Annotated in this window: 50 protein-coding genes, 3 tRNA genes and 2 pseudogenes (2 of these 55 only partly in view); 35 read left to right on the top strand and 20 right to left on the bottom strand. The window is 68.1% G+C overall.

Annotated elements, in window-relative coordinates; genetic code table 11:
• A protein-coding gene (gene mgtE / locus ACO2Q2_RS01080; protein WP_423253919.1) for a magnesium transporter crosses the window boundary here: on the top strand, positions 1-65 show its 3' portion. Its footprint begins 1,390 nt before the window's first position; only the last 65 of its 1,455 coding nucleotides appear in the window; the start codon falls outside the window, past its left edge; the stop codon is at positions 63-65.
• A gap of 207 nt (positions 66-272) precedes the next feature.
• Here mgtE and ACO2Q2_RS01075 read toward each other — a convergent pair whose 3' ends face one another.
• From ACO2Q2_RS01075 to ACO2Q2_RS01055, 5 genes are all read right to left on the bottom strand, one after another.
• Positions 273-1,580 carry a hypothetical protein gene (locus ACO2Q2_RS01075; protein ID WP_423253918.1) on the bottom strand — a complete coding sequence of 436 codons (1,308 nt, stop codon included), beginning with the start codon at positions 1,578-1,580 and terminating at the stop codon, positions 273-275.
• Positions 1,581-1,653: 73 nt separating this feature from the next.
• Complete coding sequence (locus tag ACO2Q2_RS01070) at positions 1,654-2,847, bottom strand: M56 family metallopeptidase (protein WP_423253917.1); 1,194 nt, start codon at positions 2,845-2,847, stop codon at positions 1,654-1,656.
• Between the two features lie 35 nt (positions 2,848-2,882).
• Positions 2,883-3,260 (bottom strand): BlaI/MecI/CopY family transcriptional regulator, encoded by a 378-nt coding sequence (locus tag ACO2Q2_RS01065; protein ID WP_423253916.1) that lies wholly within the window; start codon positions 3,258-3,260, stop codon positions 2,883-2,885.
• A gap of 416 nt (positions 3,261-3,676) precedes the next feature.
• Positions 3,677-5,044 (bottom strand): adenylosuccinate lyase, encoded by a 1,368-nt coding sequence (purB, locus tag ACO2Q2_RS01060; RefSeq protein WP_423253915.1) that lies wholly within the window; start codon positions 5,042-5,044, stop codon positions 3,677-3,679.
• 113 nt (positions 5,045-5,157) lie between these two features.
• Positions 5,158-6,048 (bottom strand): PhzF family phenazine biosynthesis protein, encoded by an 891-nt coding sequence (locus tag ACO2Q2_RS01055; protein WP_423253914.1) that lies wholly within the window; start codon positions 6,046-6,048, stop codon positions 5,158-5,160.
• A 172-nt stretch (positions 6,049-6,220) separates the two neighbouring features.
• On the opposite strand from ACO2Q2_RS01055, the gene ACO2Q2_RS01050 reads away from it, so the two are divergent.
• From ACO2Q2_RS01050 to ACO2Q2_RS01025, 6 genes are all read left to right on the top strand, one after another.
• Positions 6,221-6,829 carry a rhomboid family intramembrane serine protease gene (locus ACO2Q2_RS01050; RefSeq protein WP_423253913.1) on the top strand — a complete coding sequence of 203 codons (609 nt, stop codon included), beginning with the start codon at positions 6,221-6,223 and terminating at the stop codon, positions 6,827-6,829.
• A gap of 100 nt (positions 6,830-6,929) precedes the next feature.
• Positions 6,930-7,820: a histone H1-like repetitive region-containing protein gene (locus tag ACO2Q2_RS01045; RefSeq protein ID WP_423253912.1), complete on the top strand. Its 891-nt coding sequence runs from the start codon at positions 6,930-6,932 to the stop codon at positions 7,818-7,820.
• A 93-nt stretch (positions 7,821-7,913) separates the two neighbouring features.
• Entirely contained in the window at positions 7,914-8,408 is a 495-nt protein-coding gene (locus tag ACO2Q2_RS01040) for a hypothetical protein (protein WP_423253911.1), read from the top strand.
• A gap of 114 nt (positions 8,409-8,522) precedes the next feature.
• Positions 8,523-9,542: an aminopeptidase gene (locus ACO2Q2_RS01035; protein ID WP_423253910.1), complete on the top strand. Its 1,020-nt coding sequence runs from the start codon at positions 8,523-8,525 to the stop codon at positions 9,540-9,542.
• A gap of 335 nt (positions 9,543-9,877) precedes the next feature.
• On the top strand, positions 9,878-11,065 hold the full coding sequence (pncB, locus tag ACO2Q2_RS01030) for a nicotinate phosphoribosyltransferase (RefSeq protein ID WP_423253909.1): 1,188 nt from the start codon (positions 9,878-9,880) through the stop codon (positions 11,063-11,065).
• Between the two features lie 235 nt (positions 11,066-11,300).
• A complete protein-coding gene (locus ACO2Q2_RS01025) occupies positions 11,301-11,783 on the top strand; it encodes a glutathione peroxidase (RefSeq protein ID WP_423253908.1) in 483 nt (160 codons plus the stop codon).
• A gap of 9 nt (positions 11,784-11,792) precedes the next feature.
• Here ACO2Q2_RS01025 and dacB read toward each other — a convergent pair whose 3' ends face one another.
• The gene (dacB, locus tag ACO2Q2_RS01020; protein WP_423253907.1) at positions 11,793-13,325 is read right to left on the bottom strand and encodes a D-alanyl-D-alanine carboxypeptidase/D-alanyl-D-alanine endopeptidase; all 1,533 of its coding nucleotides are present in this window, start codon (positions 13,323-13,325) and stop codon (positions 11,793-11,795) included.
• Positions 13,326-13,445: 120 nt separating this feature from the next.
• Here dacB and ACO2Q2_RS01015 point away from each other — a divergent pair, with 120 nt between their 5' ends.
• Complete coding sequence (locus ACO2Q2_RS01015; protein ID WP_423253906.1) at positions 13,446-13,928, top strand: FKBP-type peptidyl-prolyl cis-trans isomerase; 483 nt, start codon at positions 13,446-13,448, stop codon at positions 13,926-13,928.
• 65 nt (positions 13,929-13,993) lie between these two features.
• A pseudogene (locus tag ACO2Q2_RS01010) lies at positions 13,994-14,524 on the top strand (transposase); the annotation flags it as partial.
• Between the two features lie 201 nt (positions 14,525-14,725).
• Here the strand turns inward: ACO2Q2_RS01010 and ACO2Q2_RS01005 are convergent.
• Positions 14,726-15,832: a phospholipase A gene (locus tag ACO2Q2_RS01005; RefSeq protein ID WP_423253905.1), complete on the bottom strand. Its 1,107-nt coding sequence runs from the start codon at positions 15,830-15,832 to the stop codon at positions 14,726-14,728.
• Between the two features lie 82 nt (positions 15,833-15,914).
• Complete coding sequence (locus ACO2Q2_RS01000; protein WP_423253904.1) at positions 15,915-16,052, bottom strand: hypothetical protein; 138 nt, start codon at positions 16,050-16,052, stop codon at positions 15,915-15,917.
• Positions 16,053-16,145: 93 nt separating this feature from the next.
• Between ACO2Q2_RS01000 and ACO2Q2_RS00995 the strand changes: the two genes are divergently transcribed.
• From ACO2Q2_RS00995 to ACO2Q2_RS00970, 6 genes and pseudogenes are all read left to right on the top strand, one after another.
• Positions 16,146-17,411, top strand: coding sequence for a winged helix-turn-helix domain-containing protein (locus ACO2Q2_RS00995; RefSeq protein WP_423253903.1), 1,266 nt, complete (start codon positions 16,146-16,148; stop codon positions 17,409-17,411).
• Positions 17,412-17,681: 270 nt separating this feature from the next.
• Positions 17,682-17,891: a cold-shock protein gene (locus tag ACO2Q2_RS00990; protein ID WP_324894316.1), complete on the top strand. Its 210-nt coding sequence runs from the start codon at positions 17,682-17,684 to the stop codon at positions 17,889-17,891.
• A gap of 252 nt (positions 17,892-18,143) precedes the next feature.
• The gene (locus tag ACO2Q2_RS00985; RefSeq protein ID WP_404635035.1) at positions 18,144-18,353 is read left to right on the top strand and encodes a cold-shock protein; all 210 of its coding nucleotides are present in this window, start codon (positions 18,144-18,146) and stop codon (positions 18,351-18,353) included.
• A gap of 328 nt (positions 18,354-18,681) precedes the next feature.
• Positions 18,682-19,740: an NADH:flavin oxidoreductase/NADH oxidase gene (locus ACO2Q2_RS00980; RefSeq protein WP_423253991.1), complete on the top strand. Its 1,059-nt coding sequence runs from the start codon at positions 18,682-18,684 to the stop codon at positions 19,738-19,740.
• Positions 19,741-19,834: 94 nt separating this feature from the next.
• Positions 19,835-20,005: pseudogene (locus tag ACO2Q2_RS00975) on the top strand (pirin-like C-terminal cupin domain-containing protein); the annotation flags it as partial.
• An 84-nt stretch (positions 20,006-20,089) separates the two neighbouring features.
• The gene (locus ACO2Q2_RS00970) at positions 20,090-20,392 is read left to right on the top strand and encodes an Mpo1-like protein (RefSeq protein ID WP_423253902.1); all 303 of its coding nucleotides are present in this window, start codon (positions 20,090-20,092) and stop codon (positions 20,390-20,392) included.
• Positions 20,393-20,613: 221 nt separating this feature from the next.
• Here the strand turns inward: ACO2Q2_RS00970 and ACO2Q2_RS00965 are convergent, their stop codons facing one another.
• The 4 genes from ACO2Q2_RS00965 to ACO2Q2_RS00950 form a co-directional block, all read right to left on the bottom strand.
• The gene (locus ACO2Q2_RS00965) at positions 20,614-22,278 is read right to left on the bottom strand and encodes a M28 family metallopeptidase (protein ID WP_423253901.1); all 1,665 of its coding nucleotides are present in this window, start codon (positions 22,276-22,278) and stop codon (positions 20,614-20,616) included.
• A gap of 75 nt (positions 22,279-22,353) precedes the next feature.
• Complete coding sequence (locus ACO2Q2_RS00960) at positions 22,354-23,373, bottom strand: response regulator (protein ID WP_423253900.1); 1,020 nt, start codon at positions 23,371-23,373, stop codon at positions 22,354-22,356.
• Positions 23,370-24,713 carry a sensor histidine kinase gene (locus ACO2Q2_RS00955; protein WP_423253899.1) on the bottom strand — a complete coding sequence of 448 codons (1,344 nt, stop codon included), beginning with the start codon at positions 24,711-24,713 and terminating at the stop codon, positions 23,370-23,372. Before ACO2Q2_RS00955 ends, ACO2Q2_RS00960 begins: the two co-directional genes overlap by 4 nt.
• A 26-nt stretch (positions 24,714-24,739) precedes the next feature.
• On the bottom strand, positions 24,740-25,129 hold the full coding sequence (locus tag ACO2Q2_RS00950) for a cytochrome C (RefSeq protein ID WP_423253898.1): 390 nt from the start codon (positions 25,127-25,129) through the stop codon (positions 24,740-24,742).
• A gap of 169 nt (positions 25,130-25,298) precedes the next feature.
• Between ACO2Q2_RS00950 and ACO2Q2_RS00945 the strand changes: the two genes are divergently transcribed.
• Positions 25,299-26,090 carry a tRNA threonylcarbamoyladenosine dehydratase gene (locus tag ACO2Q2_RS00945; protein WP_423253897.1) on the top strand — a complete coding sequence of 264 codons (792 nt, stop codon included), beginning with the start codon at positions 25,299-25,301 and terminating at the stop codon, positions 26,088-26,090.
• 114 nt (positions 26,091-26,204) lie between these two features.
• On the opposite strand, the gene phbB is transcribed toward ACO2Q2_RS00945, so the two are convergent.
• Both phbB and gluQRS read right to left on the bottom strand, forming a co-directional pair.
• The gene (gene phbB / locus ACO2Q2_RS00940; protein ID WP_423253896.1) at positions 26,205-26,945 is read right to left on the bottom strand and encodes an acetoacetyl-CoA reductase; all 741 of its coding nucleotides are present in this window, start codon (positions 26,943-26,945) and stop codon (positions 26,205-26,207) included.
• Between the two features lie 105 nt (positions 26,946-27,050).
• Positions 27,051-27,917, bottom strand: coding sequence for a tRNA glutamyl-Q(34) synthetase GluQRS (gene gluQRS / locus ACO2Q2_RS00935; protein WP_423253895.1), 867 nt, complete (start codon positions 27,915-27,917; stop codon positions 27,051-27,053).
• A gap of 126 nt (positions 27,918-28,043) precedes the next feature.
• On the opposite strand from gluQRS, the gene htpX reads away from it, so the two are divergent.
• Both htpX and htpG read left to right on the top strand, forming a co-directional pair.
• Positions 28,044-28,937, top strand: coding sequence for a protease HtpX (htpX, locus tag ACO2Q2_RS00930; RefSeq protein WP_423253894.1), 894 nt, complete (start codon positions 28,044-28,046; stop codon positions 28,935-28,937).
• A gap of 372 nt (positions 28,938-29,309) precedes the next feature.
• On the top strand, positions 29,310-31,178 hold the full coding sequence (gene htpG / locus ACO2Q2_RS00925; protein WP_423253893.1) for a molecular chaperone HtpG: 1,869 nt from the start codon (positions 29,310-29,312) through the stop codon (positions 31,176-31,178).
• Positions 31,179-31,185: 7 nt separating this feature from the next.
• Here the strand turns inward: htpG and ACO2Q2_RS00920 are convergent, their stop codons facing one another.
• Together ACO2Q2_RS00920 and ppsA are read right to left on the bottom strand one after the other, a co-directional pair.
• Positions 31,186-31,974, bottom strand: a complete 789-nt coding sequence (locus ACO2Q2_RS00920) for a TetR/AcrR family transcriptional regulator (protein ID WP_423253892.1) — start codon at positions 31,972-31,974, stop codon at positions 31,186-31,188.
• Positions 31,975-32,219: 245 nt separating this feature from the next.
• Positions 32,220-34,592 carry a phosphoenolpyruvate synthase gene (gene ppsA / locus ACO2Q2_RS00915; RefSeq protein WP_423253891.1) on the bottom strand — a complete coding sequence of 791 codons (2,373 nt, stop codon included), beginning with the start codon at positions 34,590-34,592 and terminating at the stop codon, positions 32,220-32,222.
• A gap of 240 nt (positions 34,593-34,832) precedes the next feature.
• On the opposite strand from ppsA, the gene ppsR reads away from it, so the two are divergent.
• Positions 34,833-35,648 (top strand): posphoenolpyruvate synthetase regulatory kinase/phosphorylase PpsR, encoded by an 816-nt coding sequence (gene ppsR / locus ACO2Q2_RS00910; RefSeq protein ID WP_423253890.1) that lies wholly within the window; start codon positions 34,833-34,835, stop codon positions 35,646-35,648.
• 21 nt (positions 35,649-35,669) lie between these two features.
• Positions 35,670-36,137, top strand: a complete 468-nt coding sequence (locus tag ACO2Q2_RS00905) for a DUF1249 domain-containing protein (RefSeq protein WP_423253889.1) — start codon at positions 35,670-35,672, stop codon at positions 36,135-36,137.
• Between the two features lie 67 nt (positions 36,138-36,204).
• Here ACO2Q2_RS00905 and ACO2Q2_RS00900 read toward each other — a convergent pair.
• From ACO2Q2_RS00900 to ACO2Q2_RS00890, 3 genes are all read right to left on the bottom strand, one after another.
• Positions 36,205-36,281: transfer RNA gene (locus ACO2Q2_RS00900), tRNA-Asp, on the bottom strand.
• A gap of 72 nt (positions 36,282-36,353) precedes the next feature.
• Positions 36,354-36,429 (bottom strand) — tRNA-Glu (locus ACO2Q2_RS00895).
• Between the two features lie 9 nt (positions 36,430-36,438).
• A tRNA-Ala gene (locus ACO2Q2_RS00890) sits at positions 36,439-36,514 on the bottom strand.
• Positions 36,515-36,667: 153 nt separating this feature from the next.
• On the opposite strand from ACO2Q2_RS00890, the gene ACO2Q2_RS00885 reads away from it, so the two are divergent.
• The 5 genes from ACO2Q2_RS00885 (at position 36,668) to ACO2Q2_RS00865 (ending at position 41,694) form a co-directional block, all read left to right on the top strand.
• A complete protein-coding gene (locus ACO2Q2_RS00885; protein WP_423253888.1) occupies positions 36,668-38,410 on the top strand; it encodes a cation:proton antiporter in 1,743 nt (580 codons plus the stop codon).
• A 165-nt stretch (positions 38,411-38,575) separates the two neighbouring features.
• Positions 38,576-39,346, top strand: coding sequence for an FKBP-type peptidyl-prolyl cis-trans isomerase N-terminal domain-containing protein (locus ACO2Q2_RS00880; protein WP_423253887.1), 771 nt, complete (start codon positions 38,576-38,578; stop codon positions 39,344-39,346).
• A gap of 128 nt (positions 39,347-39,474) precedes the next feature.
• A complete protein-coding gene (locus ACO2Q2_RS00875) occupies positions 39,475-40,815 on the top strand; it encodes a UDP-glucose dehydrogenase family protein (protein WP_423253886.1) in 1,341 nt (446 codons plus the stop codon).
• Between the two features lie 2 nt (positions 40,816-40,817).
• Entirely contained in the window at positions 40,818-41,042 is a 225-nt protein-coding gene (locus ACO2Q2_RS00870) for a SlyX family protein (protein ID WP_423253885.1), read from the top strand.
• A gap of 25 nt (positions 41,043-41,067) precedes the next feature.
• Positions 41,068-41,694 carry a DUF2058 domain-containing protein gene (locus ACO2Q2_RS00865; protein WP_423253884.1) on the top strand — a complete coding sequence of 209 codons (627 nt, stop codon included), beginning with the start codon at positions 41,068-41,070 and terminating at the stop codon, positions 41,692-41,694.
• A gap of 36 nt (positions 41,695-41,730) precedes the next feature.
• Here ACO2Q2_RS00865 and ACO2Q2_RS00860 read toward each other — a convergent pair whose 3' ends face one another.
• Positions 41,731-43,803 (bottom strand): 3-hydroxyacyl-CoA dehydrogenase NAD-binding domain-containing protein, encoded by a 2,073-nt coding sequence (locus ACO2Q2_RS00860; RefSeq protein ID WP_423253883.1) that lies wholly within the window; start codon positions 43,801-43,803, stop codon positions 41,731-41,733.
• A gap of 164 nt (positions 43,804-43,967) precedes the next feature.
• Here ACO2Q2_RS00860 and ACO2Q2_RS00855 point away from each other — a divergent pair, with 164 nt between their 5' ends.
• The 10 genes from ACO2Q2_RS00855 to era all read left to right on the top strand — a co-directional run.
• Positions 43,968-44,462 carry a hypothetical protein gene (locus ACO2Q2_RS00855; protein WP_423253882.1) on the top strand — a complete coding sequence of 165 codons (495 nt, stop codon included), beginning with the start codon at positions 43,968-43,970 and terminating at the stop codon, positions 44,460-44,462.
• Positions 44,462-47,035 carry a putative bifunctional diguanylate cyclase/phosphodiesterase gene (locus ACO2Q2_RS00850; RefSeq protein ID WP_423253881.1) on the top strand — a complete coding sequence of 858 codons (2,574 nt, stop codon included), beginning with the start codon at positions 44,462-44,464 and terminating at the stop codon, positions 47,033-47,035. Before ACO2Q2_RS00855 ends, ACO2Q2_RS00850 begins: the two co-directional genes overlap by 1 nt.
• A gap of 132 nt (positions 47,036-47,167) precedes the next feature.
• Positions 47,168-47,761, top strand: coding sequence for an RNA polymerase sigma factor RpoE (gene rpoE / locus ACO2Q2_RS00845; RefSeq protein WP_423253880.1), 594 nt, complete (start codon positions 47,168-47,170; stop codon positions 47,759-47,761).
• Positions 47,758-48,396: a sigma-E factor negative regulatory protein gene (locus ACO2Q2_RS00840; RefSeq protein WP_423253879.1), complete on the top strand. Its 639-nt coding sequence runs from the start codon at positions 47,758-47,760 to the stop codon at positions 48,394-48,396. The genes rpoE and ACO2Q2_RS00840 overlap by 4 nt, the downstream gene beginning before the upstream one ends.
• Positions 48,397-48,511: 115 nt before the next feature.
• Positions 48,512-49,984 (top strand): DegQ family serine endoprotease, encoded by a 1,473-nt coding sequence (locus ACO2Q2_RS00835; protein ID WP_423253878.1) that lies wholly within the window; start codon positions 48,512-48,514, stop codon positions 49,982-49,984.
• A gap of 148 nt (positions 49,985-50,132) precedes the next feature.
• Positions 50,133-51,923: a translation elongation factor 4 gene (gene lepA, locus ACO2Q2_RS00830; protein WP_423253877.1), complete on the top strand. Its 1,791-nt coding sequence runs from the start codon at positions 50,133-50,135 to the stop codon at positions 51,921-51,923.
• A gap of 86 nt (positions 51,924-52,009) precedes the next feature.
• Positions 52,010-52,960 (top strand): signal peptidase I, encoded by a 951-nt coding sequence (gene lepB, locus ACO2Q2_RS00825; protein WP_423253876.1) that lies wholly within the window; start codon positions 52,010-52,012, stop codon positions 52,958-52,960.
• 138 nt (positions 52,961-53,098) lie between these two features.
• Entirely contained in the window at positions 53,099-53,479 is a 381-nt protein-coding gene (locus tag ACO2Q2_RS00820; RefSeq protein WP_423253875.1) for a DUF4845 domain-containing protein, read from the top strand.
• A gap of 3 nt (positions 53,480-53,482) precedes the next feature.
• Positions 53,483-54,142, top strand: a complete 660-nt coding sequence (gene rnc / locus ACO2Q2_RS00815) for a ribonuclease III (protein ID WP_423253874.1) — start codon at positions 53,483-53,485, stop codon at positions 54,140-54,142.
• 85 nt (positions 54,143-54,227) lie between these two features.
• A protein-coding gene (era, locus tag ACO2Q2_RS00810; RefSeq protein WP_423253873.1) for a GTPase Era crosses the window boundary here: on the top strand, positions 54,228-55,027 show its 5' portion. Its footprint extends 148 nt past the window's final position; 800 of the gene's 948 nt are visible here — the first part of the coding sequence; the start codon lies at positions 54,228-54,230; its stop codon lies off the right edge, out of view.

Genomic DNA, 55,027 nt, shown 5'->3' with positions numbered 1-55,027 from the left:
CCGCGATGACCGACAGCGGCGGCTTCTTCATCTTTCTCGGTCTGGCGACGATCTTCCTGCTCTAGTGTGGCGACACTGAACTATCGAAACATGTAGGAGCGCACCCTGTGCGCGAATGCTCTTGGCGACGTGACGAAGAGCATTCGCGCACAGGGTGCGCTCCTACGGCTCCGGATGTTGCTGAATTTCATTGTCGCAACACTAGAACGGCTGCCTGGACCGGCTGCCGGCCGGGATCGCGACCGGCTCCGGGTGACGCGCCAACCCCTTCGCTACGGCTGTCGAATCACTACCCAGTCGCCCTTGCGCGTTCCGGCGGTAACAGCCCAGCCCGGCTTCAGCACGAGTTTCCAGCCGTGGCCGTGAAGCGCGGACGCGTCCATGCCTGCGGCTGACACCGTGGCGATCTTCGTCTGCTGATCGACCCGTGCATCGGCGTCCACCTCCAGCACGCCCCAATCGTCGTCCAGACGCAGGGTCGGGTAGACGGTGCCGAAGTCACCCAGCGGCACCAGGGTCTGCGGATTGAACTGGAAGCTGCTGCGATCAAGCGGCAGGACCAGCACCGGACCGTCGACCAGTCGCGCCTTCAGCTCGGCGAGGTGGGCGCGGCGCGCTTCGTCGCGCTTCAGTTCGCGGGCGTGCAGTGTTCCATCGTCGTAGATGGCCTCCCGTGCCTCGAGCGTGGCGAACGCGGGTGCCGGCAGGTGCTCGGCGTTACCCAGCAACCGGTCCAGCCGCTGGCCGGCACCGAGCTGGTCGCGCCAACCGGGGGCAAGCTGGTCCAGCAGCAGCCCGTAGGCCGGGCCGGTGGCATACGCGAACGAGCGAACGAAGGTGGGCGCCTGCACGAAGGCCGTCAGGTCATGCAGGGCATAGCGGATACGCGCCTGCGGCGTTGCCAGGCCGAGTCGCACGCCGGTGTACTCGGCGATACCTTCGTTCGACTCCAGCTCGTTCTCGTTGATCGCGGCCGTCGGGAACAAGCGGTAGCGCTCGCGACGGAACAGCAGGGCATCGCCGACCGCGGTCTTGCGCGCAGCCGCGCTCGGAGCGCGCAAGGCCGCGGCCAGCGCGCGCCATTCCAGCTGCATCAGGTAGCGGCCCTGCAAGGTGTCCAGGTGCCGGTTGTCGCCTTCCCGCAGAACCATCTTCAGCGACGGCTGGATGCGGTGGAACATCTCATGCGCGAGCATCACGCGCCGCTGGTCCGCGTCATCGGGCAGCGGCCACAGGATCTCGCTCCAGCGGATGCCGGACCACTCGATCGCGGTGTTCGCCAGTATTACCGTCATCGGCAGCGTACCGGTGAACACGCCCCCCGATGGCTTGAACGCGCCGTCGCCATCGGCCCGGTTGGCGATGGCACTGCGATCGGCCGGGTCGACCAGCAGCATCGGGCCGCACAGGTCGCGGCCCCACAAAGCCCCCGCGTCACGCGCGCAAATCGCCCTGGCTTCCTGGAATACCTTGAGCGCGCCGGCGGGATCGACGTGGCCAAAGGCCGGCGTCACCGCGAAAATCATGAGGCCGAGGGCGAGCGCCCGTCGACGGAACTGCGAAGCGAAACCGGAGGCCATGATCATTCCTTTACGATGGGTATCGTAGTTTCTACGATGAGTGTCGTAGCAAGTCAATCCGGTATCGAAATCGCTACGGACGGGCGTCCCATTCGATGTGGTCCTGCGGCGTCACCGTCAGTGCCAAGATCGGCTGGCGCGCCGCGTCCAGCAAGGTGACGCGGCTTCCCTGCTGACGGATGCGGTCGCGCGAAAGCGGCAACTCTTCCACGGTGGCAGCGAGGACCTGGCCGCGCTTGATGCGCAGCGCGAACCTGCCGGCAGGGTCGTGCGCCCGGACCCATACGGTCGGTCCGAAGGAGCTCGCGTGGTACAGGTCGGCCATCGCGGTGTCGACCCTGCCGAGGCGTCCTGCGGCCAGCGCCAGCAGGCACAAGGTCGACAGCGTCAATGCCGCCAAGCGGGCTCCTGCCGTGGATGTCGTCGGCGCCGCATCGACGCCGAGCAGGCGATGGATGCGCGCCACGAAGTCGCCGCCACCTGCGGCCGCCATCGCCAGCGCGGACGGCGCGCGGTGTTCCGCGAGACGCACCAGCCCGCGCGCAAGCTTCAGCGGCGAAGCGCCGTGGCGGACGGCGAGCGCATCGCAGCGCATCTCGCGCTCGCGCATCAGCCGGCGGTAGAGCATCCAGGCGGCAGGGTGGAACCAGAATCCCGCCAGCACGATGCGCTGCAGGAGGTTCCAGCGGCAATCGTGGCGCTGCACATGGGCCAACTCGTGCAGCAGCAGCGCTTCGTGTTCCGCCCGGGGAAGATGCATCAATCCGGTGGGAACGACGAGGAGGGGGCGCCACGCGCCGGCTACCAGCGGCGAGGCGACGTCCGCCATTCGCACCTGCGGCACCGCCACGCCCATCCGCTCGATCGCCAGGGTACGCACGATCTGCAGCAGGCTGGCCGGCGCCGGATGGCGATGGAGGCGTGTCAGATACAAGGCATCCCACGCCAGTCGCAGCGACATCACCGCGACGCCGAGGATCCACAGCCCGGCCAGCGGCAGTGCGAAGGCGAGCAGGGCCCGATAGCCGGCCATCTGGCGGGGCAGTTCCTCGATCGGAGACGCCTGCGGCGGAGCGACGCCCATGCCGCTCACCGTCCAGTGCAGCACCGCCACGGTGAGCACCGGCGACAACGCGAGCGCAGCAAAGTGCAGGCAGGCCAGACGGTGGCGCACCACTGGTCCGACACATCGGGCAGCGCGCTCCCAGCCGAGCCAGGACGACATCACCAAGGCTCCCTGCATACCCGCGGCCACCAGGCCCCACACCTCCAGCCGGGCGAGATAGGCGGCGGTAAACAGGTTCACGCGTCGCCCTCGAGCTTCTCGATCATCGCCTTGAGCCGGGCCAGTTCCTCCGGTGCCACTGGGCGAGCGTCGAGCGCCTGCATGGCCAGCGCCAGGGAAGATCCGGCAAACGCGCTGTCCATCCATCCGCGCACCAGCCGGTTGAGGGTGGGCCGCTCCGATACGGCCGCCGCGTAGACATGTTGACGCGCATCCTCACTGCGGCTGACCAGGCCCTTGGCCAGCATGTTCTGCATGATCTTCAACGCGCTGGTGTAACCGATAGCGGTATTCGCGTACACCGCTTCGTGGACCTCGCGTACCGTCGATGGCCCCTTGCGCCAGAGCACCTGGAGGATCGCGAGTTCCGCAGTGGTGGGAGTGGCCGTTTTCATCCGTGCAGCATGCGACGGGCGGTGGGGTCAGGCAAGCGAGGCGCGGTCAGTGGATGGCACCGCGGACGTGATTGCACGCGGACGTCTCTTGGCGCAAGGCGGGCAACGACGCGAGCAAGTAGGCGGAACAGCAGTCATCGGACCTTGGTCGTCGCCATCCGGGCGGTCGCTGCAGAGATCCTGGCCTTGCGTGCTGCGCTCGGCGAAGGCGACGCTGGGCCGGAGGAGTGTCAACTGCTTGAGGACTGGCAACGCGCTGCTGGCGACCTGGAGCGATCTTGGGACGCAGCGGCGATGAACGTGCTTGACCCCTGCTCGATCGCCCACCATCGTGCCTGCGCGTGCCATTCCAAATAGCGCAAGCACCCCCGGATCTCGGTCCGGGGCTTTTCGCGTCAATCAGGTGCTGAAAGACGTCAGATGTCCTTGGCCAACTCTTCCGCCAGACCGACATACCCACCCGGAGTCAGGTCCAGCAGCCGCTGCTTGGCCTCTGCCGGCAAATCGAGGCCGGCGATGAAGCTGCGCATCGAGTCCCGGGTGATGCCCTGGCCGCGGGTCAGCGCCTTGAGCTGTTCGTACGGCTCGGGCAGGCCATAGCGGCGCATCACGGTCTGCACGGCTTCGGCGAGCACTTCCCAGCTGGCGTCCAGGTCGGCGGCGAGGCGGTCGGGGTTTACCTGCAGCTTGTCCAGGCCCTTGGCCAGCGATTCCAGCGCCACCAGCGTGTGGCCGAAGGCGGTGCCCAGCGCGCGCAGCACGGTGGAGTCGGTGAGGTCGCGCTGCCAGCGGCTGATCGGCAATTTCTCCGCGAAATGGCCGAGCAGCGCGTTGGCCAGGCCGAAGTTGCCCTCGGCATTCTCGAAGTCGATCGGGTTGACCTTGTGCGGCATGGTCGAGGAGCCCACTTCGCCCGCCTTCAGCGCCTGCTTGAAGTAGCCCAGCGAGATGTAGCCCCAGATGTCGCGGGACAGGTCCACCAGCACGGTGTTGGCGCGACGCACCGCGTCGCAGTACTCGGCGACGCCGTCGTGCGGCTCGATCTGCGTGGTGTAGGCGTTGCAGCCCAGGCCCAGGCTCTCGACGAAGCGCTGCGAGAACGCGCGCCAGTCCAGCTCGGGGTAGGTGATGGCGTGGGCGTTGTAGTTGCCCACGGCGCCGTTGATCTTGCCGCTGATCTCCACCGCGGCCAGCTGCCTGCGCTGGCGCTGCAGGCGGGCGACCACGTTGGCCAGCTCCTTGCCGAGCGTGGTGGGCGAGGCGGTCTGGCCGTGGGTGCGCGAGAGCATGGGCAGCGCGGCGTGGGTGTGCGCCAGCGTGCGCAGGGTGGCGATGATCCGGTCGAACGCCGGCAGCAGCACATCGCTGCGGGCATCACGCAGCATCAGCGCGTAGGACAGGTTGTTGATGTCCTCGCTGGTGCAGGCGAAGTGCACGAATTCCCTGGCCTGGGCCAGCGCCGGATCGGCGCCGATGCGCTCCTTGATGAAGTACTCCACCGCCTTGACGTCGTGGTTGGTGGTGGCCTCGATCGTCTTGATGCGGCGGCCGTCCTCCACGCTGAAGTCGGTGGCGATGGCCATGAGCGTGGCGATCTGCGCCGGGGCAAAGGCGGGCAGCTCGGCGATCGCAGGCTCGGCGCCCAGCGCCAGCAGCCATTCGATCTCCACCCGCACGCGCCGCTGCATCAGGCCGTATTCGCTGAAGATCGGGCGCAGCGATTCGACCTTGCCGGCATAGCGGCCGTCCAGCGGGGACAGGGCGGTGAGGGCGTGGGTGGACATTGGCGCGTTCCGGCAATTTGGAAAACCGCCATTTTACATGGCCGCCCCGGGCGGCGGCTTGCGCGTTGCATCGCGGTGGAGCCAGCGGTCGAGCTGGTTGGCGAACGCCTCGCTCATGCGTCGGGCGCCCAGCGCAGGCGTCCGTCGACGATGGTGTGCGTGCGCCCGCCCACCCACACCGCGCGGTCGGCGTCGATGCGCACGAGCAGGCGCGCGTCGTAGCCGATCTCGCGGCCCTGGCTCACCGCGTAGCCGCGCGCCAGCGGGCCGTGCGGCTCGGCCTGGACGAGCCTGGCGGCGAGCAGGCCGTTGGCCGCGCCGGAGGCCGGGTCTTCGACGATGCCGGCGCCGGATGCCAGCGCGCGCACCGCCAGCTGATAGCCGTCGTTCGACGCGCTGCGGGCGAACGCGCAGATGCCCATGCTGTCGCTGGCGCGGCCCAGTGCGCCGATCGCCGCATGATCCGGCGTCCAGCCGCGCAGGGCGGCCTCATCGGCGCACTCGACCACCCACCAGCGGCGCCCGCCATCGACCAGCGCGGGCGGCAGTCCGCCCGTCGTCACGCCAGCAAGGGCCGGGCGCAGCAGCGGGTGCGCGTCGATGCCGGTGGCGAGCACGGCGGCGGCCGGCGAACGCAGCAGCAACTGGCGATCGTCGTCCGTGCCCTCGACGCGGATCGGCAGCACGCCGGCCCGGCATTCCTGCCACAGCAGGCCGTCGCGCGGCGTGGCGATGCCGCAGGTGAGCACGGCGTGCGCGCTGCCCACGCTGGGATGGCCGGCGAAGGCGATCTCCTTCGTCGGCGTGAACATGCGCACGCGGTAACTGGCGGACGGCCCGGTGGGCGGCAGCAGGAAGGTGGTTTCCACCAAGTGGGTCCAGTGGGCGAAGCGCTGCATCTGCGCGTCGCTCCAGCCGTGGGCGTCGGTGACCACGCCCAGGTGATTGCCGCCGCCGAGGCTGGCGGCGAAGACGTCCAGATGCAGGTAGCGGAAGGTGTCCATCGGGCTCGATCCGGCGCGACCGGCGCCTTGGGCCGGCCATGATAGCCGGGCGATCGCGCCGGCCCGATCAACTCGCCATGCGACCGGAGACGAACGCCGAGGCCGCATTACGGTCGACAGCGTACGTGCCGCCCGCCAAGATGGCCGGCAGTCTCGACTACCGATGGACCTCATGACGATCACCCTCATCATTCTCGCCGTGACCTGCGTGGTCTCGTTCATGGCTCTCAACAACGGCAAGCTGATGGATGACCTGCTGCTGTGGCCGCCGGCCATCCAGCGCAGCCGCGAGTACTATCGGCTGGTCACCTACGGCCTGGTGCACGCCGATTTCGGCCACCTGCTGTTCAACATGCTCACGCTGTTCTTCTTCGGTCGGGCGATGGAGCCGTTCTACGCGGCGCGCCTGGGTACGCTGGGCTTTGCGCTGTTCTACATGGGAGGGCTGGTGGTCTCGATCCTGCCGACCTACCTGAAGAACCGCACGAACGCGCGGTACCGCAGCCTGGGGGCCTCCGGCGCGGTGTCGGCGGTGCTGTTCGCCTTCGTGCTGCTGGCGCCATGGTCGCGCATCTACGTGTTCGTGGTACCGCTGCCGGCGATCATCTACGGCCTGCTCTACACGGCGTATTCGATCTACATGGACAGGCGCGGCCAGGACAACGTCAACCACAGCGCGCACCTGTGGGGCGCGGCCTACGGCGTGGCGTTCACGCTGCTGATCGAACCGCGCACGCTGCCACATTTTCTCTATGCGCTGTCGCATCCGGGCGCAGGCTGACCAGGCAGCGATGCCACCTTGCGGCCCGTGGACGGACCCGCCACGGCATGCGGCAGTCGCCCATGACATGCGCGGGCACGGGCGCAATACTCGTCCGCACGTGAGCGTCGGGCGCCGCCGGCTGCGACCAAGCCACGCCCGCCGCGCACACCGTCCACCGATCACCGCAGGAGATACACGCATGGCAATGACACGCAAGTCGGCCGCGAAGAAGTCCGCGGCAAAGCAATCCACCGTCGGCAAGAAGAAGCCGGCGGGCAAGGCTGCAGCGAAGAAGGCGACGGTCAGGAAGCCGGTCGCGAAGAAGGCCGCCGCGAAAAAGACCGCCGTAAAGAAAGTCGCGGCCAAAAAAGCACCCGCCAGGAAAGCGGCCGTGAAGAAAGCGGCGGCCAGGAAGGTGGCAAAAAAGGTCGCCGTGAAAAAGGCGGCCGCAAGGAAGGTGGTGAAGAAGGCCGCCGCCAAGCGGCCCGCGGTCAAGAAGGCGGCGCCGAAAAAGCCCGCCGCCACGAAGCGCGCCACCAGGAAGACCGCCACCAGGAAGACCGCCACCAGGAAAGTCGCGGCTCCGGCCAGGCCGGCCGGCAAGACCGCGGTCCGCACGATACCGGCAAAGAAGCCCACGGCGCCCAAAGCCGCCGTGCGCAAGCCCGGCGCCACCGCGGCGGCACGCAGCCGTGCCCCGGCCGCTCCGGCGGCGGCACGCAGTGCAGTGAAGGCCAACCCTGCTGCGACGGCTAGCGCTTCGCGCGCGACGCCGACCGAGGCGGCACCGGTCCGGCACATCAGCCCGGAGGAAGCGGTGGCGCACATCCAGGCGCTGCTCGATGCCAAGCACGAGCGCGATCGGCAGGGACCGAGCTGGCCCGGTGCCGATCCATCCGCCCATCCGGCCGCTGGTCCAAGCATGCACGCCCCCGCCCCCGTGACGGCCACGGCGCCTGCCGCGGTGGCGCACCAGCGCGGCGACCAGGGCAGGCGCGGCAAGGGATGAGCCGGTTCCGGAGCGAATCAGGGCGCATTCATCGGCCGGGATTAGCGTGAGCGTCGGTCGCACGTCGCGCCCTTTCGCCTCCGGAGCGGTGTCATGAAGAAATGCGTGCTGGGTGTTGCGGTGGTCATCGCTTCCTCCCTGCTGGGCGGCTGTTATGTCTCTCCGGACTATGGCTACGTACGCGGCGGCGCCTACGGCGGCGACGCCTATTACGGCCGCAGCACCGCGGTCTACGACGACGGTTACTACGCGCCGGGCTACTACTCCCCCGACTATTACGGTTACGGCGGTTATGGGTACCCGGGCGGCGTGAGCATCGGCGTCGGCACCACGTGGTACGGCGGCTCGCGCGATCGATATCGCCATCGCGACCATGACGGCCGCCAGTGGGACCATGGCGACCACCGCGGCGACGGTCGCCATGCAGGCTCGTGGAGCGGTGGCGCGCACGACGATCGCAGCGGATGGAACGGTGGAGGCGCGGGTGCCGAACGTGATACGCGCCGCGACGAATACCGCGCCGGCGGCAGCACCGGTAACGACGGCCACCGCGTCGGCCGCGGTGATCGCCAGCACGACCACCGTTGAGGCAGGATGGCATTCCGGAGCGATCCTCCCGCACGTCTCCCGATGCCTGCATTTCTCCCGTTCAGCCGACCGGTCCGGCGCCTCGGACGCCTCACTGCCGTTGCCATGGTGGCGATGGCGGCCAGTAGCTGCGCCAGCGTGCGCTATTACGGTCACTTGGCGCACGGCCAGCTGCAGATCCTGCGCGAGCGCGAATCGTTGCCGCGGGTCATCGCCGATCCGCGCACCCCGCCGCAGTTGGCCCGACGCCTCACGCTCGCCATGCAGGCGCGGGCGTTCGCCTCCACGCGGCTGGCCCTGCCGGACAACCGCAGCTACACCAGCTACGTGGCGTTGGACCGCCCCTACGTCGCGTGGAACGTGTTCGCCGCGCCGCGCTACGCGGTGGAGGCGGTGCCGCAGTGCTTTCCGTTCGCCGGCTGCGTGGCGTACCGCGGCTACTTCCGCCAGGCGCTGGCCGAACGGCATGCCGCGCAGCTGAGTGAGCAGGGGCTGGATGTCTGGGTGGGACCGGTGCCGGCCTATTCCACGCTCGGCTGGTTCGCCGACCCGATCCTCAGCTCGATGATGCGCTGGGACGACGACGAGCTCGTCGGCACGATCTTCCACGAGCTGGCCCACCAGCGGGTCTACGTGAAGGGCGACACGGCGTTCAACGAATCGTTCGCCACCTTCGTGGAGCGCGAGGGGGTGAGGCAATGGCGGCGGTCGCGCGGGTTGCCGCCCCCGGATGATCGCCAGCGGGCGCTGGAATCAGGCTTCACCGTGCAGGTGCTGGCGCTGCGCGAGCGGCTGCGGAGCGACTATGCGCGCGGCGGCGGCGAAGCGGCGCTCGCCGCCCGCAAGCGCGAGGACATCGCCGCCTTCCGTCGCGACTACGCCGCATGGCGCGACCGCGCGTTTCCCGGAGATCACCGCTACGACGCCTGGGTCGCCGCGCCGATCAACAACGCCCGGCTGCTGCCGTTCGGGCTGTACGACCGCTGGACCGGGGCGTTCGCCACGCTGTTCCGCCAGGCGGACCGCAACTGGGTGTTGTTCTATCGCCGCGTGCAGGCTCTGGCGCGACGCCGGCCGGCTGCACGCGAGCAGGCGTTGCGAGCGCTGGATACGCCGGCTGCTGCGGTCCGGTGACGCCGGCAGCGCGGGCGTTCGTTGGTTTTCCGTCAAACCGCCGTGCGTCGCGCAAGAACGTTTCGCAAGAAAACGATGCCTCGACCCTACGGCAGCTGAATATTTCTGTTGGGGACCTTGAACTTCCCCGGCGCGATCCACACAAAGGAGTCGTATCGCCGTGACGGCGACAGGAAGTGGTCCAGAGCATCGGGCCACTGAGGGGTCGGCTTCTTCCTCCCCCGGATCGCCGACCTGACAAACCCCGGCATGCCCCTCCCCTGGCTGCCGGGGTTTTTTATGCGCGCGGCGCGATTCGCGCCGATAATTGCCGGGCTTCCCGCATGGATCCGCCGATGATCATCCGTTCGCTGCTCGATACCGACCTGTACAAGTTCTCGATGATGCAGGTGGTGCTGCACCAGTACCCGGGGGCGGAGGTGGAGTACCGCTTCAAGTGCCGCAATCCGGGCGTGGACCTGGTGCCGTACATCGACGAGATCCGCGGCGAGCTGGAGCAGCTGTGCACGCTGCGCTTCACCGCCGACGAACTGGAGTACCTGCGCGGCTGGCGCTACATCAAGAGCGATTTCGTCGACTTCCTCGGGCTGTTCCAGCTCAACGCCAAGTACGTGGACATCGCGCCGTCGGACCAGGCCAACGGCGAGATCGAGATCCGCATCCGCGGGCCGTGGCTGCATACGATCCTGTTCGAGGTGCCGCTGCTGGCGATCGTCAACGAGGTGTACTTCCGCAACACCTGGCCGCAGCTCGACCTGTCGGTGGGACGCGAGCGCCTGGCCGCCAAGATCGCCCTGCTGCACGACACGCCTGGCTACGCCGCCTGCCGCATCGCCGACTATGGCACGCGCCGGCGGTTCTCGCGCGCCTGGCACGCGGAAGTGGTCACCACGCTGCGCGACCGGCTGGGTCCCCAGCTCGCGGGCACCAGCAACGTGGCGCTGGCCAAGCAGCTCGGCCTGACGCCGCTGGGCACGCTGGCGCACGAATACCTGCAGGCGCACCAGGCGCTGGGGCCGCGCCTGCGCGATTCGCAGGTGGCCGCGCTGGAAGCGTGGGCGCGCGAATACCGCGGCGACCTCGGCATCGCGCTGTCCGACATGTACGGCCTCAGCGCCTTCCTGCGCGACTTCGACATGTACTTCTGCAAGCTGTTCGATGGCACCCGCCACGACTCGGGCGACCCGTTCGCTTGGGGCGAGCGGGTGCTGGCGCACTACCGCGCCAACCGGGTCGATCCGCGCAGCAAGATCCTGGTGTTCAGCGACGGGCTGGACATCCCGCAGGTGATGAAGCTCTACGCGCACTTCCAGGGGCGCTGCCAGCTGGCCTTCGGCGTGGGCACCAACCTCACCAACGACGTCGGCCCCACGCCGCTGCAGATCGTGATCAAGATGGTCCGCTGCAACGGCCAGCCGGTGGCCAAGCTCAGCGACAGTCCCGGCAAGAACATGTGCGATGACGCCGCCTACGTGGCCTATCTGCGGCAGGTGTTCGGGATTCCCGCCGAGGCCGGTGGCTGAGTCCGCGCTGCGCCGGCGTGCGTATCCTGGCGGTCGGCGCGCTTCAGCGCCGGCCAGGCGAGCAGCAGCAGCGAGACCAGGGCGGCGAGGGCGGAGATGAGCTGGGACATGGATGCAGCACCGGTGGCCAGGCACCCACCCTAGCCGGCGTCGAACGGACGGCCATACGGCCATTTCTCATAACCATATGCCGGCGGCTGCATCCGCGGCCCGCCGGCTACACGAGGGGCAGCACATGACCGACATCTACGACTTCACCGCCCGCGACATCGACGGCAACGAGCGCTCGCTGGGCGAGTTCCGCGGCAAGACGCTGCTGGTGGTCAACGTGGCTTCCAGATGCGGATTCACGCCGCAGTACGCCGGGCTGGAAAAACTGTGGCGCGAGATGAGCGATCGCGGCGTGGTGGTGCTGGGTTTTCCCTGCGACCAGTTCGGCCATCAGGAGCCCGGCGACGAGGCCGAGATACGCAACTTCTGCAGCACCCGCTACGAGGTGAGCTTCCCGATGTTCGCCAAGGTCGAGGTGAACGGCGCCGACGCGCATCCGCTGTACCGGTGGCTGAAGAACGAGGGCAAGGGCATTCTCGGCAGCGAGGCGATCAAGTGGAACTTCACCAAGTTCCTGGTCGATGCCCGGGGCCAGGTGGTGAAGCGCTACGCGCCGACCGACACACCCGAGAAGATCGCCCGCGAGATCGCCGCACAGCTCGGCTGACCGCGCCGCTCAGGGCCGGGCGGTGTCGCTCGCCAGGCGTTCGACGATGGCGTCGAGCTCGCGGCTGGCCGGTGGATCGCCGGCGGCCGGCTCGTAGTTGTTGAGCAGGATCGCGAAGGCCAGGTGCTGGCCCGATGCAGTGGTGACATAGCCGGCCAGTGCGCGCACGTAGGTCATCGAGCCGGTCTTGGCCTGCACGTTGCCGGCGGCCGGGGTGCCGCGCATGCGGCTGACCAGCGAGCCGTCCACGCCGGCCAGCGGCAGCATGTCGCGCAGGCTGGCCGCATAGGGCTGCACCGCGAGGTACTGCAGCAGGCGCACCATCGCCGAGGCGGTCACCAGGTTCTGCCGCGACAGGCCGCTGCCTTCTTCCAGTCGCGCGTCGGCGGGCGCAATGCCGATGCGCTCGAACAGCTCGCGCAGGGCGCGCAGGCCCCAGGCTTCGGTGCTGGTGAAGCCGGTGGGCGGCGCGTCCGACTGCATGGCCAGCGTCTGCGCCTGCACGCCGGCCATCAGCAGCAGGTTCTGCAGATAGAGGTTCTGCGAGCGCTTCAGGCCGCTGCGCAGGATCTCGCCCAGCGGCGGCGAGGCGATCTCGCCGACCAGGGTGGCGCCGGCGGTGACGGCGGTGTCGTCCTGCGGCCAGCGCACTACGCGCACCCGGCCGTCGAGCCTGACGCCGTGGCGGGCGAGCGCTTCGCGCAATTGCCAGGCGGCGACGCGGGCCGGGTCGCCCATCGCCAGCCACAATCGCCTCGGCGCGCTGCCGGCCGGCAGGCTGCCGAAGGCGTACAGCGTGTCGCTGCCCGGTGCCCGGTAGAGATTGAGGTCGCTGGCGCTGCTCGCCGGACCGGTCATCAGGCGGCTGTCGATGACGGGAATCGCCAGCGGCGGATCCATCGCCACGTCGGCGGCGCGACCGGCCTGCGCGGCCGGTGTGAGGGTGAGCCAGCCACTGTTCTCGTCCACACTCAGCGCGGCGGCGGGCGCGGCGAAACCACCGAGCAGATCGCCCACTTCCCAGCCCGAGCCGATCGGCGGGCCGGCGAAATACGTGTCGTCGGCGACCAGGTCGCCATGCACGCGACGGATGCCGTGCGCCGGCAATTGCGCGGCGAGCCGATCGGCCCAGTCGGGGCTGGCCGACGTGCCCAGCGTGGGATCGCCCATGCCGTAGAGCACCAGCGTGCCGTCGAGCCGGCCGCGGCGGATCGCTCCCTTCGCTAGCAGGCGAGTCGCGGTGTGCTGGTCGGCACCGAGGCGATCGAGCGTCAGTGCGGCGGTAAACAGCTTGGCGGTGGAGGCCGGCTGCAGCAGCCGGTCGGCATCGTGGGCGTAGAGCGTCTGCCCGCTGTCCAGCGATACCACCTCGATGCCCCAACTGGCGCCGGCGAAGCGCGGCGAGCGGATCAGCGCATCGATGGACGCTGCGATCGGGGCGCCTGGCGCATCGGCGGCGGGCGGTGCCGATGCGGCGCGCGAAGCCGGTGCGATGGCCAGTGCGATGACCAGCGCCGCGGCCCGGGAAAGGAGTGGGTGCATGGCTTGCAGTATGGCGACAAGGGGCCGCGCCGTGCAGGTCGAAAAGGGTCGATCTGCTAGGCTTGGATCTTCGTGCCGGCTTGCCGCCGGCGGTTTTGCACCTACGACGCGAGACTCTTCATGCAGATTGCCGACCACACCGTTGTTTCCTTCCACTACACGCTGACCGACGACCAGGGCACCGTGATCGACAGCTCCGCAGGGCGCGAGCCGCTCACCTACCTGCATGGCACCGGCCAGATTGTGCCGGGGCTGGAGAAGGTGATGGCCGGCCGTGTCGCGGGCGACCAGTTCAAGGTCGACGTGGCGCCGGCCGAAGGCTACGGCGAGCGACATGCCGAGCTGGAGCAGCAGGTGCCGCGCGAGGCCTTCCAGGGCGTGGACGACATCCAGCCGGGCATGCAGTTCCAGGGTCGCGGCCCGCAGGGCGTGATCAACGTGACCGTCACCAGGATCGAGGACGGCGTGGTGCACATCGACGGCAACCACCCGCTCGCCGGCCAGACGCTGCACTTCGACGTGGAAGTGACCGACGTGCGCCAGGCCACCAGGGAAGAAACCGCCCACGGCCACGTGCACGGTCCAGGCGGCCACCAGCACTGAGAGGGTGTCGACAAAATAAACAAACCTGTAGAATCTGCCGTAGATCTCACGAGCGGACGGTTCTCATGGAGCAAAAGAAGCGCGGTGACGTAAAGCGCGGGCGCAAGCCGGCGTTGAACGAAGATCATGTGAAGGCCTTGCGTGCCATCGTGCGCGAGCATCCGCACTCGCCCCTGGACGAGGTGACTCGCGAACTGGCGCGACGCACCGGAACGCATGTCTGCGCGGCGACCGTGCGAACGACCCTGCGAAAAGCGGGTATCCGCAAGGCCAGGCCGGAGCGCAAACCCGAAGCGTTGCCCGTGGAGCAGCAGGGGACGCCGGTGCGCTACGGCTATACAGAGAAACATCGACGCCCCGACGGGCCCAGCGGCATGAACACGGATCTGACCGAGGCCGAATGGGCGCTGGTAAGCGACCTGTTCGAGCACGCGGGCGGACGGGGGCGGCCCGCCAAGCACGCCCGCAAGCGCATGGTCGACGCATGTTGCTATGCCGTGCGCACGGGTTGTGCCTGGCGTCTGCTGCCCAAGAGTTTCCCGCCGTGGGCGGCAGTGCACAAAGCCTTCAGTCGCTGGGCGAAGGCCGGCGTGTTCGAGGCGATGCATGATCGACTGCGAGGGCAATGGCGCGAGCGCGTGGGCCGCCACCCCGAACCCACGGCAGGGGTCATCGGCTACCAGACTCGCAAGCTGATTATTTTGTCGACACCCTCTGAGGCAGCCGCCGCCGCGCGTCCAGCGCACGCAACGAAGAACGCCGCCGTGAGGCGGCGTTCTTCGTTGCGGCAGCCAGGCTCAGTACCAGTCGAGCAGCGACACGCCCACGCCCAGGTAGGTGGCATTGTGGTTGTAGTCGATCAGGCTCTCGCCGTAGCCCTTGAACAGCTCCATGTAGCCGCGCACGTTGCCGCCCACCGGGAAGCTCCAGGTGAACTGGCCGGCGCCGTGGCTGCGACTGCCGCCGCGCAGGGAGTGGCGCAGCATCAGGCCGAACTCCTGACCGTTCCACTCGTGCACGATCTGCATCTCGCCGCGGCCCATGTAGTTGCTGATGTCGGGGTTGTCGTCGGTGCTGCGGCTTTCCGGAATGCGCCACCACGGACGCAGCATCACCGTCCAGCCATCGCGCTCGAAACCGACGTCGGCGATCACCCGGTTCCAGCTGCGCGAGAGCGGGTTGGAGCGGCCGTTGGACTGGTGGTTCACGCCGATGCCGAGCAGCCGGCCCTGCCAGCCGAGCACGTCGTAGTGCGTGTCGAACACCAGCATCGCCTCGGGCTCGTAGTTGGTTTCGCGGAACGGACGCGACAGCCGTGCGTTATAGACCTGCCAGCGCGAGGACTGGGTGTAGCCGATCCACAGGTCGCCACCGGCATCGCCGAACACGTCCTGCACCGCCTTGGTCTTCAGGCTCAGCTGGAACTTCGCTTCCATGCGCTGCAATTGCTGTGCGGTGGGGACGGTGTTGTCGGGGTTGGGGCTGGTGGGGCGGTCGTTCTGGTTGCTGGTGGCGAACACCGGCAGCACGTATACCGGCTTGTAGCCGCGAATGTTGAAGGTGCCGAGCTTGGCCTCCGGCGACAGCTCCCAGCGCGAGTCGAGCAGGGACAGCGGTGCGGAGACGGTGTCGTTGCCGCCGGATGCCTTGTCGCCGGAGTCCTTGCCGGTATCGTGGGCGAACAGCTCCACGTCCGCCGGATTCGGGCGCTTCTGCGCCGCCGTCAGGTTGACCCGGCCGGTGGCGCGGTCGTAGCAGGCCAGGCGTGGGGCGTCGCTTTCGATCGCGGTGCAGCCGCGGATGTCCATCGGATCGGGATTCTGCGCGTGCGCCGGCAGTGCCTGGAGTGCGGCGGATGCGGCCAGCGCGGACGTGAGGGAGCGGGAGAGACGGGACGTCTTCATGACGGGGCGGCCTGGATCGAGGGGGCGGTGACACGAAGCGGCCGGCCGCAGATGACTGCGACCGGCCTGGATGTGCAGGACGTTACTGCTGTCTGGCCCAGCGCGCGTATTCGGTGGCGCTGATGCGGTGGTCGCGGTTGCTGTCGGCGTAGTCGAGGTCGTTGGCGACCAGCAGGGCGCCGGCTCCCATCAGGGTGATCAAGGATGTGCGAAGTTTCATGATCGTTGCTCCATGCCAGAATCGCAGGGGGGGCCACGCGCGTCCTGTCAGGGCCGCCAAGCGTGCAGCACCACACTAGCAAAGAGAGTGTCAATGCCGGCTCAACCCCCCGTCGCGCGCGCCGCTGATCGTTCCCTCGCGCTCACTCAGGCACGCTGTCTGCAACTCCATGCGCAGGGTCTGCTGCAGCCGCCGCGGCGACGCGCCAGCGCGGTCGACCTGCTGGCCGCCGTGAAACGCATGCGCCTGCTGCAGATCGACTCCATCCACGTGGTGGCGCGCAGCCCGTACCTGGTACTGCACGCGCGACTGGGCGATTACCCGCCCGAATGGCTGGAGCAGGCGCTGGCGCAGGGTGCGCTGGCCGAATGCTGGGCCCACGAGGCCTGCTTCGTGCCCTCCGACGATTACGCCCTGCACGACGCCTGGCGCCACCAGCGTGGTCACCACTGGTCGCACCGGCACGCGACGCGCATGTACATGGAGCATCGCGCGGAGATGGACGACCTGCTCGCGCACATCGCCCGCGAGGGGCCGGTGCGTGCCACCGACTTCGCCCGCGAGGATCGTGGTGTGGGTGGATGGTGGGAATGGAAACCGGAGAAGCGCTGGCTGGAAGCCTGGTTCACGCTGGGCGAACTCATGGTGGTACGCCGCGAGCGGTTCCAGCGCGTGTACGACCTGTCCGCACGGGTGCGTGCGTCCTGGCCGGCACGCCTGCACGGTGAGCGGCCTGCCGTCGAGACGCTGCGCGAGCGCTTCATTCTCGACACGGTGCGTGCGCTGGGCATCGTGCCGGCGCGCTGGATCGCCGATTACTACCGGCTCAAGCCGCAGGTAAGCGATCTCGAGCTGGAGCCGCTGGTGGATTCCGGCCAGCTGCTGGCGGTAGCCGTGCGGGGCTGGAGCGTGCCGGCCTACGTGCATGCCGATCACGCGCCGGCGCTCGCCCAGGCCCGCGCCGGCCGGCTGCGCGCCACGCATACGGCACTGCTGTCGCCGTTCGATCCGCTGGTGTGGGATCGCCAGCGCGCGCTGGGCATGTTCGGTTTCGACTACGCGCTGGAGTGCTACACGCCGGCTCCGCGGCGTCGCTACGGCTATTTCGTGCTGCCGATCCTGCATCGCGGCGCGCTGGTCGGCCGGCTCGACGCCAAGGCGCATCGCGCGGACGGCGTGTTCGAGGTGAAGGCGCTGTACCTGGAACAGGGCGTGGAGCCCGGTGAGCGACTGCTTGGCGAGCTCGCGCAGGCGTTGAAGAAGCTGGCCCATTGGCACGGCACCCCGGCGGTACGCGTTGCGCGGGCTCGTCCCGTCGGCCTGGCCGGTGCGCTGAGGGCGGCGCTCAAGTCGTGCTGAAGGCCGGTCGGTGCGCGATGCTGCCGGCGCTCGCCGGCCCGGGCGTGCGGATAGGCCGTCAGGCAGGGGCCGCGCCCGTCGCGGAGCTTTCCGACCTGTGGTTATAATTTTGCCGCTGTGTTTGCCGGGGTCACCAGAGTCTTGTGACCCGATGCCGCCGATGCCTATCCGCTTCATCGCTTCACCCCTAGGATTTCCGCGCATTCCAGTCCCCTCGGCGCTCCTCGTGGACGCCGGGTTCAATACCAGAAAACCTACGGAGTGACTCCCATGTCTGATCGTCAGATCGGTACCGTCAAGTGGTTCAACGACGCCAAGGGCTTCGGCTTCATCAGCCGCGACAATGGTCCGGATGTCTTCGTGCATTTCCGCGCGATCACCGGCAACGGCTTCAAGAGTCTGCAGGAAGGCCAGCAGGTCAGCTTCAAGGTGGTGCAGGGCCAGAAGGGCCTGCAGGCCGAGGAAGTGACCCCGGCCTGACCGGCTCCACGCCTTTCTGGACCGAAAAGCCGGGCAGCGATGCCCGGCTTTTTTTTCTGCACGCACGCCGCGTCCGGGCGGCAGGCTTGCGTGCGGCGAAAATCCGCTATGCTTTTTTCACTGTGTCAGCTCCTCGCCCCTGTTGGTCGCGTCGACGTTGCATCCGGCGGGCCCCCGCGTTGCGCATGACCCAGTCGGACGTCGCCCGGGCGGGTGGCGGACCGGTCACGTCGAGCGTAATCGGAGTGAGTCATGTCGGATCGAGAGATTGGCACCGTCAAATGGTTCAACGACGCCAAGGGGTTTGGCTTCATCAGCCGCGAGAGCGGCCCGGACGTGTTCGTCCATTTCCGCGCCATTACGGGTTCGGGTTTCAAGAGCCTGAAGGAAGGGCAGAAGGTCAGCTTCAAGGTGGTGCAGGGCCAGAAGGGCCTGCAGGCCGAGGAAGTCACCCCGGCCTGAGCGGCCGTGCGCATGGTCTTTGACAAGAGGCCGGCGTGTGCCGGCCTCTTGCGCGTGCCCGGCATCCGGCCCGGTTTGGCAGCGAGGCACGACTCCCCCAGGCCATGGAAGCGCGATGGTTTCCCCTGCTGAAATGACGCCGCAGACGCCCGATATCGTTCCGGTCGAGGCCGCCGATGGTGCACGATTCGAGCTGATCCTGGTGATGCCGTCCGACACCCCGGTGCGCCGGGTGCTGCTGTGGCTGCCGGCGATGGGCGTGCCGGCGCGCCACTACCTGCCGCTGGCACAGGCGCTGGCGCTTTCGTTTTCGCCCAAGAGGTCTGCCATGTCCCTGTTCGAACCGCTGCCGCAGCGCTCCCTCACGCTGCGCAATCGCCTGGTGGTGGCGCCGATGTGCCAGTACTCGGCCAGCGAGGGACTGCCGGACACCTGGCACCTCGTGCACCTGGGCAGCCGCGCCGTGGGCGGCGCCGCACTGGTGATCAGCGAGGCCACCGCGGTGTCGGCGCAGGGGCGTATTTCGCTCGGCGACACCGGCATCTGGAACGAAGCGCAGCGCGAGGCGTGGGCACCGATCGCCGCCTTCATCAGGCAGCAGGGAGCCATCGCCGGCATCCAGCTGGCGCACGCCGGTCGCAAGGCCAGCGCGCAGCGTCCGTGGGAAGGCGGCGGTCCGCTCGCCGTCGAAGCGGGCGCCTGGCCCACGGTGGCGCCGTCGGCGATCGCCTTCGACGAAGGCTGGCACGTGCCGCAGGCACTGGACCAGGCGGGCATCGACCAGGTCGTCGACGATTTCCGCGCCGCCGCCCGGCGCGCGCTCGCCGCCGGCTTCCAGTTGGCCGAAGTGCACGCTGCGCACGGCTACCTGCTGCACCAGTTCCTCTCGCCGCTGAGCAACCAGCGCCGCGACGGCTACGGCGGCAGCTTCCAGAACCGCACGCGGCTGGTGCGCGAGGTGGTGAACGCCGTGCGCGAGGTGTGGCCGGCCGAGCTGCCGGTGTGGCTGCGCATCTCGGCCACCGACTGGGTCGAGGGCGGCTGGGACGCGGCACAGAGCGTAGCCCTGGCGCGCATGGTCAAGGAGCTTGGCGTGGATCTCATCGACGTGTCGAGCGGCGGCCTGGTGCCGCACGTGAAGATTCCCGTCGGGCCGGGGTACCAGGTACCTTTCGCCGCGCAGATCCGCCGCGAGGCGGACATCGCCACGGGCGCTGTCGGCATGATCGACGAGCCGGCGCAGGCCGCGGCGGTGATCGCCGAAGGCGCCGCCGACGTGGTGCTGCAGGCACGCGAAAGCCTGCGCGACCCATACTTTCCGCGCCGCGCGGCCAAGGCACTGGGCGCAAAGATCGCGGTACCGTTGCAGTACCAGCGATCGTGGTGACCGTTGACCGTCCTCCCGGAGCTATGCCATGGAACATTCCCCCCTGCTGATCGACGGACGCGTGCACGACCTCGGCGACGGCTTTCGCGTGCGCCGGGTGATGCTGTTCGGCGGCGCGCCGCTGGACGGCGAGCGCCACCTGTGGTGGAACTTCGTCTCCACCCGCCGCGAACGCATCGAGCAGGCCAAGGCCGACTGGCAGCAAGGTCGCTTCGATCGGGTGCCGGGTGACGATGTGGAGTTCATCCCGCTGCCGGCGAAGTAATGCCGCGTGCATGACGCGCGGCTGTGCGTCATGCATTTGCGCCGCGTCGCGCGTAGGCTGCGGCCAGACCCATCGGGGGTGCCCATGGCCGGTTTTTCCAGCTTCCGCGAGTTCTATCCGTTCTATCTGGGCGAGCACCGCAATCGCGTGTGTCGCCGCCTGCATTTCGCCGGCAGTCTCTGCGTGCTGGCGATCGTCGTCGTGGCCATCGCCACCGGTCGCCCGGCCTGGCTGTGGCTGGCGCCGGTGGCCGGTTACGGCTTTGCCTGGGTCGGACACTTCGTGTTCGAGAAGAACCGCCCGGCCACGTTCCGCCACCCGCTGTACAGCCTGGCCGGCGACTGGGTGATGTTCTTCGACGTGCTGCGCGGGCGCGTGCGGTTGTAGTTTTTTCGCGCTGCGGGCAGAAAAGGGTAGGCCTCATCCTTCGTGCCGTCATTCCCGCGCAAGCGGGAATCCACTGTCATCCGTGAGCAGTCAGCTTGGATGGCCGGCATGCGCCGTTGAGGAAGCGCCTCCCTCGTTCGAGGGCCTGATGAAGCAGGCCGCGTCAAGACACAAATAAAGGGCAGCCCCGACAGGCTGCCCGTTTCGCGTGCCAGGCCGGCTTACTTGCGCTGGTCGGCGCTGGCGTCGCGGGCGGCGCGGAACTCGGAGTCGCGGCTCCAGTTCGGCCACTCGTCGGAGTTCGCCAGCTTCGAGCCCAGGGTGTAGAGCATGCCCAGGTCGTGCGCCATGCCGGTGAAGCTCCAGTTCGCCTGCCACTCGTCCGAGGGCTGGTGGTAGTGCTTCCTGGTGTACGCCTTTTCGGCCGCTTCGCCGGCCGCCACGCCGCCGTCCACCCAGTCGTCGCCCGAGCCGAACGAGATCGCCGGCACGCCGCGCTTGGCGAAGGAGAAGTGATCGGAGCGGAAGAAGTAGCCGGCCTCCGGATGCGGGTCGGGCGCATAGCTCACGCCGTCGGCCTTGGCCACGGCGATCAGGTCGTCGAGCAGGCCGAGCCTGGCGTTGCCGGAGATGGTGAAGTTGCGCGCCGGGCCGTGCGGATCGAGCGCGTCCATATTGATCACGCCCACCGTCCTGGCTTCGGGATAGAGCGGATGGGTGGCGTAGTACTCCGAACCCAGCAGGCCCTTTTCCTCGGCGGTGACGTTGAGGAACACCACCGAGCGCTGCGGCTTCGGCCCGTGCGCGAAGGCCTTGCCCAGCGCGAGCAGAGCGGCGGTGCCGGTGGCGTTGTCCACCGCGCCGTTGTAGATGCGGTCACCGGTGGCATCCGGCGCGCCCACCCCCAGGTGATCCCAGTGCGCGCTGTAGAACACGGTTTCGTCGGGGCGCTGGCTGCCCTTGACCATGCCCAGGATGTTCTGCGAGGTGATCACCGAGGCGTCGACGTTGAACTTGGCCGAGAAGGTCTCGCCCTTCAGCGTGACCGGCTTGAAGTCGCGGGTCTGCGCCTGCTTCTTCAGCGCGTCGAAATCCAGTCCGGCGCCCCTGAACATCTGCACCGCCAGGTCGCGCTGGATCCAGCCCTCGACCTTGGAGTGCTCCTCGGCCGGGTGCTCGCGCACGATGTCGAACTGGGTGTTGGTGTTGGAGTTCTTCACCGTGGGCCAGCCGTAGGAGGCCGGTGCCGTCTCGTGGATGATCAGCAGGCCGAGCGCGCCCTGGCGGGCGATTTCCTCGTACTTGTAGGTCCAGCGGCCGTAGTAGGTCATGGCCTTGCCGCCGAAGTCGCCCTGGCCGGTCTCGAAATCGGGGTCGTTGACCAGCGCCACGGCGATCTTGCCGTGCAGGTCCACGCCCTTGAAGTCGTCCCAGTGGCGCTCGGGCGCCTTCACGCCGTAGCCGACGAACACCAGCGGCGCGTTGGCGATGTCCACGCGCGTGGAGCCGTCCATCGCGGCGCGCACGGCAATCTGGTCGCCCTGGGTCAGCGGTTCTTGCTTGCCATCGATGGTGAGCGAGAACGTCGGCGTGCCGGTGATCTCGAAGCGGCCCAGCGGTACCGGCTGGGTCCACGTGCGCTTGCCGTCCTTGATCACGCCGGCCGGCTGCAGGCCGGCGGCCTTCATCTGGCTGATCACGTAGGCGACGGTGCGCTTCTCGCCGGCGGTGGCCGGGCCGCGGCCTTCGAACGCGTCGGAGGCGAGCGTCTTGACCTGCTCGGAGAGGTAGTGCGGATCGAAGGTCGGCGCCCTGGCGGCGTCACCGGCGCTGGCGCCGGAGGCGGCGAGCGCGGCGAGGATGGAACAGGCAAGCAGTCGTTTCACGAGGGGTAGTACCTGCGTTGGGGGAACCCACCGATCCTAGCGAAATCAGGCACACAGCCCAATGCGCCGAAAGTCTCAGTCCGTCGCCGTATCGTCCTGCGCCTGCAGCCAGCGGCGGTAGCTCATCACGTACTCCAGCCCGAAGCGGTCCGCCACGGCGTCCACCAGCGCGTAGTGGTACCAGTGCTCGCCGCGCACCGTGGTGGCCGGGATCATTCGCACCGGCGGCGCGCCGGCCTCGTCGCTGTAGAAGCCGTCGCGGCTGGCGAACCAGGGCAGCGCCTTGCCGTCGCGCAGGGCGGTGAGCACCTCGATCGGCGCGCCCAGGTCGCTGGCGATCTCGTAGTGGGTGCGCAGGTCGTCGTCGGTCTGGATCAGCAGGAAACGGCCGTCGCCTTCCGCATCCAGCAGCAGCAGACCGGTGGGATGCACGTGCAGGTAGCACTCCACCGCGGGGAAGTGCTGCAGCACCTGGCGCAGCACCGGCACGAATACCGGGTCGCGCAGGAAGTGCACGTCGCCCAGCGCCATCGCCTCGGAGACGAACTGCCCGGCGCGCTCGAAGTAACGCTGCTGCAGCGCGACGATGGCCTGCTGCAGCTTGTCCATCGCATGCGGGTCGTTCTTGCGGATGAAGCGGTCGATCAGGCCGGAGTTGAACGCCTCGATCGCCGTCGCGTCGTCGGCGCGGCCGGTGAGCAGCACCTTGCCGATGTGCGGGTTGTCGAGCTGGCGGCAGAAATCCAGCCCGTCCATCTCCGGCATCGCCTGGTCGACCACCACCACCGACACCTCGGCGAAGCGGGCGGGGTCGTGCATGGTGCGCGCGATCGAGTCCACGTCCAGCGCCATCAGCTCGCGGTTCGGCGAGGGGTGCTCGCGCCAGCGGTACAGCCAGCCGCCGCCGGGCACGGCGCGGCTGTCGAGCCGGCGCAGGTCGGCCAGCGCCCGGCGTGGCGAGCTGTAGCTCTTCAGGCGTTGCAGCGGATCGAGCATCAGCGGCACCACGCCCAGGTAGCTTTCGTGGTCGTCCACCATCACGGTGGTGGTGGGGAAGCGGAACGGCGTCAGGCCGTGATCGAAGGTCAGCTTCATGCGCGCTCGTTCGTGTCGCGGGCGGGGAAGGAAATCAGGAATTCGGTGTACTCGCCCCAGCGCGAGCGGCAGGTGATGCTGCCGCCCATGCGCTCGACCGCCTCACGCGAGAACGCCAGCCCGATGCCCAGGCCGGTCATGCCGCCGCGGTCTTCGCTGTAGGAATAGAAGCGGTTGAAGATGCGCGGCAACACGTCCGGCGGAATGCCCGGGCCGGTGTCGCGCACGCGGATCACGCCCTGGTTGCCGGCCCGCCCAATGCGGATGTCGATCGTGCCCTTGCCGGCACGGCCGGTGTGGAACAGCGCGTTGCGCAGCAGGTTGAAGATCACGTGGGTCAGCAGCGGCTCGCTGCCGAGCAGGGTGAAGTCGATGCCGTCACGCAGGTGCACGCGCTCCTGCTCGCCGCGCGAGGCGTAGGGATAACGCGCCACCGCCTCGTGCAGCACCGCGCGGGCACGCAGTGGGCGGAACAGCTGCGGATCGAGCGGACGCGCGGCCATCAGCAGCATGTCGATCACCGTGTGCGCATGGCCCACCTCGTGCTCGATCGAGTTCATGCCGCGCTCCAGCGCCTCCAGTTGCGCCGGGCGCAGTTCGACCACCGGCAGCCCGGCCTCGCGTGCCAGCCGGTGGCTCGCCAGCAGGTCCGGCAGGTAGCGGCGGAACGCCTGGCCGGCAATCTGCAGCGCACCCAGCGGCGTGCGCAGCTCGTGGGCGATGTTGTTGGACGCACGGGTCAGCGCCTGGATGCGGGTCTGGTCCGCATGCTTCTGCGACAGGCTGGCCAGCGGGCCGAGCGCCATCGCCATGGCCAGCAGCGGCAGGTACAGCACGATGCGCTCGACCGGCATCGCCGCGTGCGGCCCGATCATCCACGCCAGCCACGCCAGCGCGCTGCCGATGGCGAAGATCAGCAGGAAGCTGCCCACGTCGAACATCATCAGGGTGAGGTAGATCGAGGCCAGATGGATCAACAGCCACGCCGTGCTGCCGCCGTTGCGCAACAGCATGTAGCCGGCGAAGAACGGCAGCACGAAGGTCACCGCGGCGTGCCAGTAGGCCGGCAGCAGGGCACGCAGCTTGCGCGGCCACCAGCGCTGCGCCGACAGCGGCAGCAGCACCAGGCAGCCGGCGATGCGCAGCGGCAGGCTCTCGAACGGCTGCGGCAGCGCGTACTTCCAGATCGGGTAGTACGCCAGCATGCACAGCGAGCCGATCAGGCTCATCGTGGCGAGCGCGGGCTGGGACGGGCGCGCGTGCTCGAACATCGCGTCGTCCAGCTGCAGCAGCCGCTGTCGCAGCCATGACCAGAGCGTGGGCGTGGCTGGTGGCGTCATCGACACGCGCGTCCCCGCGGCTCGCCTCAGCGGAAGCGCTTGTGGCAGCTGTCGCAGGCGTCGTCCACCGGCTGCAGCGCGGTGGCCAGCGCGGCGCAGGTGGCCGGGGTCGCCGTCACGGCGCTGCCGATGGCGCCCTGCAGCTTGTCCGAGGCATCCAGGAACGGCTTCTCCACGCCCTTGAACGCGCCGGGGATGTCCAGCGCGGCGGACTGCAGGCGGGCAAGGTGGGCGGCGATGGCCGCCGCGTCGCACTGTTGGGCCTTTACCGCTTGGTGCAGATCGCTGGAGTGGTAGGCCATCACCGTCATCACCGCCTTGGGCAGCGGCGTGCGCTGGTGCAGCGCGCTGAAGGTGAACACGCTGCCGAGGATGCCGATGACCAGTCCGAGCACGATGAGCAGGGCGGAGCGCATGGGCCAGGATTCCTGTCGAAAAGGTGGTGGGCAGCATAGCCGAGCAGGGGCCGCTTTCCATCGGCCAGGCCGCGTGCGAGTGTGTCGTCCTACAATGCGCGGCTCTGTCCGCCGGAGCTGTCCGCATGTCGTGCCCGTTTGCATGCCCCTCGACCGTGAGGCTGCGGTCATGAGCCGCGCCAGCGAGGAGGCGCTGCGCGAACGTTTCGCCGGCGTCGAGCGGCTGTACGGCGTGGGCAGCCTGGCGCGGCTCGCCGGGAAGCACGTGTGCGTGACCGGCGTCGGCGGCGTCGGCTCGTGGGCGGCCGAGGCGCTGGCGCGCAGCGGGGTCGGACGGCTCACCCTGATCGATGCGGACGAGGTCTGCGTGTCCAACACCAACCGGCAGATGCACGCGCTGGACGGCGAGTACGGCAAGCCCAAGGTCGGCGTGATGGCCCGGCGCCTGCATGCGATCAACCCGCAGTTGCGGCTGGAGGCGATCGAGCGGTTCCTCACGCCGTCCACGCTCGACGAACTGCTCGATCGCGGCTACGACGTGGTGCTGGATGCCTGCGACGCGTTCCGCGTGAAGCTCGAAGCCATCGCCTGGTGCCGCCGCCGCAAGCTGCCGATGGTCACGGTAGGCTCGGCCGGCGGGCGCACCGATCCCACCCAGATCCGCGTGCGCGACCTGTCGCGCACCGAGCACGACGCCATGTTCAGCCTGATCCGCAAGAAGCTCCGGCAGGACTTCAACTTTCCGCGCAGCCCCGCGCGCTACTTCGGCGTGTCGGCGGTCTACTCGCTGCAGAACGTGCAGTACCCGCAGCCCGACGGCACCGTCTGCGGCACCCGCCCGCCGGGAGGCGACGCACTGAATCTCGCCTGCGGCGGCGGCCTGGGCGCCGCCGCCCACGTCACCGGCGCCTTCGCCTTCGCGGCGGTGGGCAAGGTGATGGAGAAACTGCTGTACCGGTAGGAGCGCACCCCTCGATCGAGTCGAGGGCAGGCTCTGTGCGCGAATGCTCTTGTTCCTGATCGACATCAAAGCCAAAAAGCATTCGCGCACAGGGTGCGCTCCTACACATGCGGGTCACCAACCCATGTAATGCCCGCCGTTGATGGCGAGGTTGGCGCCGGTGATCCAGCTGGCCATGTCGCCGGTGAAGAAGGCCACGGCGTGGGCGATTTCCTCCGGCTTGCCCAGGCGGCCCACCGGGATCTGCGCCACGATCTTCTCGCGTACCTCCTCCGGCACCGCCATCACCATGTCGGTGCCCACGTAGCCGGGCGAGACGGTGTTGACGGTGATGCCGAACTTGGCGTTTTCCTGCGCCAGCGAGATGGTGAAGCCGTGCATGCCGGCCTTGGCCGCGGCGTAGTTGGCCTGGCCGTACTGGCCCTTCTGGCCGTTGATCGAGCTAATCTGCACGATGCGGCCCCACTTGCGCGTGCGCATGCCTTCGATCACCGGGCGGGTGACGTTGAAGCAGGCGTTGAGATTGGTGTTGATCACGTCCGTCCACTGCTGGTAGTTCATCCGGTGGAAGGTGGTGTCGCGCGTGATGCCGGCGTTGTTGACCAGGATCTCGACCGGGCCGCATTTCTCCTCGATCGCCTTGACCATCGCCTCGCACGAGACCGGGTCGGACACGTCGCCCGGCACCATGCACACCTCGATGCCTTCGGCTGCCATGGCCTTGCGCCACTGCGCGGCCTTCGCCTCGTCGCGGTAGTTCGACGTCACCCGATGACCCTGGCCGGCCAGGTAGCGAATGATGGCGGTGCCGATGCCGCCGGTGCCGCCGGTGACGAGTGCGGTGCGTTGGGTCATGTTCTCGATCTCCTTGAAGGGGGGGCGTGGGCTGCGCGGCCGGGACGGCACGCAGGCGCGAAGGGAAGATGTCCGCCGTGGCGGCAATCCGTTCTTTATAGCCGTTCAGACGTCCCATGCATTACTGCGGCGCCGCAAAAGTCCGGGATCGAAGCGCATCGATGTTGCAGCCAGCAGTTCGGCGGCCGTCGCGGCGGGCGCGTCGGCCGGCACGCCGAGGAAATCCAGCGCGCAGCGCAGTGACGGCAGCGGGTCGGTCGGATCCACGGCGGTAGCCTGGTTCGACTTGGACAGCTTGCGGCCCTCGGCATCGAGCACGAGTGGCAGGTGCAGGTAGCGCGGCGTCGGCAGCCGCAGGCAGCGTTGCAGATGGATCTGCCGGGGCGTGGAGTCGAGCAGGTCGGCGCCGCGGACCACCTCGGTGATGCCCTGGTACGCGTCGTCCACCACGCAGGCGAGCTGGTACGAATACAGACCGTCGGCCCGGCGGATCACGAAGTCGCCCACGGTCTCGCGCAGGTTCTGCCGTTGCGGCCCCTGCAGCGCATCGTCGAAGCCGATCTCGATGTCCGGCACGCGCAGCCGCCAGGCGGGTGCGCGTTGCGGATCGGCTGGCGAGACGCACGCCCCGTCGCGATGCAGGCCACCGGCCGCGGCCAGGTCGTTGCGACTGCACCAGCAGGCAAACAGGTGGCCGCCTGCCCGCAGTTGCTCGAAGGCTGCGTCATGGGCGGCCCGGCGCTGCGACTGGAACAGCACCGGTTCGTCCGCCACCAGGCCGAAGGCGGGCAGCGCGGCGAGGATGCTGGCGGCCGATCCCGGCACCTCGCGCGGCGGGTCGATGTCCTCCATCCGCAGCAGCCAGCGGCCGCCGGCATGGCGGGCGCACAGCCAACTTCCGACGGCGGCCACCAGCGATCCGAAGTGCAGCGATCCGGTGGGCGAGGGGGCGAAGCGGCCGCGGTAGGTCATCGCGGCATTCTAAGCGGCCTGCGGCGTGTGCCGGCAAGCCCTTGAAACCGCCCGCCTGCGCCCCGAATAGCGGGAGACGGCGCCCGCCGTGTTTCATCCCCTTTCATGACTGCCAGAGAGCCAGCCATGCGTCGCATCGTCCTGTTCCTCGCTACCAATATCGCCGTTCTGCTGCTGCTGAGCATCGTCTGCCGCGTGCTCGGCATCGACCAGTGGGCGGCCTCCCGCGGCTACGGCGGCATGGGCGGGCTGCTGGTGTTTGCCGCCGTGTTCGGCATGGGCGGCGCCTTCATCTCGCTGGCCATGTCCAAGTGGATCGCCAAGCGCAGCACCGGCGCCCGGGTGATCGAGCAGCCGAGCAACGACACCGAGCGTTGGTTGCTCGACACGGTGCGCCGCCACGCGCAGGCCGCCGGTATCGGCATGCCCGAGGTGGCGATCTACGACGCTCCGGAAATGAATGCCTTCGCCACCGGCGCCAGCAGGAACAGCGCGCTGGTGGCAGTGAGTTCGGGCCTGCTGCAGCAGATGGACCGCGAGCAGGTCAGCGCCGTGCTCGGCCACGAGATCGGCCACGTCGCCAACGGCGACATGGTCACCCTCACCCTGATTCAGGGCGTGCTCAACACGCTGGTGATCGTCGCCTCGCGTATCGTCGGGCGGGTGGTGGACAGCTGGCTTTCCGGCGGCCGCGACAGCCGCGACAGCGGCACCGGCATCGGCTATTTCGTCTCGGTGATGGTGCTGCAGGTGGTGTTCGGCCTGTTCGCTTCGATGATCGTGGCGGCCTTCTCGCGCTGGCGCGAGTTCCGCGCCGACGCCGCGGGCGCCCGCTTCGCCGGCCGCGGCGCGATGATCTCCGCGCTGGAACGCCTCAAGGCCAATCACGGCGAGAACACCCTGCCCAGGACCATCGCCGCGTTCGGCATCTCCAGCCCGCTCGGCGCCGGCTTTGCCCGGCTGTTCATGAGCCACCCGCCGCTGGACGAGCGCATCGCGGCGCTGCAGTCGTCCGGTTGAACCCCATCGGTGCGCTGGGCTGAGAGGCTGTGAAAAAATCGCCCGCCTACTGCGACCGCCGCCAAACGCCCGTGCCGGCGGCGCGCTGGGCGCCCATCCGGGTCATTTGGCTCACCAAACTCCCCGGATGGGCGCCCAACGCACCTTGTCACGAACGCTTGGCGGCGCTCTCGCTACGGTGGTCGAATTTTTCTCAGCCTCTGAGCGTGCCTCTGATTCCATGGGGCCGTCATTCCCGCGAAAGCGGGAATCCACTTTGCTCTCCGGACAAGGATGGATGACCAGACGTTCGTCTGTTGAAAGCCCCGCTTTCGCGAGAATGACGGCAAAGAAATTCCAGACCCTACGCAAGATTTGAAGGAACCACCACGCATGAACGCACCCGCCGAAACCCGCAAGTTCGAAGCCGAAGTCGCCCAGGTTTTGCACCTGGTCACGCACTCGCTCTACTCGCACAAGGAGATCTTCCTGCGCGAGCTGATCTCCAACGCCTCCGACGCCTGCGACAAGCTGCGCTTCGAGTCCATCGCCCACCCCGAGCTGCTGGCCGGCGACGGCGAACTGCACATCGACGTGAGCTGGGACGAGGCAGCCCGCACCATCACCGTGCGCGACAACGGCATCGGCATGAGCCGCGACGAGGTGGTGGCCAACATCGGCACCATCGCCAGCTCCGGCACCAGGCGCTTCCTGGAAGCGATGAGCGGCGAGCAGAAGGCCGATGCGCGGCTGATCGGCCAGTTCGGCGTGGGCTTCTATTCCGCCTTCGTGGTGGCCGACAGGGTCACCGTGATCACCCGCCGCGCCGGCGCCCCGGAAAGCGAAGGCGTGAAGTGGGAGAGTGACGGCAAGGGCGAGTACTCGCTGGAGTCGGTTGACGTGCCGCAGCGCGGCACCGCGGTGACCTTGCACCTGAAGGCCGACGAGGACGAGTTCCTCAAGGGCTGGCAGCTCAAGTCGCTGATCCGCAAATACTCCGACCACGTGGCCTTCCCGATCCGCACCCCGGTGGAGAAGGACGGCAAGCCCACCGACGAGTTCGAGACCGTCAACGCCGCCTCCGCACTGTGGACCAAGCCCAAGGCCGGGATCTCCGACGAGGACTACCAGGGCTTCTACAAGTCGCTGGGCCACGACTTCAACGACGCGCTGACATGGACGCACAACCGCGTCGAAGGCAGCCAGAGCTTCACCACGCTGCTGTACCTGCCGTCGCAGCCGCCGTTCGACCTGATGATGGGCGGACGCGACGAACGCAAGGGGCTCAAGCTCTACATCAAGCGCGTCTTCATCATGGATGCGGCCGAGGAGCTGCTGCCGAACTACCTGCGCTTCGTGCGCGGCGTGGTCGATGCCGACGACCTGCCGCTCAACGTCAGCCGCGAGATCCTGCAGCAGAACCGCCAGCTCGATCGCATCAAGGGCGCCTGCGTAAAGCGCGTGCTCGACCTGATCGAGAAACTGGCCCGCGAGGAGCCGGAAAAATTCGCCACCTTCCACAAGGCCTTCGGCAACACGCTCAAGGAAGGCATCGCCGAGGACACCGCCAACCGCGAACGCATTGCCAGGCTGCTGCGCTTTGCCAGCACCAAGGGCGAGAGCGCCGCACAGAACGTCTCGCTGGACGACTACATCGGCCGCATGGCGGTGGGCCAGGACGCCATCTGGTACATCACCGCCGACAGCTATGCGGCCGCCGCCGGCAGCCCGCAGCTGGAGGCGTTCAAGGCCAAGGGCATCGAAGTGCTGCTGATGTCCGACCGCATCGACGAGTGGATGATCGGCTACCTGAGCGAGTACGAGGGCAAGAAGCTCAAGAGCGTGGCCAAGGGCGACGTGCCGCTGGACGAGGCCGACAAGCAGAAACAGGAAGAGGCCGCCCGGGCCGCCGAGCCGCTGCTGAAAAAGCTCAAGGAGCTGCTGGGCGACCGCGTGGGAGAAGTGAAGGTATCTGCCCGCCTCACCGATTCTCCGTCGTGCCTCGCCCTGAGCGACTACGAGATGGCCCCGCACCTCGCCCGCTTGCTGCGTGAAGCTGGCCAGGCCATGCCGGAGTCCAAGCCTACGCTGGAGATCAACCCGGCCCATGCGCTACTCAAGCGGGTCGAGGCCGAGGCGGACGAGACCAGAGCACGCGACCTGGCGACATTGCTGCTGGAACAGGCCGAGATCGCCGCCGGCGCGCAGCTTCCCGATCCGGCCGCGTTCGTGCAGCGCATGAACCGCGTGCTGCTCGGCTGATTGCCCGTCATGGCATGAACGAGGAGCCCGAGAGCACGGTTGGCGTTGCGCCTGCGGTCGCCTGCAGGCTGCAGGCCGGCGCCCCGGCACCGGCGGCGCGGTGGCTCAGCTGGATCAGGCGGTCGATCACGGCAATCTGACGCGGCGTGCCGAGCGGAGCGGTGAGAGCGGGCGAAACCAGGGCGACCAGGCGCGCCAGCAGTTCGGCATCGCTGATGTCCTGGCCCATGCTCAGTTCCGCCACCAGCTCGCCCATGTCGTCGGCAGCGAGCACGCCGGACAGCGACTTGAGCGCGAAGTGCAGGCGCAGGCCCAGTTCGCTGCGCGGCAGCTGCGGCAACGCGCGTGCGAAGGCCTCGAAGAATCGACCGAAGATCGGCCGGTAGTGCTGCTGCAGATGGTCGCGGATGAAGGGCGAGGCGTCGCTGTAGACGCGGCCGAGCAGGCGCAGGAAGGCAGGACCACCGGCCGGGTCGCGCCCCAGTTGCAGCGCCGGCACGAACAGCACGCCGAGGATCGCCACGCAGTCCGGCACACTGTCACCGGCCTCGCAGGCATCGAGCAGGCGCAGGCGCTCTTCGTTGAGTCGATCGAGCCGGTGCGACAGCAGCTCCTTGAGCATCGCGTCCTTGCTACCGAAGTGATAGTTCACTGCAGCGAGATTGGCGCCCGCACGCGCGGTGACCTGGCGCAGCGAGAGCGCTTCGTAGCCCCGTTCGATGAACAACAGCTCGGCTGCCTGCAGCAGGCGACTGCGCGTGTCAACTGCCTGTGCTCCCCCGGTGGTGCTGCGCATCGCTTCTTCCCGATAAATGTCGCCGATGAACCTCGGCAGATGAACGTCGCATGCCAGGTGCGTGCCGATGGTCGCCCGGTGACGGGCTGTCTTGCGCCCGGTGGACGCTTCAAACACCTGTACGACGCTAGTGGCGATGGGAGAGCGCGGCAAGCTGCAGCGCACGACGTCGGCATGCACCACACGAAAAAGGCGGAGTTGCCTCCGCCTTTTCGCCATCGCCGGGACGCGTCGACCGGGTGCGCTCAGCCGGCCTTTTTCCTGGCCAGCCGCAGCCAGGTGTCGACCACCGTGTCGGGGTTGAGCGAGACCGACTCGATGCCCTGTTCCATCAGCCATTCGGCCAGGTCCGGATGATCGCTCGGGCCCTGGCCGCAGATGCCGATGTACTTGCCCTTGGCGCGTGCAGTCTTGATCGCCATGGTCAGCAGCTTCTTCACCGCCGGATCGCGCTCGTCGAACAGGCCGGCGACGATCGACGAATCGCGATCCAGGCCCAGGGTGAGCTGGGTGAGATCGTTGGAGCCGATCGAGAAACCGTCGAAGATGTCCAGGAACTCGTCCGCCAGCAGGGCGTTGGAGGGTACCTCGCACATCATGATCACCTTCAGGCCGTGCTCGCCCTGTTTCAGGCCGTTGGCGGCGAGCACGTCGATCACCTTGCGGCCTTCGCCCAGGGTGCGCACGAACGGGATCATCACCCACACGTTGTCCAGGCCCATCGTCTCGCGTACGTGTTTGACCGCGCGGCACTCAAGCGCGAATGCCTCGGCGAAGCTCGGGTCGACATAACGGCTGGCGCCGCGGAAGCCGATCATCGGGTTCTCTTCGTGCGGCTCGTAGCGCAAACCGCCGATCAGTCCGGCGTACTCGTTCGACTTGAAGTCGGACAGGCGCACGATCACCGGCTTCGGGTACACCGACGCGGCGATGGTGGCGATGCCTTCGCCCAGCCGGTCGACATAGAACGACACCGGGTCGGCATAGCCGGCCATGCGCTCGTCTATCCGTGCCTTGGTCTCGGCATCCTGCTTGGCGTATTCCAGCAAGGCCTTGGGATGCACGCCGATATGGCTGGCGATGATCATCTCAAGCCGGGCCAGGCCGATGCCCGCGTTGGGCAGCATGCCGAAGTCGAACGCGCGCTCGGGGTTGGCCACGTTCATCATGATCTTCAGCGGCGCCTCGGGCATGTCGCCCAGATCGGCGGTGATGCGCTCGAACTTCAGGATGCCCTCGTAGATGGTGCCGGTGTCGCCTTCGGCGCACGAAACGGTAACGTCGGCGCCGTCGGGAACCAGCTCCAGCGCGTTGCCGGTGCCGACCACGGCCGGTACGCCCAGCTCACGCGCGATGATCGCCGCATGGCAGGTGCGACCGCCGCGATTGGTGACGATGGCGGCGGCGCGCTTCATTACCGGTTCCCAGTCGGGGTCGGTCATGTCGGCGATCAGCACGTCGCCGGCCTGCACCTTGTTCATGTCGCCCAGGGAGCGGACCACACGGGCCTTGCCGGCGCCGATTTTCTGGCCGATGGAGCGACCTTCGGCCAGCACCTTGCCGCGCTCGCTCAGGTGGAAGCGCTCCAGCCGGGTGGCATGCGAACGCGATTTCACCGTTTCGGGGCGGGCCTGCACGATGTAGAGCCTGCCGGTATGGCCATCCTTGGCCCACTCGATATCCATCGGGCGGCCGTAGTGCTGCTCGATCACCAGCGCCTGCCGGGCCAGTTCCTCCACGTCGGCATCGGTGATGCAGAAGCGGTGGCGCTCGGCGGCCGGGGTCTCCTCGATGCGCACGCGCTCGCCGGGCCGGTCCGAATAGACCATGCGCTGCTGCTTGGCGCCGAGGCTGCGGCGGAGCAGGGCAGGCTTGCCGGCCTTGAGCGTGGGCTTGAACACGTAGAACTCGTCCGGGTTCACCGCACCCTGCACGACCATCTCGCCCAGCCCGTAGGAGCCGGTGACGAACACCACGTCGCGGAAGCCTGACTCGGTGTCCAGCGTGAACAGCACACCGGCTGCGCCCACGTCCGAGCGCACCATCAGCTGCACGCCGGCGGAGAGGAACACCTCCTCGTGCTTGAAACCCTGGTGCACGCGATAGGCGATGGCGCGGTCGTTGTAGAGCGAGGCGAAGACTTCCTTGACCTTGTGCAGCACGTCGTCGATGCCGACCACGTTGAGGAAGGTTTCCTGCTGGCCGGCGAACGAGGCGTCGGGCAGGTCTTCGGCGGTGGCGGAAGAGCGCACGGCGACGGCGATGTCGTCGCTGCCGGCGTCCTTGCACAGCTTGAGGTAAGCGTCGCGGATCGCTTCATCCAGCTCCGCCGGCAGCGGCGTCTCGGTGACCCATTCCCGGATCTCCCTGCCGGCCCGGGCCAGCGCGTCCACGTCGTCGACGTCGAGCCCGTCCAGGCGCGTCTGGATGCGCCGGGCCACGCCGCTCTTGTCCAGATACTGCTGGAAGGCGTCCGCGGTGGTGGCAAAGCCGCCCGGCACCGAGACGCCCAGCTTGCTCAGGTTGCCGATCATCTCGCCCAGCGAGGCGTTCTTGCCGCCGACCTGGCCCAGGTCAGTCATGCGCAGTTGGTCCAGCCAAAGCACCAGATCGTTCAAGGGGAATCTCCCGGGAGCACTAGAGTGGGTGGGGCGGTGCGGCCGCCGCAAAAGCGCGCCACAAAGAACTGGTATTGTCCGCCGGGATTGGTGCACGGCACAAGAAGACCAATGCAATCCGTTGCCGCGCCACCTGCATACCAGTCAGCCGAAGCTCAAGCCAACAGGCTCAAGCCAACAGGGCAAACCGCGCTTGCGCTAAGGTGACCGGGACACCATCCACCGCGTCGGAACCGACCCATGCAGCGAACCGTTTTTTTCATCTCCGACTCCACTGGTATTACCGCCGAGACGATCGGCAACAGCATCCTGGCGCAGTTCGAGGGGATGGAGTTCGACAAGCATCGCCTGCCGTTCGTGGACGATGCGAAAAAGGCCGAGGCGGCCGCCCTGCGCATCAAGACGCGCTATGCGCAGACCGGCGACCGGCCGATCGTGGTCAACACCATGGCCGACCGCACCCTGTGCGATATCGTGGCGACCAGCGGCGCGTTGATGCTGGACGTGTTCGCGCCGTTCATCGGCCCGCTGGAAGGCGAACTGGGCGCCAAGCGCTCCGGTGCGGTGAACCGCTCGCACGGTCTGGTGGATTTCGACAAGTACGAGGCGCGCATCAACGCCACCAACTATACCCTCTCGCACGATGACGGCCTCGATGTCGATTACGCCCAGGCCGACCTGATCCTGATCGGCGTGTCGCGCTCGGGCAAGACGCCGACCTGCCTGTACATGGCCTTGCATTACGGAGTCAGCGCCGCCAACTATCCGCTCACGGACGACGACCTGGACAAGCTGGAACTGCCGGCCAGGCTTCGCCCCTACAAGGATCGCCTGTTCGGCCTCACGATCGACCCGCTGCGCCTGGCGCAGATCCGCGAGCAGCGGCGCGCCAACAGCCGCTATGCCACCATCGAGCAGTGCCGGTGGGAACTGGCGCAGGCGGACAAACTGATGCGTCGCGAGGGCATTCCAAGCCTCAACACCACGCACGTGTCGATCGAGGAGATCGCCAGCAAGATCTTCGAGCGCTTCGGGATCGAGCGCACCATGTTCTGATCATCGGAGTCGCTTGACCGCATGAGTGCCGTACTGGATCGCCGCACCGCCCTGCTGCCGGGACGCTTCGAGTTCCTGATGGGGCTGTATGCCGAGAACTATCATCGGCTGGTGCGACTGTTCGCGCCGCAGGCGCTGTCGCCGGGCCGCTACGTCTCCAGCGTGGACGACGGGCTGGACGTGCATCTGCAGGTGCAGGAGCGCCACCCGTACACGCTCGAACTCGAACTGACTTACGACCTGCTCGACGAGCAGACCGGCCTGCGCACGCCCTCGGCGCAGTTGCGCGTGTATACCGATGCCCACGTGGCGGAGGCGCTGCACTGCCATCCAGGGCGCCACCTGTGGCAGGTGCTGGGGCCGTTTCCGCCGGCCCACACGGTGCTGCAGCACCGGCTTCGCATGAACGGCTTCCTGACCCGCTGGCTGGAATACCTGGCCGAACAGGGGCACTCGATCGGCACGCTCGGGCGCGATCGGCCACGGTAATCGGGGTGGGGTGACCTGGCCGGACGGCAGGCAACAAAAAACCCGCTCGAGGCGGGCTTTCCGTTAGTGGCGGAGCGGACGGGACTCGAACCCGCGACCTCCGGCGTGACAGGCCAGCATTCTAACCAGCTGAACTACCGCTCCACATTTGCTTCCAGCTTCATTTGCTTCCAGCTTCGACGTCGTCCGCCGGCGGCGAATTTTGGGTTTCCAGCTTGGCGTCCCCACGGGGATTCGAACCCCGGTCGCCACCGTGAAAGGGTGATGTCCTAGGCCTCTAGACGATGGGGACGAATCAAGTTGGTGGAGCCAGGCGGGATCGAACCGCCGACCTCCTGCATGCCATGCAGGCGCTCTCCCAGCTGAGCTATGGCCCCGCCGCTGGAAGCCCGAAAGAATAGGCAGGGGTCGCGATTCCGTCAAGCATTTTCTGCAAATATTTTGATGACGGTGTGCCCGGTTCAGCGCGGCGCGCGGTGGCGCATGCGCGGCTGCGGGTAAGCTTGCCGCATTCGCCATCGGGAGGACGCATGCACGAGATCGGCTTCATCCGCGACCTCGCGATCGTGATGATCGTGGCCGGCGCCACGACCATCCTGTTCCATCGTCTGCGTCAGCCGGTGCTGCTCGGCTACATTCTCGCCGGCGTGCTGATCGGCCCGCATACACCGGGCGTGCTGGTGGCCGATCCGCGCGCCATCAACGACATCTCCAACCTCGGCGTGGTGCTGCTGATGTTCACGCTGGGCCTGGAGTTCAGCATCCGCAAGCTGCGCGAGGTCGGGATCGGAGTACTCGTCGTGGCGGTGGCCGAAGTGGGAGTGATGCTGTGGATCGGCTATGGCCTGGGCGAGGCGTTTGGCTGGACCGGCCGGGATGCGCTGTTCCTCGGTGGCATCATGGCGCTGTCCTCCACCATGGTGGCCACGCGTACCCTGTCCGAGAGCGGCCTGCGCGCGCTGCCGTTTGCCAGACTGGTGGTCGGCCTGCTGGTGGCCGAGGACATGCTCACCATCGTCATCCTCACGCTGCTGACGGCCGTGGCGATCGGCGGCTCGGTCGAGGCGTCCACGGCCTTCACGTTGATCGGTCACCTGGGTCTGTTCGTGGTGGCCGGGATGATCGTCGGCCTGCTGCTGGTGCCGCGGCTGGTCGACTACGTGGCCGGGTTCGGGCGGGACGAGATGCTGCTGGTCAGCACCCTGGGACTGTGTTTCGGCGCCAGCCTGCTGGCCGCCTGGATGGGCTTCAGCGTGGCGCTGGGCGCGTTCCTGGTCGGGGCCGTGGTGGCCGAAGCGCGCAGCTCGGAAAAGGTGATGCAGCTGATCGAGCCGCTCAGGGACATGTTCGCAGCGCTGTTCTTCGTGGCGATCGGCCTGAAGATCGACCCTGCCATGCTGCTGCAGTACGCGGTGCCCGCGCTGGCGATCGCCGCCGTGGTGATGATCGGCAAGACGGTGATCTGCAGCCTCGGCATGTTCGCGATCGGCCACGATCCGCGCACCGCCGTGCGTGCCGGCATGAGCATGGCGCAGATCGGCGAGTTCTCGTTCGTGATCGCCACGCTGGGTCTCTCGCTCGGCGCGGTAAGCGATTTCATCTATCCGGTGGCGGTGGCCGTGTCGGTGCTGTGCATGGCGCTCTCGCCTTATCTCGTGCGTTCGGCCGATGGTCTCGTCAACGGCATGCGGCGCATCGCCCCCTCGCCGGTACGCTTGCTGGTGACCAGCTACAGCGGCTGGCTGGAAAATCTGCGTCCGGTCAACGAGAACGCGGCGATCGCGGCGATGCTGCGGCGCCTGCTCACGCACATCGCGATCAACGTGATGCTGGTGGTGACGCTGTTCGTGATCGGCGCCTACCTCAATGCGCACAACTGGACGTGGTTCTCGATGCTTGGCCTGACGCGCGATGCGCGGCACACCGTGATCTGGGCGGCGGCGCTGTTCCTGTCGCTGCCGCTGCTGATCGCGGTGTACCGCAAGGCCGAGGCCCTGGGCATGCTGCTGGCCGAGCTGGGCATCCGCGAGAGTTACGCCGGTGCCTACACGCACACCATCCGCGGCGTGCTGGCCAGGCTGATCCCGTTGGCGACACTGTTTGCGCTGGCCGTGCTGGTGGGCGCGCTGGGATCGACCATTCTTCCGCCGCGCGGAGTGGCCCTGTCGCTGGCGGCGGCGGGAGTGCTGGTCGCCGTGGTGCTGTGGCGGGGACTGGTGCGGGTGCATGCGCGCCTGCAGGCGGCCCTGCGCGACACGATTGCCAAGCAGTAAGGGCATTGCGTGGGGGGAGGGTTCCGGCGGGAACCTTTCACATCCCGGACGGTCGCAACCCGGGCTCGTTGCCAAGCGTTGGCAGCGGTCGCACAATGCCCGGCCAGCCTCCGCTGCGGAGGCTTGTCCGGCCACGCCGGCACATTCCACATGAGGGAGTCTCGAATGAAGCATTTTCTGCGTCCCACGCTCACGACGGCCGTTCTGGCCGTGGCGCTGGGCATGACCGCCGGCGCACATGCGCAGGCTGCCAAGTCCTCGGCTGCAGGCACGGTCGACAAGACCAAGGCCAGCTACGTGGTCGGTTGGGACCTGGCCAGCTCGCTGCCGCCACTGGTGCGCAACGAGGTGGATCCGGCGACCGTGGCACGCGCCGTGCAGTCGGCGCTGTCGGGCCAGAAGCCGACGATGAGCGAAGCGGAGTACAAGCAGGTCAAGCAGGCGTTCATCACCAACCTGCAGGCCAAGGCGAAGGCCGAGTACGAGAAGGTCGCCGCGCAGAACGAAGCCGCGGGCAAGGCCTTCCTGGCCAAGAACAAGACGGCCCCCGGCGTGAAGACCACGGCCTCGGGCCTGCAGTATCAGGTGATCTCGGCCGGCAGCGGCCCGCGCCCGGGTCCGAACGACACGGTGCAGATCACCTACACCGGCACCTTCGTCAACGGCGAGAAGTTCGACGCCTCGGCGGATCACCCGGAACCCAAGACCGGCACCTCGGTACCGATTCCGCTGGCTGGCGTGATTCCGGGCTTCCGCGAAGGTCTGATGCTCATGCAGACCGGCGCGCACTACAAGCTGTTCATCCCGTCGAGCCTTGCCTACGGCGCGAAGCCGGGCAACGGCTTCCCGCCGAACGAGACGCTGATCTTCGACGTGACGCTCGAAAAGACCGGCCCGACTCCGGCCGGCCAGGGCGCACCCGGTCAGGGCGGCTGATCGCCTCGGCGACGACCATCGCTGAACCGGAAAAGGGCGCGAAGCGATTCGCGCCCTTTTGCTTGGGGTTCCCGACGAATGCTGCCTGTTAGAATTCGGCTTTTGATTGCACAGGGAATCGGGCAGCGATGAAAGTCACCATCTTCGGCACCGGCTATGTGGGCCTCGTCACCGGTGCCTGCCTGGCGGAAATGGGCAACCACGTGGTTTGCGTCGACATCGACGCTGGCAAGGTGGGGCGTCTCAAGCAGGGCGATATTCCCATCTACGAACCGGGCCTCGAGCCGCTGGTGAAAGAGAACTTCGCCCAGGGCCGCCTCGCCTTCACCACCGATGCGGCCCCGGCGATCGTCCACGGCGACCTCATTTTCATCGCGGTGGGCACGCCGCCCGACGAGGATGGCAGCGCCGACCTGCAGTACGTGCTGGCGGTGGCGCGCACCATCGGGCGACAACTGGACCGTTACGCGGTGGTGGTCAACAAGTCCACCGTGCCGGTGGGAACGGCCGACCGGGTGCGCCAGGCGATCGCCGACGAGCTGGCCGCACGCGGTGCGACGGTCGATTTCGATGTGGTCTCCAACCCCGAATTCCTCAAGGAAGGCGATGCGGTCGAGGACTGCCTGCGCCCCGACCGCATCGTGATCGGCAGCGACAGCCCGCGCGCCATCGCGGCCATGCGCAAGCTGTACGCCCCGTTCAACCGCAACCACGACCGCACCGTGCAGATGGACGTGCGCTCGGCCGAGCTGACCAAGTACGCCGCCAACGCGATGCTGGCAACCAAGATCAGCTTCATGAACGAGATCGCCAACATCGCCGAGCGGGTCGGCGCCGACGTGGAGCTGGTGCGCCAGGGCATCGGCTCGGATCCACGCATCGGCTATCACTTCATCTATCCGGGCGCCGGTTACGGCGGTTCGTGCTTTCCCAAGGACGTGCAGGCGCTTGAGCGTACGGCCCGTTCGCACGGATACGAGGCCCGACTGCTGGGTGCGGTCGAGCAGGTCAACCACGAACAGAAGGCCAAGCTGTTCGAGCTGATCCAGCGCCACTTCGGCGGCGAGCTCGCCGGCAAGACCGTCGCCGTGTGGGGACTGGCGTTCAAGCCGAACACCGACGACATGCGCGAGGCGTCCAGCCGGCGCCTGATGGACATGCTGTGGGCGGCTGGCGCCCGCGTGCGTGCCTTCGATCCGGAGGCGGCCGGGGAAGCCCGCCGAATCTATGGCCAGCGCGCCGATCTGGTGCTGTGCGAGCATGCCTACGATGCACTCGACGGCGCGCACGCGCTGGCCATCGTGACCGAGTGGAAGGCGTTCCGCAGCCCCGATTTCGCCCGCATCCGCGGCGCGCTGGCGACGCCGGTGATCTTCGACGGCCGCAACCTGTACGACCCGGCCGCGGTGGAGGAGGCGGGCCTGGCGTACTACGGCATCGGCCGCGGCCGCAGCCTCGCGCGGAGCTGACCGTGGCCGACCCGCGTCCCGACCTGGAGCAGCGTCTGACCGAGCTGGAGGTGCGCCTCACCTTCATCGACGATACCGTGCATGCGCTCGGTGCGGCCGATGCCGAGCAGGCCATGCGCATCGCGGCGCTGGAGCGCATCGTGCGCGACCTGCGCAACGAACTGGCGTCGGTGCGGATCGGCGCGTCCGGCGACGCGCGCGACGAGCCGCCGCCGCCCCATTACTGACACGGCACGGAGACGGATCGAGGGCATGGGCGATTCCTTGCGCGACCAGCTGCTGAAGAGCGGCATCGTCAAACAGGTGCGGGACGAACCGCGCCCGCCGCAGACGCACGGCAAGACGGCAAGCTCGGGCGCGGGCAAGCCGGGCGGCAAGGGCGGCAAGCCGGGCGATCGTGCGGGCGGTCGTCCAGACCCTCGTCCGTCCGGCCGTCCACATGCGCCTTCGAATGACCGGCCGCGCGACCAGGCGGAGATCGACCTGGCACGCGCTTACGCCATGCGCGCCCAGGTCGAGGCGGCCGAGCGCAAGCGGGCCGAGCAGGAAGCGGCCGAGCAGGCGCGCATCAAGCGCGAGCGCAAGGCCCAGGTGCAGCAGCTGCTGGAAGGCCGGGCACTCAACAAAGTCGATGCCGACCAGGCGCGGCACTTCGAGTACGGCGGCAAGATCCGCCGGATCTATGTCGACGCCGCGCAGCTGGTGGCGCTCAATGCCGGCGAGCTGGGCGTGATCCAGCTCGCCGGTCACTACGTGCTGGTGACCCGCGAACTGGCCGAGCAGGTCAGGGCGATCGATGCGGGCGTGGTCGCGCTGCTGGTGTCGCCGGGCGAGGCGGGCGAAGCCGATGACGGGGTGCCCGCCGATCTGATCTGGTAACCCGCCGCCCCGATCAGGGCCGGGCGGCGGGATGATTCAGGCGCTGGCGGGCTGCGGTGGCGCCTCGCGCAGGGCGGGCAGGTCCCAGCCCGACTTGGGCGCGAATCGCTCGCCGTGCTGGCGGGCGAGTCTTTCCAGTCGACCCTTGACCACTTCCGCCCCTTCGCTGCGCGCGTAGGCGATCGGGCCGCCGCGGAACGGTGCGAAACCGGTGCCGAAGATCACCCCGGCGTCCAGCAGGTCGGCATCGTCCACCACGCCGTCGGCCAGGCAGGCCACGGCCTCGTTGATCATGGCGAGGATCATGCGCTCGGACAGATCGGCGGGCGGGATGTAGTCGGGGTCCACCTCCGGCTTGACCGGCTTGCCGTCCTGCCAGACATACAGCCCCTGGCCGTCCTTCTTGCCGCGCTTGCCGGCATCGAGTTTTTCCTCGATGCCCGGCGGCAGCTCCAGCCCCAGGAACGGCGCCAGCTCCTTGCCGACCGAGGCGCAGACGTCCAGGCCTACCGTGTCGGCCAGCTCGATCGGTCCCATCGGCATGCCGAATTTCTTCGCCTCGCGGTCCAGCACCGGACCGGGCACGCCCTCGCTGTAAAGACGCAGGGCTTCAAGCAGGTAGGGCATGAGGATGCGATTGACCAGGAAGCCCGGCGTGCCTTTCACGGCGATCGGCAGCTTGCCCAGCGCCTTGCAGAAGGCGAGCGCCCGCTTCTCGACGGTTTCATCGAGCCCGGCGTGGCGCACCACCTCGACCAGCGGCATCTGCGCCACCGGATTGAAGAAGTGCAGGCCGAGGAAGCGCTGCGGCCGCACCAGGCCGGCGCCGAGTTCGGCCAGCGGAATGCTCGAGGTGTTGCTGGCGAGTATCCCGTCAGCCTGGAACTGCGGCTCGATCGCGGTGTACAGCGCCTTCTTCGCCTCGGCGTTCTCGTAGATCGCCTCGATCGCCAGATCCGCCTCGGCGATGCCCTTGCCCTCGACGTCGGCGCGCAGGCGCTTCATCGCCGCCTCCACCTTGTCGGTGGACTTGAGCTTCTTCTCGTACAGCCGGCGTGCGCGGTCCAGCGCCGGCTGGATGAACTTCATCTCGCGATCCTGCAGCGTCACCTGCATGCCCTTGAGCGCACACCAGGCGGCGATGTCGCCCCCCATCACGCCGGCACCGACGACGTGGACGTGCCCGATGCCGTGCTGCACGCCGGCGCCCTGGTTCTTCAGGCGTTCCTGCAGGAAGAAGATGCGGATCAGGTTGTGTGCGGTCGGCGTGTCCGCGAGCCTGGCGACCGAGCGGGCCTCCAGCGCCAGGCGCTGCTGGATCGAACTGCCGCCGCGGCGCCACACCTCGATCATGGCGAACGGTGCGGGGTAGTGCTCCTTGCGCACCTTGGCGGCGGTCTGCCTGACCACCATCGGCGCCAGCACCTGGCGCACCGGCCACAGATTGGTGGCCCAGGCCCTGGCGCGCAGGGCGAACGGACGCGCATGCGGGCGGCGCAACAGCGCGCGCGCCTCGGCCAGCAGTTCGGCCGGCGGCGCGGTGCGGTCGATCACGCCGAGCGCCAGGGCGCGCCGCGCCGACAGCGTGCGGCCGGTGAGCATCAGCGGCAGCGCATCGGTGGCGCCGATCAGGCGCGGCAGGCGCGCCGTGCCGCCCCAGCCGGGATGGATGCCGAGCATCACCTCGGGCAGGGCGATGCGGGTGCTCTCGCCGTCCGCGGCGATACGCTGGCGGCAGGCCAGGATCAGCTCGGTGCCGCCACCCAGGCAGGCGCCGTGCACGGCGGCCACCGTGGGGCAGGGCAGTCGTGCCAGTTGTTCGAACACCCGCTGCCCGTGCTCGATGTTCTCGCGCACGCTGCCCTGCGCGGCGTAGGTCACGAATTCCTTGATGTCGGCACCCACCGCAAAGCCGGCGGGCTTGGCCGAATGGATGATCACACCGAGGGGCCTTTCGATCGCCAGGCGTTCGACGATCCGTTCGAGCTCGTCGAGCACGGCCCGCGAGATCGCGTTGACGCTGCTGCCGGCGCGATCGAGGGTGAGGGTGACGATGCCGGCATTGTCCAGGCCGGTCTTCCAGTGGGTGAAACGCAGTCCTTCGAACATGGGAGGCGGCGGTCGCTTGAGGAAGGGCACCAAACCATACCCTCACGGACGGTCGAATGCGAGATTGCGCCCGGCAGCCCGGTTTGTGCGGCGTTGCGGGCGGCTGCCAACGGCATCACGTTCGCTATTGCCAATTTTCCGGCGGTGCGCAAACGTACCGCGATATGCAGTCCATGATGGCGTCCAGCCCGCCCAAGGCCGGGGTAGAAGTCTTCGAGCGCATCCTGGCGGCGCCGGGCGGTCTGGTCGTGCTCGAAGGTGGCGACAGCTCGGTGCTGCTCAACGACTTCCGGGCGATCGCCCGGCATACCGGCCAGGCGGTCTACCTGTGGCAGCCCGGCCTGGGACTGGGCAGCCTGCGCGATGCCCAAGCGCGCGTGCCGGGGTGCCAGCGGCTGGGCAACGCCCTGCGCTACATGCAGCAGAGCATGCACTTCGGCATCTATCTGCTGTCGGACCTGGAGCTGCCGCTGTCGTCGATGGACGCCACCTTGCTGCGCCAGCTGGCGCGTGCCCCGAGCGGATACGTGCGCCGCGTGGTGCTGCTCGATGCGCCGCAGGCGCTGGTCGACCATCTCGGCGAGGCGGCGGTGCGGATCAGTTCATGGCTGGACCTGCCGGTGCGCCCGCGCCTGCGCGACGGCCGCTGGGTCGTGTGATGGCTGCTCCGACCGACATGCTGGTGGTGGCTTCGCACCGGGAACTGCGACGGCGCCTGTTCGATGCGCTCGATCGCGAGGACCACGACCGCATCCTGAGCGCGCGCGACAGCGCCCATGCCGGCATCCTGCTGGCCGGACGCGGCCCGGTGGCGCTGATCGTGGTGGCGTTCGAGGGCGATGGCCGCGCGTCGCGCACCTGCTGCGAGCAACTGCGCACGATGGATGCCTGCCGCGACGCCCCGCTGCTGGTGGTACTCGCCCCCGACTGCAGGATCGGGCCGGCGCTGCTGCCCGAGTCGGTATCCGACTGGCTGGACAGCACCCATATCGAGCGTGAGCTGGTGGCCCGCTGGCAGCGCGTCCGGCAGCGTTCCGCCAGCGGCGCCACGGGACAGGTCGCTGCAGTGCCCGCACCGGAAGATGCACTGGCTTACCGCTTCGCTTTCGACGACGAGGAGGGTGACAGCGAGTGGCTGGTGGTCGATCCAGCCGGCGATCGCGTGCTCGACGTGAATGCCCCGCTGCTCCGGCACAGCCAGCTGTCGGTGACCGACCTGCTGGGCAAGCCGCTTGCGCAGTGCCTCGCGTTCGAGGGTGTCGAGCCGGATCTGGTGCTGCGCGAGGCCGACCGCCGCTGGCACCCCTGCCAGCGGCGGACCCGGCAGGGTACCGATACCGGGCAGGCCAATGCGCGCCGCGTGCGCCATCGCGGCAAGGACGCGGTGGCGCTGGCGTTCCGCAGCGATCGCGCCGAGACCCGCGGCGAGGCGGCGCTGGCCCTGCTCGCGCGCATTTTCCAGGCCGGCAGCAGCGTCGATCCGCAAGCGGCCACCGCGCGCCTGCTGATCGACGAGCTGTCGCTGGACTATCTCGCCCTGTGGTCGGCGCGCCCGGAGGACAGCGCGGTGCCTACGCAGTTGGTGTTGCACTGGCGCGGCGAGGAGATCGTCTGGCCCGATCCGGCACTGCAGACCTCGTTGCGCCGTGTGCTGGGCGGCAAGGCCATGCTGCACGCCGACGACGGCCAGCGTCTGGCCGAATACGACCCGCTGCAGCAGCAGCTGCGCCTGGCCGGGTTCGCCGGACTGCCGCTGCTGGACGAGCGTCGCAGCGTGATCGGCGCCCTGCTGGTGGGGCGCCGCCGCGGACTGGGCCGGATGGAGATCGTCGAGCCGGTGCTGCGCTGCGCGGCGGCGCGCTTCGCGCAGTCGATCGAACTGCGCCGCACCCGCGAGCAGGGTCGCGCCGAAGGCCTGCTCGATGCGCTCACCGGTCTGCCCAACCGCCTGCTGTTCAACGACCGCCTCGACACCATCCTGCGCGAGGCCCAGCGCTCCGGCGAATGCTTCGCGGTGCTGTTCGTCGATCTGGATCGCTTCAAGGCGATCAACGATACCTACGGCCACGCCGCGGGCGACCAGGTGCTGCGGGTGGTCACGCAGCGGCTGTGCAGTTCCATCCGCGCCTCCGACACGGTGGCGCGTTACGCCGGCGACGAGTTCACGGTGGTCCTGCGGCACATCGTCAAGACCGACGACGTGCTGCGCGTGGCCGAGAAGATCGTGCAGGTGATGGAGGCGCCGCTGCATCTGGACGGCGGCGAGGAGCTGCAGGTCACCGCGTCGATCGGCGTGAGCTTCTTCCCGGACGATGCGTCCGATGCCGAGACCCTGCTCAAGCACGCCGACGAGGCGATGTATGCGGCCAAGCATCTGGGCCGCAACAACTTCCAGATCTACGAAATGAGCCCGGAACAGGCGCAGCAGCAGGACGTGGCGCTGGTCTCCCGGCTGCGTCACGCCGAGCGCAACGGCGAACTGCGGGTGTTCTACCAGCCGCAGGTGAACGCCGCGACCGAGGACATCGTGGGGATGGAGGCGCTGGTGCGCTGGGAGCATCCGGAGCTGGGCGGGATCAGCCCGGGCGTTTTCATTCCGCTGGCCGAGGAAAGTGGCCTGATCGTCTCGCTGGGCGAGTGGGTGCTGCGCACGGCCTGCATCCAGGCGCATGCGTGGGAGCGCATGTTCGGCCTGCGCCTGCGCCTGGGCGTGAACCTGTCGGCGGTGCAGCTGATGGAGCCGGACCTGCTCGACGTGGTCCGGCGCGTGCTCGAGGAGACCGGCCTGGATCCGGGTCTGCTGGAGATGGAGGTCACCGAGAGCATCTCGATCAAGGAGGTGCCGAATCTGGTGGAAAACCTGCACGGCCTGCACGATCTGGGCTGCCGTATCGCCATCGACGACTTCGGCACCGGCGCCGCATCGCTGGACTACCTGCGGCGGCTGCCGGCCGACCGCATCAAGATCGACCAGAGCTTCGTGCGCAATATCGGCATCGATCCGGACGACGAGGCGATCGTGCGCGCGACCATCGAGATGGCGCATCGCCTCAAGCGCGGCGTGGTGGCCGAGGGCGTGGAGATCGAGCAGCACTTCGAATTCCTGCGCGCCAACCACTGCGACGAGCTGCAGGGCTATCTGTTCTGCCGCCCGCTGCCGCAGGCCAGTTTCGAGCGGCTGCTGGCCGAGCGTCGGCGGCTGGTGGAAGGCGAGGGGGCGGCGGCCGCTTGAGCTGGGTCGGGACGACCCCACCTCGTTGGGGTCGCGGGATGAACTTGCGGCGCCGCGGCGTGTCTGAAGCGGCTTCCATCCTCCGCCGAGAATGCGAACGAAGTGGCCACAGCAACCGAGGGGACGGCCCGGATGGGCGACAACGAGCTGGACCGCGCATTGGTCGAACGTGTCCAGAAGGGGGACAAGCGGGCCTTCGACCTGCTGGTACGCAAGTACCAGCACAAGGTGATCGGGCTGGTGTCCCGTTACGCGAACAATCACGCCGAGGCCGAGGACATCGCCCAGGACGCCTTCGTGCGCGCCTGGCGGGCGATCGGCTCGTTCCGCGGCGACAGCGCGTTCTACACCTGGATGTACAAGATCGCCGTCAACACCGCCAAGAACCACCTGGTGGCGCTGGGGCGGCGTCCGCCTGCCGGCGACATCGATGCGGACGACGCGGTGTTCGTGCCCGGCTCGGACCGCATGCACGAAAACGCCACGCCCGAGCGCGAACTGATGCGCCAGCAGGTGGAACAAACCGTCTTCGCCGCGGTCCAAGCCCTGCCCGAAGAGCTGCGCACCGCCATCACCCTGCGGGAGGTGGAAGGGCTCAGCTACGAGGACATCGCCGAAGCGATGAATTGCCCAATCGGAACCGTGCGTTCGCGCATTTTCCGGGCGCGCGAGGCGATCGACGAAAAACTGCGTCCACTGTTGTCCGATCGCGAGGATCAGACATGAGCCACAACCCCGAACAACTCTCTGCCGGCATGGACGGCGAGCTCGGTGACGAGGAGCTGCGCTTCCTGTTGCGCCGGCTCGACCACGATGTCTCGCTGCAGGTGCGCTGGTCGCGCTTCCACGTCGCGTCGGCCAGCCTGCGTGGCGAGCTTCCCACCCTCGCCACGTCGACCTTCGCCGATCGCGTGATGCAGGCCATCGATGCCGGAACGGCGGTGGACGCCGCGGTACGCGAGCGGCGGTCGAATTCCTGGTTGAGGCTTTCCGCCGGCGGTGCGATCGCCGCCAGCGTTGCGGTGGTCGCGCTGATGGCGAGCCGGCCATCAGGTCATCCGGTCGATGCGCCGCTGGCCGCATCGTCCGTGGCCAGGGCGAGCGAGCCGGCTGCGCTGCCGACACAGGTCGCTCCAGCCGCCGTGCCGGCGTGGCTGAGCCGCACCAACGCGTTCCGCTACAGCCAGCAGGCGGCGTTCCCGGCCGGCGATGCGATCTCGCCCTACGAGCAGTCGCTCTCGCCTTATCGCGTCAACGGCTACCGCACGCAGCAGGGCGCCGACGGCAGTTACCTGCTGCTGATCGATCCCACGCGTCAGGCGGCCCGGCGCTCCATGCGCGAGGCGGCTGTCGCGCAGTGATGGTGTCCGCGTGTCCGTGCCCACGGTGCGCTTTCCGATGTTTGCCTTCACGCCCCGGCGCGCCCTGCGTGTCGGTGGCTCCCCGCTTGCCTGACCCCGTATCGAGGAGGAGATCATGAGTCGTCCCAGCGTGCGCCTGCTTGCCTGCAGCGTGTTGATCGGACTGGCCGCCGCTGGCGGCGTCCAGGCCCAGACCCCGGCGGTCGCGCCGGCCTCGTCGTTGCCGGATTTCACCGGCATCGTCCAGCAGAATGCCGCGGCAGTGGTGCACGTGGAGGCCAAGTACAACGGACGCGCACAGCCCCGCCTGTTGCCCGGCATGCCCGGCATGCCGGGCGGCCCCGGCGCAGACAGCCAGGCCGAGATCCTGCGGCGCTTCTTCGGCATGCCGCCGATGCCCTCGCCCGAAGAGCAAAAGCACACTTCGCTGGGTTCGGGTTTCATCATTTCCAGCGACGGCTACATCCTCACCAACAATCACGTGGTCGATCATGCCGACGAGGTGACGGTGCGCCTGCAGGACCGTCGTACGCTCACCGCCAAGGTGGTCGGCACCGATCCGCAATACGACATCGCCCTGCTCAAGGTAAATGTCAACGGCAAGCTGCCGGCGGTGCGCATCGGCGATTCGCAGTCGCTCAAGCCGGGCCAGTGGGTGCTGGCGATCGGCTCGCCGTTCGGCTTCGATTACACCGTGACCCAAGGGATCGTCAGTGCCATTGGCCGCAACCTCGGCAGCGGCGACCAGCCGTACACCTCGTTCATTCAGACCGACGTGCCGATCAACCGCGGCAACTCCGGCGGCCCGCTGTTCAACCTGCAGGGCGAGGTGGTGGGCATCAATTCGCAGATCTATTCCAACACTGGCGGTTATCTCGGCGTGGCGTTCTCCATCCCCATCGACGTGGCGATGAACGCGGTCGAGCAGCTCAAGACCAAGGGCTTCGTCACCCGCGGCCAACTGGGCGTGATGGTACAGGGCGTGAGCGACGACATGGTCAAGGTCTTCAAGCTCGACCGCGGCGCCGGTGCCGTGGTGACCCAGGTGACGCCGGGCAGCGGCGCCGACAAGGCCGGCATCCAGGCCGGTGACATCATCCTCAAGTACGACGGCGAAACCATCGACCAGCCCGGCGACCTGCCACCGCTGGTGGGCCTGACCAAGCCCGGCACCAGGGTTCCGGTGGAGGTGCTGCGCGACGGCAGGCACGAGACGTTGCAGGTCACGGTAGGCACCGCGCCGCGTGATCCCGACGCGGTTTCGCCCGACGGCACCGCGCCGGCGCAGACCTCCGGATCGCAGGCACTGGGCCTGACCGTCGGGCCGCTCAGTGCCGACGACCGCAAGCAGATGGGCCTGCGTGCGGGCGAGGGCGTGCAGGTGACGGACATCTCCGGCGAAGCGGCCGCCCAGGCCGGCCTGCGCGCCGGTGACGTGATCCTGCGCGTGAACCAGCACGCGGTGGGCAGCGTGGCGGAATTCCGTGCGGCGACCAAGGATGTCAAGGCCGGCAGCACCGTGCTGCTGCTGGTCCGGCGCGGCGAGCAGAGCAGCTTCATCGGTATCACGGTGCCGAAAGGCAAGTGACGCGGCGGCGCCCCGGCGACCTCCCGCGGGACGGTCGCCGGGGCGCGGGATGCGGCGTGTTCCATGCGATAATGACGGGTTCGTGCCGTCATCCCGGCGGCACGCCGCCGGCGCATCCGCCGGGCGGTGCAAGCTGACAGCGTAGCCCATGGAACTGATCCGCAACTTCTCCATCATCGCGCACATCGATCACGGCAAGTCCACGCTCGCCGACCGCATCATCCAGATCTGTGGCGGCCTGGCCGAACGCGAGATGGAAGCCCAGGTGCTCGACTCCAACCCGATCGAGCGCGAGCGCGGCATCACCATCAAGGCGCAGTCCGTCTCGCTGCCGTACAAGGCGCGCGACGGCAAGACCTACCAGCTCAATTTCATCGACACCCCCGGCCACGTCGACTTTTCCTACGAGGTCAGCCGCTCGCTGGCCGCGTGCGAGGGCGCGCTGCTGGTGGTGGACGCCGCCCAGGGCGTGGAAGCGCAGTCGGTGGCCAACTGCTACACCGCGGTGGAAATGGGGCTGGAAGTGGTGCCGGTGCTCAACAAGATCGACCTGCCCACGGCCGACATCGACAAGGTGAAAGGCGAGATCGAGGCGGTGATCGGCATCGACGCCGAAGACGCGGTGGCGGTCAGCGCCAAGACCGGCCTCAACGTGGTCGAGGTGCTCGAGGCCATCGTGGCGCGCATCCCGCCGCCGAAGCCGCGCGATACGGACAGGCTGCAGGCGCTGATCATCGATTCGTGGTTCGACAACTACCTCGGCGTGGTGTCGCTGGTGCGCGTGATGCAGGGCGAGATCAAGCCCGGCGACAAGCTGCTGGTGATGTCCACCGGACGCACCCACGAAGTGGGCGAAGTGGGCGTGTTCACACCCAAGCGCAAGAAGCTGGGCAAGCTCGGTGCGGGCGAGGTGGGCTGGATCACCGCCTCGATCAAGGATGTGCACGGCGCGCCGGTGGGTGACACGCTGACCCTCGCCGGCAAGCCGGCCGACAAGCCGCTGCCGGGCTTCCAGACCATGCAGCCGCGCGTGTTCGCCGGGCTGTTCCCGGTCTCGGCCGACGACTATCCGGCGCTGCGTGAGGCGCTGGACAAGCTGCGCCTCAACGATGCCGCACTGTTCTTCGAGCCCGAATCGTCCGAGGCGATGGGCTTCGGCTTCCGCTGCGGCTTCCTCGGCATGCTGCACATGGAGATCGTGCAGGAGCGGCTGGAGCGCGAATACGACCTCGACCTGATCACCACGGCGCCCACGGTGGTCTACGAAGTGCTCAAGACCGACGGCACCGTGATGTCGCTGGACAACCCGGCCAAGCTGCCGCCGGCGCCGCAGATCGAGGAGATCCGCGAGCCGATCGTGGTGGCCAGCATCCTCACCCCGCAGGAATACATCGGCAACATCATCACGCTGTGCGAGGAAAAGCGCGGCGTGCAGCGCTCGATCCAGTACCTGGCCACCCAGGTGCAGATCACCTACGAGATTCCGCTGGCCGAGGTGGTGCTGGATTTCTTCGATCGCCTGAAGTCGGTGTCGCGCGGTTACGCCTCGATGGACTACCACTTCGATCGCTTCGAGGCCGGTCCGTTCGTGCGCACCGACGTGCTGATCAACGGCGACCGCGTGGACGCGCTAAGCCTGATCGTGCATCGCGTGCACGCCGAGCGGCGCGGGCGCGAACTGGTCGAGCGGATGAAGGACCTGATCCCGCGCCAGCAGTTCGACGTGGCGATCCAGGCGGCGATCGGCGCGCAGATCGTGGCGCGTTCCACCGTCAAGGCGCTGCGCAAGAACGTGTTGGCCAAGTGCTACGGCGGCGACGTCAGCCGCAAGAAAAAACTTCTGGAAAAGCAGAAGGAAGGCAAGAAGCGCATGAAGCAGGTGGGCCGCGTGGAGATTCCGCAGGAAGCCTTCCTCGCCGTGCTGAAGGTGGACAAATGAAGGTGGACAAATAAGGGCCGCGACGCGCGTCCGGCCGACCTGCGGCCACGGGCGCGTCACGCAACCTTTCCTTGACGGAGCGACACATGGATTTTGATTTTTCCGCCATCCTGCTCGGTCTGACCGTGCTGTTCGGCGTGGTATGGGGCCTGGATCGCGCACTGCTGTATCGCCGCCGAAAGGCGCGGCTGGATGCGGCGGGTGCGGAATACCGCGATCCGCTGCCGGTCGACTGGGCGCGCTCGCTGTTTCCGGTGGTGTTCGTGGTGCTGCTGCTGCGCTCGTTCGTGGCCGAACCGTTCCGCATCCCGTCGGGCTCGATGATGCCGACGCTGGACGTGGGCGATTTCATCCTGGTCAACAAGTTCGCCTACGGCCTGCGCCTGCCGGCGTTCAATACCAAGTTCCTGGACATCGGCGAGCCGAGGCGCGGCGACGTGGTGGTGTTCCGCTTTCCCGGGTACCTGTGCCGGGACGCCAGCGGCCACCTCCAGCGCATCGGCGGCGCGGAGGACGGCACCACTCCAGCCACCGGAGCCGACCATGCCTGCCCGACCCCGCTGACCCCGGTGCCGAGCCAGAACTGGATCAAGCGCGTGATCGGTCTGCCGGGCGACACCATCGAAGTACGCGACAGCCAGATCGTGATCAACGGCAAGCCGGTCGCCTCGGACGAGCTGGGTCCCTACGTGGGCAACCCGCAGCGCGCGGAGGACGCCGAGCTGCTGTACTACGGCGCCACGGTGTGGAACGAGCACCTGCCGGCCGAGAACGGCAAGACCGTCAACCATCTGGTGGCGCGGATGCCGGCGCGGATGCCGACCAATCCGATTCCCAACCAGCTGGTGCCCTCCAGGGTGCCGCAGGGCTGCTATCTGGTGATGGGCGACGATCGCGAGAACAGCACCGACAGCCGCTGGTGGGGCTGCCTGCCGGAGAAGAACCTCGCCGGCAAGGCATTCCTGATCTGGTTCAGCTGGCAGGGTCTGCACACCGGCGGGGTCGCCTGGAAGCGCATCGGCACCCTGATCCACTGATCTGCGACCCCGGACGCGTGACGCGTGCGCCGGCTGCGGGCAGAATCGCCCTCGCCGCACGCACTGCGACGGCGGGGTTCGAACCAGGCCGATCGGCCATCACCGGGGGATGCCGCCAGTCGGCTTAGCGAGGGGACTATGAAAGCAAAACAGTCGGGCATCACGCTGATCGGCTTCCTGATGATCCTGATCGTCGTGGCCTTCTTCGGCTTCATGGCGATGAAGCTGGTGCCGTCGTACATCGAGTTTCTGGGAGTCAAGAAAGCGATGAGCGAGATCACCACCGACGGCGCCAACGGTCGTTCGCTGGACGCCATCCGCCGCGACCTGCTGTTCAAGATGGACTTCCAGTACGTGGAAGACGCCACCATCCAGCCGTCGGACATCACCATCAAGCGCAGCAACGGCGCCTCCACGCTGGTGGTGAGCTACGACAAGCAGGTGCCGTTCCTGGCCAATATCGATTTCCTGCTGCATTTCGACAACAGCGTGGCGCTCCCGGGCACCGTGGGCGAATGATCGTTGGCGCTTGATTACCGATTCCGCGATCCGGCGCTGGCCGAGCTGGCGCTGACCCACCGCAGCGTCGGGCGGCCCAACAACGAGCGGCTGGAATTCCTGGGCGACGCGCTGCTAGGAGCGGTGGTGGCCGAGATGCTGTTCGAGGCCCATCCACATGCCAGCGAGGGAGAGCTCTCGCGCCTGCGCGCGCAGCTGGTGAACGGCCAGGCGCTGGCGGTGATCGCGCGCGAGCTGGAGCTGGGCGACCGCCTGAAGCTAGGTCCGGGCGAACTCAAGAGCGGCGGTTTCCGGCGCGAGTCGATTCTTGCCGATGCCTTCGAGGCGATGATCGCCGCGGTTTACCTGGATGGCGGTTTCGATGCCTGCCGGCAGGCGGTGCGCCGGCTGTTTGCCGGCCGTATCGCCGCCTTGCCGCGTTCTTCCAAGGACGCCAAGACGCGCCTGCAGGAGCATCTCCAGGCCGGCGGCTGGCCGCTGCCGCGCTATGAACTGGTCGCCAGCCACGGCGACGATCATGCCAAGCAGTTCGAGGTGCGCTGCACGATTGTCGAGCCGGTGGCGCTGAACGCCCAGGCCAGCGGTTCCAGCCGGCGCGCCGCCGAGCAGGATGCTGCCCAGAACGTGCTGGCCCGCCTGCTGGAACACGACGCGCGCGACTGACGCGCCGCCGCCACGATTCCCGACTGGCATCTGCGCCGCTGCGGCGCGATGCTGGCCGCCTTTCCCGCCCCCAGATTCCCGTCCGATGACCCACGAAAACGATGCCCCCGATGCCGCCGCCGGCGCGCCCGCCCTGCCGCACGACGATTTCCGCTGCGGCACAGTGGCGCTGGCCGGCCGTCCGAACGTGGGCAAGTCGACCCTGCTCAACGCGCTGATCGGCTTTCGCCTGTCCATCGTCAGCCCACGGCCGCAGACCACGCGCCACCGCATCCTGGGCATCAACACCACCGCGGCCGGGCAGATCCTCTACGTCGATACGCCGGGCCTGCATCGCGGCGCCAAGCGCGCGATGAACCGCAGTCTCAACCGCGCCGCGCGCTCGGCGATCAGCGACGTCGACGTGGCGGTGCAGGTGATCGAGGCCGGCCGCTGGACCGACGAGGACGAGGCGGTCTACGCCGCGCTGGGCGAGCAGGACACGCCACGCCTGCTGGCGATCAACAAGGTCGACCTCAGCAAGGACAAGGGCGCGCTGCTGCCGTTCGTGGCCAGGCTCGCCGAGACTCACTCCTTCGACGAGATCCACTACGTCAGCGCCCTGAAGGAAAAAGGCCTGGCCGAGCTGGAGAAGGCGATTCTCGCCCGCCTGCCGGTGCAGCCGCCGATCCATGGCGAAGACGAGGTGACCGATCGCAGCGAGCGCTTCCTCGCCGCCGAGATGGTGCGCGAGCAGCTGATGCTGCGGCTGGACCAGGAGCTGCCCTACGCCACCACGGTGGAGATCGAGCAGTTCAGCGACCGCCCCGACGGCGTGGCGGAGATCCACGCCGTGATCTGGGTGGAGCGGGACGGCCAGAAAGCCATCGTGATCGGCCAGGGCGG

The organism is Dyella sp. KRB-257 (assembly GCF_049445995.1).
GTDB lineage: Bacteria > Pseudomonadota > Gammaproteobacteria > Xanthomonadales > Rhodanobacteraceae > Dyella_A.
This window is presented reverse-complemented; position numbering and strand designations above follow the sequence as displayed.

What these genes read in the sequence shown, in the direction of transcription:
- ACO2Q2_RS01075 (WP_423253918.1), bottom strand. Translation starts at nt 1,580, where the DNA reads ATGGCCTCCGGTTTCGCTTCGCAGTTCCGTCGACGGGCGCTCGCCCTC.
- ACO2Q2_RS01065 (WP_423253916.1), bottom strand. Translation starts at nt 3,260, where the DNA reads ATGAAAACGGCCACTCCCACCACTGCGGAACTCGCGATCCTCCAGGTG.
- purB (WP_423253915.1), bottom strand. Translation starts at nt 5,044, where the DNA reads ATGTCCACCCACGCCCTCACCGCCCTGTCCCCGCTGGACGGCCGCTAT.
- ACO2Q2_RS01055 (WP_423253914.1), bottom strand. Translation starts at nt 6,048, where the DNA reads ATGGACACCTTCCGCTACCTGCATCTGGACGTCTTCGCCGCCAGCCTC.
- ACO2Q2_RS01050 (WP_423253913.1), top strand. Translation starts at nt 6,221, where the DNA reads ATGACGATCACCCTCATCATTCTCGCCGTGACCTGCGTGGTCTCGTTC.
- ACO2Q2_RS01040 (WP_423253911.1), top strand. Translation starts at nt 7,914, where the DNA reads ATGAAGAAATGCGTGCTGGGTGTTGCGGTGGTCATCGCTTCCTCCCTG.
- ACO2Q2_RS01035 (WP_423253910.1), top strand. Translation starts at nt 8,523, where the DNA reads ATGGCGGCCAGTAGCTGCGCCAGCGTGCGCTATTACGGTCACTTGGCG.
- pncB (WP_423253909.1), top strand. Translation starts at nt 9,878, where the DNA reads ATGATCATCCGTTCGCTGCTCGATACCGACCTGTACAAGTTCTCGATG.
- ACO2Q2_RS01025 (WP_423253908.1), top strand. Translation starts at nt 11,301, where the DNA reads ATGACCGACATCTACGACTTCACCGCCCGCGACATCGACGGCAACGAG.
- dacB (WP_423253907.1), bottom strand. Translation starts at nt 13,325, where the DNA reads ATGCACCCACTCCTTTCCCGGGCCGCGGCGCTGGTCATCGCACTGGCC.
- ACO2Q2_RS01015 (WP_423253906.1), top strand. Translation starts at nt 13,446, where the DNA reads ATGCAGATTGCCGACCACACCGTTGTTTCCTTCCACTACACGCTGACC.
- ACO2Q2_RS01005 (WP_423253905.1), bottom strand. Translation starts at nt 15,832, where the DNA reads ATGAAGACGTCCCGTCTCTCCCGCTCCCTCACGTCCGCGCTGGCCGCA.
- ACO2Q2_RS01000 (WP_423253904.1), bottom strand. Translation starts at nt 16,052, where the DNA reads ATGAAACTTCGCACATCCTTGATCACCCTGATGGGAGCCGGCGCCCTG.
- ACO2Q2_RS00995 (WP_423253903.1), top strand. Translation starts at nt 16,146, where the DNA reads ATGCCGGCTCAACCCCCCGTCGCGCGCGCCGCTGATCGTTCCCTCGCG.
- ACO2Q2_RS00990 (WP_324894316.1), top strand. Translation starts at nt 17,682, where the DNA reads ATGTCTGATCGTCAGATCGGTACCGTCAAGTGGTTCAACGACGCCAAG.
- ACO2Q2_RS00985 (WP_404635035.1), top strand. Translation starts at nt 18,144, where the DNA reads ATGTCGGATCGAGAGATTGGCACCGTCAAATGGTTCAACGACGCCAAG.
- ACO2Q2_RS00980 (WP_423253991.1), top strand. Translation starts at nt 18,682, where the DNA reads ATGTCCCTGTTCGAACCGCTGCCGCAGCGCTCCCTCACGCTGCGCAAT.
- ACO2Q2_RS00970 (WP_423253902.1), top strand. Translation starts at nt 20,090, where the DNA reads ATGGCCGGTTTTTCCAGCTTCCGCGAGTTCTATCCGTTCTATCTGGGC.
- ACO2Q2_RS00960 (WP_423253900.1), bottom strand. Translation starts at nt 23,373, where the DNA reads ATGAAGCTGACCTTCGATCACGGCCTGACGCCGTTCCGCTTCCCCACC.
- ACO2Q2_RS00955 (WP_423253899.1), bottom strand. Translation starts at nt 24,713, where the DNA reads ATGACGCCACCAGCCACGCCCACGCTCTGGTCATGGCTGCGACAGCGG.
- ACO2Q2_RS00950 (WP_423253898.1), bottom strand. Translation starts at nt 25,129, where the DNA reads ATGCGCTCCGCCCTGCTCATCGTGCTCGGACTGGTCATCGGCATCCTC.
- ACO2Q2_RS00945 (WP_423253897.1), top strand. Translation starts at nt 25,299, where the DNA reads ATGAGCCGCGCCAGCGAGGAGGCGCTGCGCGAACGTTTCGCCGGCGTC.
- phbB (WP_423253896.1), bottom strand. Translation starts at nt 26,945, where the DNA reads ATGACCCAACGCACCGCACTCGTCACCGGCGGCACCGGCGGCATCGGC.
- gluQRS (WP_423253895.1), bottom strand. Translation starts at nt 27,917, where the DNA reads ATGACCTACCGCGGCCGCTTCGCCCCCTCGCCCACCGGATCGCTGCAC.
- htpX (WP_423253894.1), top strand. Translation starts at nt 28,044, where the DNA reads ATGCGTCGCATCGTCCTGTTCCTCGCTACCAATATCGCCGTTCTGCTG.
- htpG (WP_423253893.1), top strand. Translation starts at nt 29,310, where the DNA reads ATGAACGCACCCGCCGAAACCCGCAAGTTCGAAGCCGAAGTCGCCCAG.
- ACO2Q2_RS00920 (WP_423253892.1), bottom strand. Translation starts at nt 31,974, where the DNA reads ATGCGCAGCACCACCGGGGGAGCACAGGCAGTTGACACGCGCAGTCGC.
- ppsR (WP_423253890.1), top strand. Translation starts at nt 34,833, where the DNA reads ATGCAGCGAACCGTTTTTTTCATCTCCGACTCCACTGGTATTACCGCC.
- ACO2Q2_RS00905 (WP_423253889.1), top strand. Translation starts at nt 35,670, where the DNA reads ATGAGTGCCGTACTGGATCGCCGCACCGCCCTGCTGCCGGGACGCTTC.
- ACO2Q2_RS00885 (WP_423253888.1), top strand. Translation starts at nt 36,668, where the DNA reads ATGCACGAGATCGGCTTCATCCGCGACCTCGCGATCGTGATGATCGTG.
- ACO2Q2_RS00880 (WP_423253887.1), top strand. Translation starts at nt 38,576, where the DNA reads ATGAAGCATTTTCTGCGTCCCACGCTCACGACGGCCGTTCTGGCCGTG.
- ACO2Q2_RS00875 (WP_423253886.1), top strand. Translation starts at nt 39,475, where the DNA reads ATGAAAGTCACCATCTTCGGCACCGGCTATGTGGGCCTCGTCACCGGT.
- ACO2Q2_RS00865 (WP_423253884.1), top strand. Translation starts at nt 41,068, where the DNA reads ATGGGCGATTCCTTGCGCGACCAGCTGCTGAAGAGCGGCATCGTCAAA.
- ACO2Q2_RS00860 (WP_423253883.1), bottom strand. Translation starts at nt 43,803, where the DNA reads ATGTTCGAAGGACTGCGTTTCACCCACTGGAAGACCGGCCTGGACAAT.
- ACO2Q2_RS00855 (WP_423253882.1), top strand. Translation starts at nt 43,968, where the DNA reads ATGCAGTCCATGATGGCGTCCAGCCCGCCCAAGGCCGGGGTAGAAGTC.
- ACO2Q2_RS00850 (WP_423253881.1), top strand. Translation starts at nt 44,462, where the DNA reads ATGGCTGCTCCGACCGACATGCTGGTGGTGGCTTCGCACCGGGAACTG.
- rpoE (WP_423253880.1), top strand. Translation starts at nt 47,168, where the DNA reads ATGGGCGACAACGAGCTGGACCGCGCATTGGTCGAACGTGTCCAGAAG.
- ACO2Q2_RS00840 (WP_423253879.1), top strand. Translation starts at nt 47,758, where the DNA reads ATGAGCCACAACCCCGAACAACTCTCTGCCGGCATGGACGGCGAGCTC.
- ACO2Q2_RS00835 (WP_423253878.1), top strand. Translation starts at nt 48,512, where the DNA reads ATGAGTCGTCCCAGCGTGCGCCTGCTTGCCTGCAGCGTGTTGATCGGA.
- lepA (WP_423253877.1), top strand. Translation starts at nt 50,133, where the DNA reads ATGGAACTGATCCGCAACTTCTCCATCATCGCGCACATCGATCACGGC.
- lepB (WP_423253876.1), top strand. Translation starts at nt 52,010, where the DNA reads ATGGATTTTGATTTTTCCGCCATCCTGCTCGGTCTGACCGTGCTGTTC.
- ACO2Q2_RS00820 (WP_423253875.1), top strand. Translation starts at nt 53,099, where the DNA reads ATGAAAGCAAAACAGTCGGGCATCACGCTGATCGGCTTCCTGATGATC.